Source organism: Acinetobacter sp. WA-87 (assembly GCF_039938935.1).
Taxonomy (GTDB): Bacteria; Pseudomonadota; Gammaproteobacteria; order Pseudomonadales; family Moraxellaceae; genus Acinetobacter; species Acinetobacter seifertii.
Genome location: NZ_JBDUVF010000004.1, coordinates 230686 through 288356 on the forward strand (window position 1 = coordinate 230686; position 57671 = coordinate 288356).

General features: G+C 40.2%; 50 protein-coding genes (2 of these 50 only partly in view). 35 read left to right on the forward strand and 15 right to left on the reverse strand.

Annotated features, from left to right (window positions below; all coding sequences use genetic code 11):
* The 5 genes from edd to ABFY81_RS13580 all read left to right on the forward strand — a co-directional run.
* Window positions 1-377, forward strand: partial view of a phosphogluconate dehydratase gene (edd, locus tag ABFY81_RS13560; RefSeq protein ID WP_019458069.1) — the end only. It extends 1477 nt beyond the left edge of the window; the window shows 377 of its 1854 coding nt (coding positions 1478-1854); the start codon falls outside the window, past its left edge; it ends in the stop codon at window positions 375-377.
* A 20-nt stretch (window positions 378-397) separates the two neighbouring features.
* On the forward strand, window positions 398-1027 hold the full coding sequence (gene eda / locus ABFY81_RS13565; RefSeq protein ID WP_019458070.1) for a bifunctional 4-hydroxy-2-oxoglutarate aldolase/2-dehydro-3-deoxy-phosphogluconate aldolase: 630 nt from the start codon (window positions 398-400) through the stop codon (window positions 1025-1027).
* 185 nt (window positions 1028-1212) lie between these two features.
* Window positions 1213-2571 (forward strand): gluconate:H+ symporter, encoded by a 1359-nt coding sequence (locus ABFY81_RS13570; RefSeq protein ID WP_019458071.1) that lies wholly within the window; start codon window positions 1213-1215, stop codon window positions 2569-2571.
* Window positions 2572-2588: 17 nt separating this feature from the next.
* Complete coding sequence (locus tag ABFY81_RS13575) at window positions 2589-3101, forward strand: gluconokinase (protein ID WP_347913969.1); 513 nt, start codon at window positions 2589-2591, stop codon at window positions 3099-3101.
* A gap of 144 nt (window positions 3102-3245) precedes the next feature.
* Complete coding sequence (locus tag ABFY81_RS13580; RefSeq protein ID WP_347913970.1) at window positions 3246-4874, forward strand: NADP-dependent glyceraldehyde-3-phosphate dehydrogenase; 1629 nt, start codon at window positions 3246-3248, stop codon at window positions 4872-4874.
* Between the two features lie 113 nt (window positions 4875-4987).
* On the opposite strand, the gene ABFY81_RS13585 is transcribed toward ABFY81_RS13580, so the two are convergent.
* Entirely contained in the window at window positions 4988-6253 is a 1266-nt protein-coding gene (locus ABFY81_RS13585) for a glutamate-5-semialdehyde dehydrogenase (protein ID WP_039250396.1), read from the reverse strand.
* A gap of 299 nt (window positions 6254-6552) precedes the next feature.
* Here ABFY81_RS13585 and ABFY81_RS13590 point away from each other — a divergent pair, with 299 nt between their 5' ends.
* Window positions 6553-7866, forward strand: a complete 1314-nt coding sequence (locus tag ABFY81_RS13590) for an alpha/beta hydrolase (RefSeq protein ID WP_174735395.1) — start codon at window positions 6553-6555, stop codon at window positions 7864-7866.
* A 53-nt stretch (window positions 7867-7919) separates the two neighbouring features.
* Here the strand turns inward: ABFY81_RS13590 and ABFY81_RS13595 are convergent, their stop codons facing one another.
* Both ABFY81_RS13595 and nagZ read right to left on the reverse strand, forming a co-directional pair.
* Window positions 7920-8762 carry a class I SAM-dependent methyltransferase gene (locus tag ABFY81_RS13595; RefSeq protein ID WP_347914013.1) on the reverse strand — a complete coding sequence of 281 codons (843 nt, stop codon included), beginning with the start codon at window positions 8760-8762 and terminating at the stop codon, window positions 7920-7922.
* Between the two features lie 352 nt (window positions 8763-9114).
* Window positions 9115-10134, reverse strand: a complete 1020-nt coding sequence (nagZ, locus tag ABFY81_RS13600; protein ID WP_347913971.1) for a beta-N-acetylhexosaminidase — start codon at window positions 10132-10134, stop codon at window positions 9115-9117.
* Between the two features lie 192 nt (window positions 10135-10326).
* Here nagZ and ABFY81_RS13605 point away from each other — a divergent pair, with 192 nt between their 5' ends.
* The 14 genes from ABFY81_RS13605 (at window position 10327) to ABFY81_RS13670 (ending at window position 24986) form a co-directional block, all read left to right on the forward strand.
* Window positions 10327-12510, forward strand: a complete 2184-nt coding sequence (locus ABFY81_RS13605; protein ID WP_347913972.1) for a carboxy terminal-processing peptidase — start codon at window positions 10327-10329, stop codon at window positions 12508-12510.
* Window positions 12511-12649: 139 nt separating this feature from the next.
* Window positions 12650-13948, forward strand: a complete 1299-nt coding sequence (locus tag ABFY81_RS13610) for a glycosyltransferase family 1 protein (protein ID WP_100192007.1) — start codon at window positions 12650-12652, stop codon at window positions 13946-13948.
* A gap of 24 nt (window positions 13949-13972) precedes the next feature.
* Window positions 13973-14524 (forward strand): phosphatase PAP2 family protein, encoded by a 552-nt coding sequence (locus ABFY81_RS13615; protein ID WP_347913973.1) that lies wholly within the window; start codon window positions 13973-13975, stop codon window positions 14522-14524.
* Window positions 14525-14623: 99 nt separating this feature from the next.
* Window positions 14624-14824, forward strand: a complete 201-nt coding sequence (iscX, locus tag ABFY81_RS13620) for a Fe-S cluster assembly protein IscX (RefSeq protein ID WP_004698764.1) — start codon at window positions 14624-14626, stop codon at window positions 14822-14824.
* 113 nt (window positions 14825-14937) lie between these two features.
* Entirely contained in the window at window positions 14938-15369 is a 432-nt protein-coding gene (ndk, locus tag ABFY81_RS13625; RefSeq protein WP_000963851.1) for a nucleoside-diphosphate kinase, read from the forward strand.
* Window positions 15370-15491: 122 nt separating this feature from the next.
* On the forward strand, window positions 15492-16724 hold the full coding sequence (gene rlmN / locus ABFY81_RS13630; RefSeq protein ID WP_004698763.1) for a 23S rRNA (adenine(2503)-C(2))-methyltransferase RlmN: 1233 nt from the start codon (window positions 15492-15494) through the stop codon (window positions 16722-16724).
* Between the two features lie 15 nt (window positions 16725-16739).
* A complete protein-coding gene (gene pilW, locus ABFY81_RS13635) occupies window positions 16740-17540 on the forward strand; it encodes a type IV pilus biogenesis/stability protein PilW (RefSeq protein ID WP_004698762.1) in 801 nt (266 codons plus the stop codon).
* Window positions 17531-18322 carry a RodZ domain-containing protein gene (locus ABFY81_RS13640; protein ID WP_347913974.1) on the forward strand — a complete coding sequence of 264 codons (792 nt, stop codon included), beginning with the start codon at window positions 17531-17533 and terminating at the stop codon, window positions 18320-18322. Before pilW ends, ABFY81_RS13640 begins: the two co-directional genes overlap by 10 nt.
* Before the next feature lie 21 nt (window positions 18323-18343).
* Window positions 18344-19459 carry a flavodoxin-dependent (E)-4-hydroxy-3-methylbut-2-enyl-diphosphate synthase gene (gene ispG / locus ABFY81_RS13645; RefSeq protein ID WP_004698760.1) on the forward strand — a complete coding sequence of 372 codons (1116 nt, stop codon included), beginning with the start codon at window positions 18344-18346 and terminating at the stop codon, window positions 19457-19459.
* Window positions 19456-20748, forward strand: a complete 1293-nt coding sequence (hisS, locus tag ABFY81_RS13650; RefSeq protein WP_198071650.1) for a histidine--tRNA ligase — start codon at window positions 19456-19458, stop codon at window positions 20746-20748. The genes ispG and hisS overlap by 4 nt, the downstream gene beginning before the upstream one ends.
* A 28-nt stretch (window positions 20749-20776) precedes the next feature.
* Window positions 20777-21475, forward strand: a complete 699-nt coding sequence (locus tag ABFY81_RS13655; RefSeq protein ID WP_002053293.1) for a tetratricopeptide repeat protein — start codon at window positions 20777-20779, stop codon at window positions 21473-21475.
* Window positions 21475-22620: an outer membrane protein assembly factor BamB gene (gene bamB, locus ABFY81_RS13660; protein WP_019458082.1), complete on the forward strand. Its 1146-nt coding sequence runs from the start codon at window positions 21475-21477 to the stop codon at window positions 22618-22620. The genes ABFY81_RS13655 and bamB overlap by 1 nt, the downstream gene beginning before the upstream one ends.
* A gap of 187 nt (window positions 22621-22807) precedes the next feature.
* On the forward strand, window positions 22808-24217 hold the full coding sequence (der, locus tag ABFY81_RS13665; RefSeq protein WP_019458083.1) for a ribosome biogenesis GTPase Der: 1410 nt from the start codon (window positions 22808-22810) through the stop codon (window positions 24215-24217).
* Window positions 24218-24329: 112 nt separating this feature from the next.
* Window positions 24330-24986 carry a 4'-phosphopantetheinyl transferase superfamily protein gene (locus ABFY81_RS13670; protein ID WP_347913975.1) on the forward strand — a complete coding sequence of 219 codons (657 nt, stop codon included), beginning with the start codon at window positions 24330-24332 and terminating at the stop codon, window positions 24984-24986.
* A 67-nt stretch (window positions 24987-25053) separates the two neighbouring features.
* Here the strand turns inward: ABFY81_RS13670 and secB are convergent, their stop codons facing one another.
* The 4 genes from secB to rsgA form a co-directional block, all read right to left on the reverse strand.
* Complete coding sequence (gene secB, locus ABFY81_RS13675) at window positions 25054-25512, reverse strand: protein-export chaperone SecB (protein ID WP_004698753.1); 459 nt, start codon at window positions 25510-25512, stop codon at window positions 25054-25056.
* 27 nt (window positions 25513-25539) lie between these two features.
* Window positions 25540-25797 carry a glutaredoxin 3 gene (gene grxC, locus ABFY81_RS13680; protein WP_002114715.1) on the reverse strand — a complete coding sequence of 86 codons (258 nt, stop codon included), beginning with the start codon at window positions 25795-25797 and terminating at the stop codon, window positions 25540-25542.
* A gap of 11 nt (window positions 25798-25808) precedes the next feature.
* Window positions 25809-26225: a rhodanese-like domain-containing protein gene (locus tag ABFY81_RS13685; RefSeq protein WP_000443006.1), complete on the reverse strand. Its 417-nt coding sequence runs from the start codon at window positions 26223-26225 to the stop codon at window positions 25809-25811.
* A 97-nt stretch (window positions 26226-26322) separates the two neighbouring features.
* Window positions 26323-27381 (reverse strand): ribosome small subunit-dependent GTPase A, encoded by a 1059-nt coding sequence (rsgA, locus tag ABFY81_RS13690; protein ID WP_347913976.1) that lies wholly within the window; start codon window positions 27379-27381, stop codon window positions 26323-26325.
* A 125-nt stretch (window positions 27382-27506) separates the two neighbouring features.
* On the opposite strand from rsgA, the gene orn reads away from it, so the two are divergent.
* The 3 genes from orn (at window position 27507) to ABFY81_RS13705 (ending at window position 29898) form a co-directional block, all read left to right on the forward strand.
* On the forward strand, window positions 27507-28073 hold the full coding sequence (gene orn / locus ABFY81_RS13695) for an oligoribonuclease (protein ID WP_005302306.1): 567 nt from the start codon (window positions 27507-27509) through the stop codon (window positions 28071-28073).
* Window positions 28074-28226: 153 nt separating this feature from the next.
* Window positions 28227-28958: a Bax inhibitor-1/YccA family protein gene (locus tag ABFY81_RS13700; RefSeq protein ID WP_004698738.1), complete on the forward strand. Its 732-nt coding sequence runs from the start codon at window positions 28227-28229 to the stop codon at window positions 28956-28958.
* Window positions 28959-29094: 136 nt separating this feature from the next.
* Window positions 29095-29898, forward strand: a complete 804-nt coding sequence (locus ABFY81_RS13705) for an enoyl-ACP reductase (protein WP_004698737.1) — start codon at window positions 29095-29097, stop codon at window positions 29896-29898.
* 69 nt (window positions 29899-29967) lie between these two features.
* Here the strand turns inward: ABFY81_RS13705 and ABFY81_RS13710 are convergent, their stop codons facing one another.
* The 7 genes from ABFY81_RS13710 to ABFY81_RS13740 form a co-directional block, all read right to left on the reverse strand.
* A complete protein-coding gene (locus ABFY81_RS13710) occupies window positions 29968-31362 on the reverse strand; it encodes an efflux transporter outer membrane subunit (protein WP_347914014.1) in 1395 nt (464 codons plus the stop codon).
* A gap of 22 nt (window positions 31363-31384) precedes the next feature.
* Window positions 31385-33379, reverse strand: coding sequence for a MacB family efflux pump subunit (locus tag ABFY81_RS13715; protein WP_347913977.1), 1995 nt, complete (start codon window positions 33377-33379; stop codon window positions 31385-31387).
* 2 nt (window positions 33380-33381) lie between these two features.
* Window positions 33382-34722: a MacA family efflux pump subunit gene (locus ABFY81_RS13720; protein ID WP_347913978.1), complete on the reverse strand. Its 1341-nt coding sequence runs from the start codon at window positions 34720-34722 to the stop codon at window positions 33382-33384.
* A gap of 108 nt (window positions 34723-34830) precedes the next feature.
* Window positions 34831-35820 carry a DNA polymerase III subunit delta gene (gene holA / locus ABFY81_RS13725; RefSeq protein ID WP_004698728.1) on the reverse strand — a complete coding sequence of 330 codons (990 nt, stop codon included), beginning with the start codon at window positions 35818-35820 and terminating at the stop codon, window positions 34831-34833.
* A 20-nt stretch (window positions 35821-35840) separates the two neighbouring features.
* The gene (gene lptE, locus ABFY81_RS13730) at window positions 35841-36350 is read right to left on the reverse strand and encodes an LPS assembly lipoprotein LptE (protein ID WP_004698727.1); all 510 of its coding nucleotides are present in this window, start codon (window positions 36348-36350) and stop codon (window positions 35841-35843) included.
* A gap of 27 nt (window positions 36351-36377) precedes the next feature.
* Complete coding sequence (gene leuS, locus ABFY81_RS13735; RefSeq protein WP_212511933.1) at window positions 36378-39002, reverse strand: leucine--tRNA ligase; 2625 nt, start codon at window positions 39000-39002, stop codon at window positions 36378-36380.
* 187 nt (window positions 39003-39189) lie between these two features.
* Window positions 39190-39534: a DUF4124 domain-containing protein gene (locus tag ABFY81_RS13740; protein ID WP_347913979.1), complete on the reverse strand. Its 345-nt coding sequence runs from the start codon at window positions 39532-39534 to the stop codon at window positions 39190-39192.
* 503 nt (window positions 39535-40037) lie between these two features.
* Between ABFY81_RS13740 and ABFY81_RS13745 the strand changes: the two genes are divergently transcribed.
* The 5 genes from ABFY81_RS13745 (at window position 40038) to ABFY81_RS13765 (ending at window position 47486) form a co-directional block, all read left to right on the forward strand.
* A complete protein-coding gene (locus tag ABFY81_RS13745; protein ID WP_004698721.1) occupies window positions 40038-41762 on the forward strand; it encodes an acetolactate synthase 3 large subunit in 1725 nt (574 codons plus the stop codon).
* Complete coding sequence (gene ilvN / locus ABFY81_RS13750; RefSeq protein WP_004698718.1) at window positions 41762-42253, forward strand: acetolactate synthase small subunit; 492 nt, start codon at window positions 41762-41764, stop codon at window positions 42251-42253. Before ABFY81_RS13745 ends, ilvN begins: the two co-directional genes overlap by 1 nt.
* A 32-nt stretch (window positions 42254-42285) precedes the next feature.
* Window positions 42286-43302 (forward strand): ketol-acid reductoisomerase, encoded by a 1017-nt coding sequence (ilvC, locus tag ABFY81_RS13755; RefSeq protein ID WP_004698717.1) that lies wholly within the window; start codon window positions 42286-42288, stop codon window positions 43300-43302.
* Window positions 43303-43766: 464 nt separating this feature from the next.
* Window positions 43767-45821 carry an EAL domain-containing protein gene (locus ABFY81_RS13760; RefSeq protein WP_347913980.1) on the forward strand — a complete coding sequence of 685 codons (2055 nt, stop codon included), beginning with the start codon at window positions 43767-43769 and terminating at the stop codon, window positions 45819-45821.
* 1101 nt (window positions 45822-46922) lie between these two features.
* A complete protein-coding gene (locus ABFY81_RS13765; RefSeq protein ID WP_347913981.1) occupies window positions 46923-47486 on the forward strand; it encodes a helix-turn-helix domain-containing protein in 564 nt (187 codons plus the stop codon).
* A gap of 174 nt (window positions 47487-47660) precedes the next feature.
* Here the strand turns inward: ABFY81_RS13765 and ABFY81_RS13770 are convergent, their stop codons facing one another.
* Complete coding sequence (locus ABFY81_RS13770) at window positions 47661-48233, reverse strand: TetR/AcrR family transcriptional regulator (protein ID WP_240061964.1); 573 nt, start codon at window positions 48231-48233, stop codon at window positions 47661-47663.
* 330 nt (window positions 48234-48563) lie between these two features.
* Here ABFY81_RS13770 and ABFY81_RS13775 point away from each other — a divergent pair, with 330 nt between their 5' ends.
* From ABFY81_RS13775 to ABFY81_RS13805, 7 genes are all read left to right on the forward strand, one after another.
* Window positions 48564-49427, forward strand: a complete 864-nt coding sequence (locus ABFY81_RS13775) for a hypothetical protein (RefSeq protein ID WP_004698707.1) — start codon at window positions 48564-48566, stop codon at window positions 49425-49427.
* Between the two features lie 227 nt (window positions 49428-49654).
* Complete coding sequence (locus ABFY81_RS13780; protein WP_004698705.1) at window positions 49655-51247, forward strand: peptide chain release factor 3; 1593 nt, start codon at window positions 49655-49657, stop codon at window positions 51245-51247.
* Window positions 51248-51316: 69 nt separating this feature from the next.
* Entirely contained in the window at window positions 51317-52159 is an 843-nt protein-coding gene (locus ABFY81_RS13785) for a hypothetical protein (protein ID WP_049065592.1), read from the forward strand.
* An 87-nt stretch (window positions 52160-52246) separates the two neighbouring features.
* Window positions 52247-53188 carry an RsiV family protein gene (locus ABFY81_RS13790; protein ID WP_151761230.1) on the forward strand — a complete coding sequence of 314 codons (942 nt, stop codon included), beginning with the start codon at window positions 52247-52249 and terminating at the stop codon, window positions 53186-53188.
* Window positions 53188-54000 (forward strand): TatD family hydrolase, encoded by an 813-nt coding sequence (locus tag ABFY81_RS13795; RefSeq protein WP_347913983.1) that lies wholly within the window; start codon window positions 53188-53190, stop codon window positions 53998-54000. The genes ABFY81_RS13790 and ABFY81_RS13795 overlap by 1 nt, the downstream gene beginning before the upstream one ends.
* Before the next feature lie 124 nt (window positions 54001-54124).
* The gene (gene acnA / locus ABFY81_RS13800) at window positions 54125-56881 is read left to right on the forward strand and encodes an aconitate hydratase AcnA (protein WP_191000724.1); all 2757 of its coding nucleotides are present in this window, start codon (window positions 54125-54127) and stop codon (window positions 56879-56881) included.
* Window positions 56882-57210: 329 nt separating this feature from the next.
* On the forward strand, window positions 57211-57671 hold the 5' portion of the coding sequence (locus ABFY81_RS13805) for a tRNA threonylcarbamoyladenosine dehydratase (protein ID WP_004883258.1). Its footprint extends 301 nt past the window's final position; the window shows 461 of its 762 coding nt (coding positions 1-461); it begins with the start codon at window positions 57211-57213; its stop codon lies off the right edge, out of view.

A 57671-nucleotide genomic window follows, 5' to 3' on the forward strand; every position in this document is an offset into this window, starting at 1 on the left:
TAACGCCTGTGTTGGGTGTTTTACAAGACCAAGGTTTCCACGTTGCTTTAGTCACGGATGGCCGTATGTCGGGTGCTTCAGGCAAAGTGCCGGCAGTTATTCATTTATCTCCAGAAGCGTTATTGAATGGTCCAATTGCTAAAGTTCAAACCGGAGATATGTTGATGATTGATGCTGAGGCTGGTGTACTCGATATTGAGTTAGATGAGCAAACTTGGCAGTCACGCCCTGTTGCACAGCCAGAACATCAGGCAGAAAACGAAGTTGGCTTTGGCCGAGAATTATTTGGTGTATTCCGTGCAGCAGCAGCACCTGCTGAGCACGGTGCATCTGTGTTTGGTGCGCTTGTTGGCGAAGAGCCACAAACGCATATTTGAGACAAAGGAATTACATAGTAATGAGCAAGATTGAAGATGTTGTCAAATTAGGCCCAGTAATTCCTGTGTTGGCTTTTGACTCTGCCGAACAAGGTGAACATGTCTCACGTGCATTGCATGCGGGTGGTGTAAAAGTACTTGAAATTACTTTGCGTACTGCCGCAGGTCTTGCTGCGATTGAGCGTGCAAGCCAGTTGGCAGATGACATTGTGGTGGGTGTGGGAACAATTACCAAACCAGAACATTGTGCCCAAGCCAAAAAAGCAGGTGCTAAATTCGGGGTATCTCCTGGTTTAACGAAAGATTTGCATTTGGCTGCACAAGATGCTGGCTTACCTCTATTGCCGGGTGTGATGACACCAAGTGACCTGATTCAAGCGATTGAGTTAGGTTATGAGATTGTGAAGTTCTTTCCAGCTCAACAAGCAGGTGGAGTAGAGATGCTAAAAGCATTCTATGGCCCATTTCCAAACTTGCGTTTTTGCCCAACAGGTGGAATTACAGCACAGTCAGCGCCAGATTTCTTAAAGCAACCTAACGTAGTTTGTGTAGGTGGTTCATGGTTAACGCCTAAAGCTGCTGTTGCTGCACAAGACTGGGCTGAAATTACGCGTTTAGCTCAAATTGCGAGTCAGTTGAGAGCATTGTAAATGTAGTCAATATTTATAAAAAATGAAGTGCATTCTATGCGCTTTAAAGGCTGTGTTGATGTGGCCAGTTTGTGCTGGTCACACCTAAATATAAAAAATTAATGTCTTAACAGTAGGAATTACTGTGGTTGAAGACCTTTATTTGGGCAGTATGCCTAAATAATTACTCCAAGGAGAAATGTCACATGGAGACCGTTCAGGGTGGCATGTTGCTTATTTATACTGTAATCGCGATTATTGCATTGGTTGTCATGATCGCGAAGTTCAGAATTTATCCATTTCTGGTTCTTATTATTGTTTCACTCGGTTTGGCCCTTGCTGTTGGCATGCCAATGGGTGATATCGTTAAATCATATGAAGCTGGTACCGGTAAAACTTTGGGTCACCTTGCGATTGTAATCGCACTAGGAACGATGCTCGGCAAGATGATGGCCGAGTCGGGCGGCGCAGAGCGAATAGCCATTACTTTAATTAAATGGTTTGGTGAGAAAAATATTCACTGGGCCATGATGTTTATTGCCCTTATTGTTGGTCTTCCCGTATTTTTCGAAGTCGGTTTTGTTCTACTCATTCCAATTGCATTTAATATTGCGAAACGGACAGGCAAGTCCTTACTGGTTGTTGGTTTGCCGATGGTGGCTGGTTTGTCGGTTGTGCATGGTTTAATTCCGCCACATCCAGCAGCTTTGCTGGCGGTGCAGGCATATCATGCCGATATTGGTAAAACGATTGCCTACAGTTTAATCGTGGGTGTTCCAACAGCTATTGTAGCTGGGCCTTTGTATGCACTCTGGATTAATAAATACGTCAAATTGCCTGAAAATAACCCGTTAGCAAAGCAGTTCGTTGAAGCAGATACGAATAGGACACGTGAGCTACCAAGCTTTGGGATTACCTTATTTACGATTATGTTGCCTGTTGTACTCATGTTAATCGGAAGTTGGGCTGATCTATTCTTTGCGCCAAAGACTTTCGCAAATGATGTACTACGTTTCATTGGTACTTCTGATATCGCATTGCTTATTGCCGTACTGGTCAGCTTTATTACCTTTGGTACGATGCAGGGCTTTAATCGTGAACAAATTGAAAAATTCTGTGGCGGCTGTTTAGCTTCTATTGCTGGGATTATGTTGATTGTAGGTGCTGGTGGTGGATTTGGTGGCATTTTGCGTGACACTGGTATTTCTGATGAGATTGTATCTACAGCCTTAAAGGCAAATTTGTCGCCGTTATTATTGGGCTGGTTTGTCGCAGCATTGATTCGTTTGGCTACAGGATCTGCAACGGTTGCTATGGCTACCGCTTGTAGTATTGTTGCTCCAATTGCAGCTACGGCTGGCGTTGCTGTTAGACCAGAACTTTTAGTTCTTGCGACGGGTTCGGGTTCATTAGTGTTCTCACATGTAAATGACGCAGGATTTTGGCTAATCAAAGAATATTTTGGTATGACAGTAGGGCAGACACTCAAAACTTGGTCGGTATTAGAAACGATCATTTCGGTGTTGGGTTTATCTTTCACGCTACTGCTTAGCACTATTTTATAATTAAAGGTGAGTAATCCATGATTGTGATTGCAATGGGTGTCTGTGGAACAGGTAAAACCCTAATCGGTGAGTTGTTATCAGAGCGTTTGGCTTGTGAGTTCCTCGATGGCGATACGCTTCATTCGGCTGCAAATAAAAGCAAAATGAGCCAAGGTATTCCTTTAACTGACGAAGACCGTTTGCCGTGGTTACAAGCTATTCGTAAGGCAATTGAAGAAAAACAACAAGCAGGTGAAACGGCTGTATTTACTTGTTCTTCACTAAAACGAGTCTATCGCGATATTCTACGTGGTCATGACCAGAACATTAAGTTTGTATACTTAAAAGGTTCTTATGAGCTGTTGCAGCAACGTCTTGCTGAGCGAGCAGGCCATTTCTTTGACCCATCATTGCTACAAACTCAGCTAGATACATTAGAGGAACCTGATGTGAATGAAGCAATTGCTATTGATATTGCGCTCACACCAGAACAGATCATTGAACAAGTCATCCAGAAGCTAGGGGTGACTGATAGTGTGTGTCGAGGATAACCTCATTTAAAACTCACATCTTGATGGCTCTATAGCCTGAGGCCCAAGCAAGGTGAATACCGGTAACAGTACTGGTATTCACACAAACTAGATCTGTTCATAACAGGCTAGGTTTAAATTTATAAATAATTGGAGATAAGAATAATGAGCCATTCAAATAATTTACAACATAAATTTCCCCCAGTAGATAGTATTCCTGACAGCGTACGTCTGCCATCTCAGATTCATCAGCGTATCTCGTTAGTGGATGGTGAGTTGAAGTTATGGGCTGGTTCAACCAAGAAGACATTCTCTCCAATCTGGATTCAGCAGCCTGACGGTAGCTTGCAACAAGTTGAGCTTGGTAGTTATCCAGTCATGGGTGAGAAAGAAAGTGACGAAGCGTTAAAAGCGGCAGTACGCGCCTACAATAATGGTCGTGGTGAATGGCCAATGATGAAAGTGGGTGAGCGCATCGCTTGTATGCAAAATTTCATTCAGCGTATGGTGGAACAGCGAGACCTCATTGTTAAGCTAATCATGTGGGAAATTGGCAAGAGCTTGGCAGACTCCGAGAAAGAGTTCGACCGTACTGTCACCTATATGCGTCAAACGATTGATGCCCTGAAAGATCTGGATAATGCCAACTCCCGCTTTGTGATTGCTGAAGGTACGATTGGTCAAATCCGTCGTACCCCATTGGGCGTAGTGTTGTGTATGGGACCATACAACTACCCGCTGAACGAAACCTTTGCTACCTTGATTCCGGCCATGCTGATGGGTAACACGATTATCTTTAAACCACCTCAATTTGGGACCTTGCTGTTTGAACCATTGTTGGAAGCATTCCGTGATTCATTTCCAAAAGGTGTGATCAATACCATTTATGCGCCAGGTTCATTGGTAGTACCACATTTGTTGGCATCTGGAAAAATTAATGTATTGGCATTGATTGGTTCTAGTAAAGTGGCCGATCACTTGAAAAAACAGCATCCTAAATCTCACCGTCTGCGTGCGATTCTAGGATTAGATGCAAAGAATGCAGCCATTATTTTGCCAGATGCGGATTTGGATTTGACCGTGAAAGAGTGCCTGTTGGGAGCATTGTCTTTTAATGGTCAGCGTTGTACTGCGCTCAAAATGCTGATGGTGCATCGGTCAATAGCTGACGAATTTGTTAAGCGCTTAACGGCTGAACTGGCTAAACTAAAAGTGGGTATGCCATGGGAAAAAGGTGTATTTATTACTCCATTGCCAGGTATGCACCGTACGACCTATATGACTGAAGTCATTGAAGATGCCGTAGCTAAAGGAGCTAAAGTCGTTAATCCGGAAGGTGGTGAGTTCTGCAAAACCATATTCTATCCAGCCGTAGTTTATCCGGTGACAGAGGGTATGAGACTCTATCGCGAAGAACAGTTTGGTCCAGTGGTGCCTGTCTCTGTTTATGATGACATTGAAACTGTGCTGGAATATGTTACGACTTCTGACCATGGTCAGCAGGTGAGTATTTTTGGTAGCGATGCTGAGCAAATTGGTCATTTAGTCGATACACTGGTACATCAAGTTTGTCGTGTAAATATCAACTGTCAGTGTCAGCGTGGTCCAGATGTATTTCCATTCGGTGGCCGTAAAGATTCTGCCGAAGGTACGCTGTCTGTGCATGATGCGTTACGTGCATTCTCTATCCGCGCTATGATTGCTGCTAAACAGACCGATGATAGTAAAGGCATGCTGGCCTCTATGGTGTCTGAGCACTATTCTAAATTTGTGAATACCGACTTTATTTTCTAATGAACATATGATTAAAAAAACCAGCCTTTTGGCTGGTTTTTTACAGTTGCTAATAATTTGAATAATAAAAAATGCCTGACATTAATCAGGCGTTTTTTGCAAGAATAGATTGATTATTGACGAATTTGACCGTCACCTAACACAATCCATTTTTGAGAAGTTAAGCCTTCTAAACCAACTGGACCACGTGCATGAATTTTATCTGTTGAGATACCAATTTCAGCACCTAAACCATATTCAAAGCCATCAGCGAAACGAGTTGAAGCGTTAATCACGACTGAACTTGAATCTACACGAGCCAAGAACTGACGAGCCAAAGTGTAGTTTTCAGTTACGATTGCATCGGTGTGATGTGAACCATATTTGTTGATATGGTCAATTGCTTCATCAATACCACTAACTACTTTAACAGCAAGAATTGGCCCTAAATATTCGGTATACCAGTCTTCTTCTGTCGCAGGTTTTACAGAGGCACCCAAAATACGACGTGTTTCTGGACAGCCGCGCAGCTCAACTTGTTTTTCAGCATAAAGTTCAGCAATACGGGGTAAGAAAACGTCGGCAATTTTTTCGTCAACAAGCAGTGTTTCCATCGCATTACAAACGCCGTAACGATGTGTTTTGGCATTCAATGTAATTGGTAATGCTTTTTGCAAGTCTGCTTGAGCTTCTACAAACACATGGCAGTTACCATCAAGATGCTTAATGACAGGAATACGAGCTTCATTGGTTACACGTTCAATTAGGCTTTTACCACCACGTGGAACAATGACGTCTACATATTCAGCCATAGTAATGAGGTGACCAACCGCTGCACGGTCAGACGTTTCAATCACTTGTACTGAATGCTCAGGTAAACCAGCAACTTTTAAGCCATGTTTAATCGCTTCTGCGATGGCTTTATTTGACTCAAGTGCTTCTGAACCACCACGTAAAATAATGGCATTACCCGATTTAATTGCTAAAGATGCAGCTTCTAGTGTTACGTTTGGGCGTGATTCGTAAATCATACCCACTACGCCTAGAGGTACACGCATTTTTCCAATTTGAATACCTGTGGGGCGATATGCAAGATCCGTAATTTCCCCAATTGGATCGACAAGCGCGATCACATCTTTTAAACCTTGCAACATCCCTTTAAAGCGTGCGGGCGTAAGCTCAAGACGATCAAGTAAGGCACTATCAAGCTTGTTGTTACGGCCTTTTTCCATGTCGAGTTGATTCGCCGCCAAGATTGCTGCCTGATTATTTTCTAAAGCAGTATAAATAGCAGAGAGTGCATGATTTTTAAGCGAAGTTGAAGCACTTGTTAAAACGCGTGAAGCCTCACGTGCTTGTTGCCCAACTTTTTGCATGTATTGTTCAATTGAATCTTGCATAGCAGTTTTTAATCATTTACCAATGACTACGATAGTAGCAGTCAAATGCGGAACAATGAATGGCTTTTTTTCAAAAATGTGATCGCTATAAAGGAACATTTAAATATTTTGAAAACTATTAGCGGCTTAAACAAGATGAGCGGTCATTTCAGCGATTGCGTATATTTCAGACAATTGTTTAGAATGGACTTGTGCAATACAAACTAATACAAATTTTAAAGATTTGTGCATAAAAGATTACATGTTCAAGAAGGAACTCTTGCAGCATAAAAAAATTACAGCAAGGAGGAAGCAAGGATATGAATTCCATTATTCAAATGGATTCGGAGATAAACCAAGCTTATGCCGGTTTTGGGTTTTTCGATATCTACAATAGAGATAGTTTTAAACAGCCAGCTCGTACTACATGGATTGACGGTTGGAAAATTGAGTACATGGCGATTGCAGATCCAAAAACCATTCACAAAACACCCATCGTGATTGTTGGCGGCGCTTTTCAAAATTTTAACTCTTATAAATATTGTGTTGAGCAACTGTTTGAAAGTGGTCCAGTCATTCTAATTGACTTGCCATCAATGGGCGCAAATCAACAAATTACCAATCGGGATACTGGAATTTCTGCTGGAACGTTAGAACTACCTGATTTATCAGAAATGTTAGGTCGCTGGTTAGATATTGTTGGAATTCAAAAAGTTTCTGTAATGGGAATGTCGTTGGGTTCAGTCGTTGCTTCTTGTTTTGCCTATCACCGTCCAGATTTGATGGATCGTATGATTTTAATGGGTGTCATGCAAAAGACCCGTAAAAGTTGGCGGATGATTTTGGAAGAATCACTCAAACTCATGCAAGAAAATCGCATGGAAGAGTTCGGGCAAGCGGTCATTTTATATTTGGTCAATCATGCCAAGTTAGATAAAACCCGTATGTCTCCGACAGCTAAAAAACTTTTTTTTAGGCAAATGGCTGAGTTCACAGGTACCGAGCGCGAACGTTATGACATTAACTGTAATCGCCTTCTACGGTTAACAAATGTGCCAATTCCAGAATGTAAAACACTGGTTGCAGCGGGGCAGTATGACAGTTTTACTCTGCCTCATGAAAATGCGAACTTTGCTTTGCAATGTCCTGATATGGAGTTTGCACTCATTGCGAATGCCGATCATGTACCACAGCTCCAGCGTCGTAAAGAAACCATGAGTTTATTTACTTCATTCTTAAAAGGTGAATCTATCCAAAATCTGGATGGCATCATTCCAATGACGCGCGAACAAATGCAAAGCATGGAGCGTCGAGGTGAAGAAAGGATTTCAGTCCTCCAACCTAAAACCAAATTGAGCCACCGTGAATGTAAAACAGAAGTGCCAGTAACGATTGTTGATGTAACTTTCTTTGGAATGTATTTGAAGTTAGATGATGTGATACAGCTCGACTTTGTAAATGAACACCCACGGGATCTGGCTCTGCATCTAGAAGATGAAGAAGGCCCTTTCTCGATTGAATGTTTAATCTTTGAAGCTACTGAACAAGGAATACGTGCTTTATTTAAACATGGCAGTTTTGAGCTTGCTGATCGTTTAAGTCGTTTTATTGCTCGCCAAAAGCTAGCCGCATAAATTTTAATTTTTCATAAAATGGAAATCTCAAAATTATGAGACTTCCATTTTTTTTATTTTAATTGAGCATGAATAGTCCAGACTAAATCACCTAAATGCTCTTCATTGCTCTCTTTAGAAATTTCCCCAAAGAATATTTGTGGTTGCTCAATACTCACCTGACTAAATCCTGCATCTTCAAAAAAGTTTTTCACCTCACGTGGGGTTTTAAAATGAAAACTAAACGAGCTGCGAGACATGAGTTTAAGTAATTTACTACTGTTCCAGATAATACTGGCGAGTTTATTTTTAACGGGTTCAGGGTAAAGGTCGGTTAAGTAATGGAACTTTTTAAAAGAAGTTCCGTAGTGAGCAATCGACTGGATCAGTTGTTTTAATAAGTCTTTATCAAAATAGTTAATTAAACCTTCACTAATCACAACCAGTGGACGGTTAGGATTAAACACTTCAAACGCTTGTGCAAAAGCATCTGTAAATAAATCGACTGATAAAACCTCAGGGGCATTTTTTTCAATTTGTTGTAGGGCATTTTGTTTAGTTTGTGCCATATCGGGTAAATCAAGCTCCCGATAGGTAATCGAAGGATAATGCTGTCTAAACCACCAACCACGTGGTGATAAACCACAGGCAATTTCAAGCACCTGTAAATCAGGATTTTCTTGAATTAACTTCTCTAAATCATGATCAAGCATGGTATGGCGCTGTTTAAGAGTCGTGCGCATGCTGCCACCCACATATTTCTCTGCCCAAGATTCTAATGGGTGAACTAAATATGCCAACGATTTGCCTTTACTCGTAGCCAGTGCTTCGTGTGAGATCCCCATTTGATACCAGATATAACCCGTATAGTGGGCTGTAAAAGAGATGTGGCGGTGTTTTGAAAGGTGTTGTGTCATTCGTCCTGAACTCGATTTTTCCATAAGTTGATCTTGATATTTTTTATGTCGTAATTTTCATGGCTGAGTCATGCTGTGTTCTAATTTTATTTAGTCATCAGCCTTCGGCTCGACCTACTTTTCTTTGGGGAAAAGTAGGCAAAACCTGAGGTACGAAAAGCAAAGATTGATTATCTTTGCCGTACCGAAAAACGAAAGCTATGCTTGAGTAAAATACTACGCACTTCGTTTGTCTTGCGCAATGCGAAAGCGCTAACGCTTTTGCATTGCTCAGGTTGTGGATGACGTTGTCGAGTATCCAATTGTTGAGATAATCTTATGTCATAAAAAACTTATTAATTACTCAGCAAAGTTAAATCGAATTTTTAAACTCTTCAATGGCTGTTTTGACAGCTTGCCAGTGTTCGCCAAGCGACAAGGTTTCACTAATCTGAATTTGTGGAATTTGGCCACGCATGCGTTCAAGGCGTTCTTGGTTTGGTAGCTCTAAGTGAGCAATACCTTCAAGAGCTGTACATGCGGCACTACGGTCATTACACACCAGCCCCATATCACAGCCAGCTGCGAGAGCTGCTTGAATACGCGCATCTGCACCACCAGCGACGCAAGCAGCTTGCATGCTTAAGTCATCAGAGAAAAGTACGCCATCAAATTTCAAACGGTTGCGTAGAACTTCTTGAATCCAGAAAGGTGAGAAACCTGCCGGATTTGGGTCAACTTGATCATAAATCACATGTGCAGGCATGAGCGCATCAAGCTCAGGCATAAGCTTAATGAAGCTTTGCATGTCATGGTTATAAATTTCATCATAGCTACGGCTATCAATTGCAGCTGCGACATGAGAGTCTGCTTTGACCGAACCGTGACCTGGAAAGTGTTTGCCGGTATTTGCCATTCCAGCTTTTTTCATACCGCGCATAAATGCGCCAGCAAGCGGAGCGATATCTTCAATATTTTTAGAGAATCCACGGTCACCAATCACATCGCTAATTGCATTAAGGTCTAAAACTGGTGCAAAACTAAAATCGATCCCCACAGCTAAGACTTCTGTTGCCATTAACCAGCCACACTGTTCTGCCAGTTCAAGAGCCTTTTGTGGTTGAGTAATATAGAGTTCGCCAAAGCGACCCATTGCTGGCAATAGAGTAAAGCCAGATTTTAAACGTTGAACTCGACCACCTTCTTGGTCGACAGCAATTAAAATATCTGGGCGAACTTGGCGCATATGGTCGGTTAAAGCACGGACTTGTTGTGGTGATTCAATATTTCGTGCAAATAAAATCATGCCACCGACTTGCGGAGCTTGTAATAGTTCAATATCTTCTTTAGTAAGTTCTGTGCCGGCAATGTCCAGCATCAACGCGCCAATCATATTGGTTCCATTTGAATTTTGATTGAAAAACAATAAGCGAATTTTGCAATGATTTGCTACATTTTGTCAGTACAGAATATGATAAAACTACACGGTATAAACAATTTAGTTGGTTAAGATGTTGAATCTGCTTAGTTCATATCGAAAACAGAGCGTGTAAGATACGAACACCCAAGGAAGTATTAAGAATTTATGAAACTTCAAACTATAGCTTGTGCAGTAGCAATCGCGACTGGCGGTTTATTCTTCTCTCATACGATGAACGAAGCAAGAGCAGCAACTAATACTGCTGCTGTTTCTCAATCGATCCAGCCAACGCAAGAGCAGGCCTTGGTGGCTCGTCAACTGGCAACTTTAGTTGATCGCCAACATTATTTAAATATGCGACTAGATGCGAATACATCTAATCGTATTCTCGATATGTACTTAGACAGTCTTGATCCAGATCACTCACTATTTTTAGACGCTGAAGTTCAAAATTATAAAAAACTCTATGGTTCAAATTTTGGTGCTTCATTAAAAGCGGGGAACTTAACTGGACCGTTTGCAATTCACCAGCAATATCGTGAACGCTTAAAACAATTTTACGAGTTCATGCTGGCTGAGTTAAAACAACCACAAAATTTAAAACAGCCAAATAGCTATATTGAAGTAGATCGCGAAAAAGCGCCATATTTTAAAACAACGGCTGAGCAGCAAAATCACTGGCGTAAGATGCTGGTTTCACAGTTAATTAATTTAACGATTAGCCGTGAAGAAGAGCAGGCAAAACAAAAGGCACTTAAAGAAAACCCGTCACTTGCTGATGGTCAAGACTTAAAAGGCCCAGAGGATTTAACGCCAGCTCAGACTTTGACTAAGCGTTATACACGTCAGCTTGAAAGAATTAGTCGTGTAAAAAGCGATGATGTTTTAGATAAAACATTAAATGCAATGTTAGCGACTTATGATCCGCACAGTAACTATTATCCGCCAATTGATGCGATTGAACTGAATCGCCAAACAACCTTACAGCTTGAAGGGATTGGGGTGTCGATTCGTCCAGAACGTGGTAATGAAGATTACACCAAGATTGAAACCATTGTAGAAGGTGGTCCTGCAAGTAAGTCTGGCCAAGTGAAATCGGGAGATCGAATCGTTGGAGTCGCTCAAGAGGGCGGTAAAATGATCGATGTGGTGGGTTGGTCAAGTTCGGAAATTGTTGGGCTTATTCGTGGTAAACGTGGCACTAAAGTCACGCTTAAGCTTCTTGGTGCTGGTGCATCAATGAGTCAGGCACGTAATGTGACTTTAGTACGTGACGTTATTCAAGAAGAAGATGCAGGTGTTCGCTCACGTACAGTTGAAGTGACACGCGATGGTAAAAAGCATGTATTAGGTGTGATTGAAATTCCATCGTTCTATTTTGACTATCGTTCACGTCGCGCTGGTCAGCAATATCGTTCAGTTTCCGAAGATACTGCAAATGCTTTTGAGGCATTAAAAGCGAAGAAAGTAGAAGGTATCATTATTGACTTGCGTAATGACCCAGGCGGTTCACTAGAAGAAGTTGCACGTATGCTTGGACAAGTGATTAAGTCAGGTCCTGTTGTGCAAATTCGTGATGGCAACGGCAATGTCAGTGTGTTTGAAGACAACGATGGCGGTCAGCAAATCTATACAGGTCCACTCGCTGTATTGGTGAACTTGGCATCTGCTTCAGCAAGTGAGATTTACTCTGCGGCAATTCAAGACTATGAACGTGGCATTATCATTGGTAGTACAACCACAGGTAAGGGTACAGCTCAGGTTCAACTTGATACTTTGGCATACGGCCAAGCGACTTTAACTCAGCGTAAATTCTACCGTGTTACAGGTGGTAGTACGCAAAACAAAGGTGTAGTGCCAGATATTAAACTTGTCGATATCTATAACGAAGAGTTTGGTGAGCGTAAATCGAAGAATGCGTTGAAGTGGGATACGATTCCGACTGCACCATTTAAACGTGAAGGTTCTGTTCAACCATACGTTGCGAAGTTGTCTCAATTTTCAGAACAGCGCGTAGCAGTTGACCCACAGTTTAAATATTTAAATAAGCGTACGGCAATCGCGAAGGTTACGAGTGACCAGAAACAGGTTGTGCTTGATATTGATAAGCGCCGTGCAGAGCTTTTAAGTTTAGAAAAGCAAACTTTAGATGCTGAAAATGAACGTCGTGCAGCAACAGGTCAAAAGCCTTTTGCAAACTGGGAAAGCTACCAAGCGTCATTAGATGCGTTAGCTGAATCTCGCGCCAAAATGAAAGCTAACCAACGTCCTGCATTGCCAGAAGAAGAAACATTTGTGAATGAAGCGGCAAATGTACTTATGGATTATGCAAAATTGCAAAACCGTTAAGTTCTTTTGTCTGTTTTACGAAAAAGCACGCTGTTCTCAGCGTGCTTTTTTAATTTTTGATGTCAGTAAACTGTCATGCATTTATCATCAAAGTGTCAAGAAAGCTGCTTAATCTTTAAGCATGAAAATAAATACATTGATGGATGGCGCTATGCAAGGCTCATTCGCGACAGCACTATTAAAACAACAGCAACTTCCTGAAAGCTTCCAATTCCATTTCAAACAAAAACAGCAGTGGTCTAATATTCAGGGATTGCATCAACTCCATGATTTAGTCCGTCCACGTTTAAAAATTGCGATTGTGACAGAGACATGGCCACCAGAGATTAATGGTGTTGCACTCTCGCTATTACAGTTATGTCAAGGTTTGCAAAAACAAGGTCATAAAATTTTACTGGTTCGACCAGAACAAAAAGCCAAATGTCATGATTTTTTGCCAGAGCAAGAATGTCTGGTTATGTCACAAGCCATACCAAAATATCCAACTTTGCAATTTGGCTGGCCTCAATATTTAAAAGTTTCAAAAGCTTTTGAAAAGTTTGTCCCTGATGTTGTACACATTGTGACGGAAGGGCCTTTGGGCTTAACTGCCATGCAAGCTGCCAAGGCAAAAGATATTCCAGTTTCTAGTGGCTTCCATTCACCATTTCAAGATTTTAGTCGATTCTTTGATTTGGCTTTCTTGGTTAAGCCAATCCAAAAATACCTTTGCTGGTTTCATAACAATACTCAAGTGACCTGTGTGCCGAGTAAAGATACAGAGGAAGCCTTACGTGGTTTTGGTATTACCTGCCCACTTATTGTGGTTGGACGAGGGGTTGATACCACGCGCTTTTCACCAAAGCATCGCTCAGAAAGCTTACGCCAGCAATGGGGTGTCGATGCCGATACACGTGTCATGCTGTATGTAGGGCGTTTATCACCAGAAAAAGAAGTGCAATTGATTGTTGAAAGTTATGCAGCCATGCAAAACATGCAGCAACATAAAACTAAATTGGTGGTAGTAGGAGATGGCCCAGATCTTGCTCGATTAAAAGCACTGCCAGAAGCGAGAAATGTTGTTTTTACTGGTAGTTTGCGTGGACATGAGTTGGCGACTGCCTATGCAAGCGCAGACGTATTTGTGTTTGCGAGTCAAGTTGAAACGTTTGGTAACGTAGTTTTAGAGGCAATGGCAAGCGGTTTGCCAGTTATCGCGTATGATTATGCTTGTGCACATCAATATTTAGTCCATAACGTAAGTGGCTGGTTAAGTCCACTTGGACAGAAAGACCATTTTATACAACAAATTTATCAACTCCCTTCAGTACAACAACTTAGAGAAATGGGCATACAAGCCTGTCGTAAAGTACAGCAAAGCGGTTGGCAACTTCCGGTACAGCAATTAGAACAGGCATTTTATCAGGTTGTGAAGGAATCCTCGGTGGACTTCACCTAAGTATCCTAAAATAGGAGAACGACCATGAAATTAAAGAATGCAAAAATAAAAATACTCGATCTCGATTTGAGAGGCTGTTTATATCTCAATCATTTTTCTCACTCACAACGTGTGGCTTTATTCTTCAAAATTATTAGCCGTGCGGGCGATGGGCCATTTTGGTACCTCATGCTAGCAATTGTATGGGGAATGCATGGCATTACCTACAGTTTGCAAATTATCTATTTGTTAATTGGCGGCTCAATAGGAACGGCAATTTATAAATTTCTAAAACATAAAACGACGCGTCCACGTCCTTATCAAGTACATCAGGTGATTGTGCTTGGTGAAAGACCACTTGATCACTTTAGTTTTCCATCAGGTCATACGTTGCATGCAGTGATGGTGACAATTGTGTTGGGGTATATCCAACCTGTGTTGCTAGCCGCTATGTTACCGTTCATGGTACTTGTTGCTTTGTCTCGTATGGTGCTTGGACTTCATTATCCAAGTGATGTGATTGTCGGGGCTCTTACTGGTGCATCAGTGGCAAGCATCATTATATTTGTAGCGCCATTATTAAACATTGCTTTATAACGAACAGTAATTTTTATCAGCTTAAGCTATCGATTAGGTTTGTGGATTTGCTAAAGTACGCAGTTCGTGATTTAGCAGATTAAACAGATAGGAGCCGCTATGGGCTTACGTTGGACAGATACGATTGATATTGCCATTGAATTGTCAGAAGCACATCCAGAAGTTGATCCGCAATGGATCCGTTTTACCGATTTACATGCATGGGTATGTGCATTACCAGACTTCAGTGATGACCCAAATAAATCAACCGAAGGATTGTTAGAAGGTATCCAAATGGCTTGGATAGACGAAGTTCGCTAAAAACAGTAGAAAAAATCGCAACTTTTACACATTCAAAGCTGATTATTACCTATGACATCGGTATAATGCTGCAAATTTTTTAAAGTTTAAATCTTAAAATAAAGGAGCCACTCATGGCTATTGAACGTACTTTGTCTATCGTAAAGCCTGATGCTGTGTCTAAAAACCACATCGGTGAAATTTTTGCTCGTTTCGAAAAAGCGGGTTTAAAAATTGTTGCAACTAAAATGAAACACCTTTCTCAAGCTGATGCTGAAGGCTTCTATGCAGAGCACAAAGAACGTGGTTTCTTTGGTGACTTAGTTGCATTCATGACTTCTGGTCCAGTTGTAGTATCTGTTCTTGAAGGCGAAAACGCAGTTCTTGCTCACCGTGAAATTTTAGGTGCTACAAACCCTAAAGAAGCGGCTCCTGGTACTATCCGTGCTGATTTCGCTGTAAGCATCGACGAAAACGCTGCTCACGGTTCTGACTCAGTTGCTTCTGCAGAGCGTGAAATTGCTTACTTCTTTGCTGACAACGAGATCTGCCCACGCACTCGTTAATCGAAAGCATTCAAACCAGATAAGTGGTATACTACTTATCTGGTTTTTTTATTCTCTCAAGAGCATATTGTCTGATTCTTGAACAATATCTTCTGTTTTTGACATGGTTTAGGTAAATACACATGAGTTCTGCAGTGGTCGTTTCATCTGAAAATCTTGATGGACAGCAGCAATCTTCGTCCACGCCAGCATCGCCTGCTGCCGAAAAAGTGAATTTACTCGGCATGTCACGCGCGCAATTAGAAAAATTCTTTGAAGATATTGGTGAGAAAAAGTTTCGTGCCGGACAGGTCATGAAATGGATTCATCAGTACTTTGTTACTGATTTTGCTGAAATGACGAATATTTCAGGAAAGTTACGTGCAAAACTTGAACAAATTTGTGAGATTAAAGCTCCTGAGGTTGTGCATCGTCACTATTCAAAAGATGGCACACGTAAATGGGTGTTTCGCGTAGGTGAGGGTGCAGGTTCTTTAGTTGAAACTGTATTAATTCCTGCCGAAGATAAAACAGGCTTACGCAAAACTTTGTGTATTTCATCACAAGTAGGCTGTGCATTGGACTGCTCATTTTGTTCAACAGGTAAGCAAGGTTTCCAACGCGATTTAACGCCAGATGAAATTATTGGGCAACTCTGGATGGCAAACTATTCTTATATGGAAGAAGTGCCTGTTGCTGATCGTGAGCGTTCAGTGACCAATGTCGTGATGATGGGTATGGGTGAGCCTTTGCTCAACTATGATGCCGTATTAAGCTCAATGCAGATTATGCTTGATGACTTTGCTTATGGTATGTCAAAACGTCGTGTGACCTTATCAACTTCAGGTGTTGTACCGAAAATTGACCAACTTGCGCAAGATATTGATGTTGCATTAGCAATTTCTTTACATGCACCAAACGATGAGTTGCGTAATGAACTTGTGCCAATTAATAAAAAATATCCATTGGCTCAGTTGATTGCAGCATGTCAGCGCTATATTGCCAAAGATGGTAATGAAAGTACGCGTAAACATGTGACTATTGAATATGTGATGTTAGAAGGCGTGAATGATCAGCCTGAACATGCACAGCAAATGATTAAATTATTAAAAAATTTACCAAGTAAAATTAACTTGATTCCATTTAACCCATTCCCGCACGCGCCATATGGCCGCTCAAGTCGAAATCGTATTATCTCGTTCCAAAAAACTTTGTCTGATGCCGGATTTGTGTGTACGATTCGTCAAACACGTGGTGATGATATTGACGCTGCATGTGGACAGTTAGTGGGTCAAGTGGCTGATAGAACCCGCCGTGCTGAACAGTGGCAGAAAAAAGTGACACAGCGTCAAGAGATTTTACGTACACAAGGATAAAGTTGAGGGAAGACTTTGAGTACTCCGAAGTTAAAGATCATGTTATGTATGGGGGTTGCAGTTGCATTTCTGGCAAGTGGTTGTCAGACGTCGCCAACACTAAAAAAGGACCCGGAAAAAGCAGTTAAGGTGCGTACGCAGCTTGCTGCAGAATACATTCGTTCTGGTGACTTGGACTCAGCAAAACGTTCCCTCGACCAAGCTCTAAGTATCGAGAGTCGTGACGCAACCGCAAATATGATGATGGGTATTTTATTGCAACAAGAAGGCAGTAAACCCAATTTAGAAAAAGCAGAACATTATTTTAAACGTGCAATTTCTTCTGAGCCAGATAATGCTCAGGCACGTAATAATTATGGTACGTATTTGTACCAAATGGAACGTTATAATGATGCTGTCGAGCAGTTCCGTATTGCTGGTGCAACATTAGGTTATGACCAACGTTACCAAGCCTTAGAAAATCTGGGGCGGATTTATTTAAAATTAGGTGATATTGCGAGTGCTGAAAAAACATTCAAACAAGCGCTCCTTGCTAACCGTGACTCTTACATTTCAATGTTAGAGTTAGCAGAAATTTTTTATTTGCAGCAGCAGATTCCGGCTGCTACACAAATGTATGAGCAATATGTTCGTACAGTGGGGCAGAAAAATCAGGGTGCTCGTGCACTTTGGATTGGTTTAAGAGTGGCTCGAGCCAATGCGGATAAAATGGGAATGCAAGTTTTAGTAAATCAATTACGTGCTTTATTCCCGGAAAGTCCAGAATATCAACGTTATTTGCAATTACAGTATAGTACTGAGGCCGTATGGAAATAAATCCTAATTCACAGCAGCCAACTGGCTCAAGCTTACCGACTTCTGCTTTAGGAAATATTCAACGTCCTGGTGAGTATTTACGTCAAATTCGTGTTTCTCAGAAAAAAGAATTAGAGCAAGTATCTTCAGACTTAAATATGCCGTTGAAAACGCTAAGTGCGTTAGAGCAAGACGATTATAAATCTTTGCCAGAAGCAACTTTTATCAAAGGTTATTATCGTTCTTATGCAAAATATTTAAATGCTGATGCAACTGCAATTATTCAGCGTTTTGATGAGATTTATGCAAATGATACAGGCCTTTTGCCAAATCATGCTTTAAACAACTCACCAATTAAAATCATGGGTAAATTACCGGGTTCTAATAGTGATCGTAATAAAAAATGGTTAAAGCGTGGATTGCTTGCGATTTTGATTATTGCTGTAGTGTCATTGATCGTGATGGGCGTTCAAAAATGGACTTCAAACAAAGGCGAGACTGAGGTGCCAAAAGCAAATCAGTCTAACGTTGAAGTTTTACCTATGAAAGGAAATGGCTCTGCAACAGCGGGCGATCAATTGGTGTTAAACTTTAACCGTCCAACTTCTGTTCATATTGTAGATGCAACAGGTAAGGTTTTAGCGACAGGTCGTCAGGCATCGACTTTAACCTTAAATGGTGAGTCTCCATTCCAGATTCGTCTTGATGATGCAACAGCTGTGTCATTAAGTCTAAACCAAGAACAGATTTCATTGTCTCCATATACGGTAAACGGTAAAGCTGAATTCCGTTTATCCCGCTAATACCATGAGTTGAGCGATACAATGATAGAGAACCCAATTAAACGTCGACCAACACGTAAAATTCGTGTTGGTTCGGTCTATGTCGGTGGCGATGCACCTATTAGTGTGCAAAGTATGACAAATACCGAAACTTGCGATGTCGATGCAACTGTGGCTCAGATTGAGCGTTGTGTTGACGCAGGTGCAGATATTATGCGTGTTTCAGTTCCTTCTATGGAAGCAGCTGAGGCTTTTGGTGCAATCCGTAAACGTGTTTCAGTTCCACTAGTGGCTGATATTCACTTTGACCATAGAATTGCTTTGGCAGTTGCAGACTATGGTGCAGACTGTTTGCGTATTAACCCAGGTAATATCGGTTCAGACCAGAAAGTTCGTGAAGTTGTTGCTGCTGCACGTCATCACGGCATTTCTATGCGTATTGGTGTGAATGCGGGTTCTCTAGAAAAAGATTTACAGAAAAAATATGGCGAACCTACAGGGCAGGCATTACTTGAGTCAGCTTTACGTCATATTGATATTTTAGACCGTCTAGATTTCCATGAGTTTAAAGTCAGCGTAAAAGCATCAAATGTATTTTTGACCATGGATGCTTATCGTTTGCTTTCTCAACAAATTGATAATCCATTGCACTTAGGTGTAACCGAGGCTGGTATTTATCGTACAGGTACTGTGAAATCAGCGATTGCTCTTGGCGGGTTATTGATGGAAGGCATTGGCGATACCATGCGTATTTCGCTTGCTGCTGAACCTGAAGACGAAATTAAGATTGGTTTTGATATCTTAAAATCGCTTGGTCTACGTTCTAACGGGATTAACTTTATTGCTTGTCCAAGTTGTTCTCGTCAAGAGTTTAACGTGATTCAGGTGATGCAAGCCTTAGAAGAGCGTTTAGAAGATATCCGTACGCCAATGGATGTGTCAGTGATTGGTTGTAAGGTAAATGGCCCGGGTGAAGCAAAAGAAGCGGATATCGGGGTTGTTGGGGCTGCGCCTCGCTCACTGGTTTATCGTAATGGTGAAAAAAGCCATTTAATCGATACCGATCAATTGGTTGATGAAATCGAAACAATGGTTCGTCAACGTGTTCAAGAGCTTGAAGAAGCTAAATCTAAAGAAATTATTCGTAGTTCATCATGAGTTCAATAGTCGCAATCAAAGGTTTTAATGACGTTTTACCAACGCAAACATCAGCGTGGAGACGTCTCGAGCAGCATTTAGCATCGTTAATGGATGCTTATGGTTACCAACAAATTCGTTTGCCGATCGTTGAACAAACGGGACTGTTTAAACGTGCTATTGGTGATGCAACCGATATCGTTGAAAAAGAAATGTACACATTCTTCGATAAAGGAAACCCACCTGAATCATTAACTTTGCGTCCAGAAGGGACAGCGGGTTGTGTACGTGCGTTGGTTGAACATAACTTATTGCGTGGCGCTACGCCGCGTGTGTGGTATATGGGACCTATGTTCCGTTATGAAAAACCACAAAAAGGCCGTTACCGTCAGTTCCACCAGTTCGGTGTTGAAACTTTTGGTGTGGCAACTCCTGATATTGATGCTGAATTGATTCTGTTGACAGCTCGTTTGTGGAAACGCATGGGCGTTAATCACATGGTTCAGCTTGAGTTGAATACGTTAGGTGAAACAGATGAGCGTACAGAATATCGTAATGCTTTGGTTGCGTTCTTAAATGAGCATAAAGATGCTTTGGATGAAGATTCACAGCGTCGTTTAACGACTAACCCATTACGTATTTTAGATTCTAAAATTGAATCGACTCAGAAAATTCTGGAAAATGCGCCGAAATTACATGATTTCTTAAAAGAAGATAGCTTAAGCCACTTTCAACAATTACAAGATTATTTGACTGCTGCTGGTGTTAAATTTGTAATTAACCAAAAATTGGTACGTGGTTTAGATTACTACAATAAAACTGTTTTTGAATGGACAACAACATCGTTAGGTTCGCAAGGCACAGTATGTGCAGGTGGACGCTATGATGGTTTAGTTGGTCAGCTGAAAGGTAAGGCAGATCAATCTGTACCAGCAGTTGGTTTTGCAATGGGGATGGAGCGTTTATTGCTTCTACTTGAGCAAGTTGAACAAGCTGAAACTGTACGTGATTGTGAAGCGTTCTTGGTTGCAGAGCCTGCTTACCAAGCTAAAGCATTGGTTTTAGCAGAGCAATTACGCGATCAGCTAGAAGCAGCGAATAGCAATGTTCGCATTAAAACGGGTTCACAAGGCAGCATGAAGAGTCAGATGAAAAAAGCTGATCAGGCTGGGGCTGTTTACGCCATGATTTTAGGTGAGCGTGAATGGGAAGCACAGCAGCTTGCGATCAAAGAGTTAGCAACAGCTGAGCAGACACAAGTTGCACTAGCTGAACTCGTACCATTCTTAATTGAAAAATTTACAAAATAAACTGAAACATCTGGAAAAGGACAATCACATGAGCTTAAGTGATGAAGAACAATTCGACAGCTTAAAGTCGTTCGCCAAAAAATATGGTTCTGCCATGATTAGCGGGATTCTCATTGCATTGATTGCCTTTTTTGGGTGGGAATATTGGCAAAAAAGAAATCTTGCAACGAGTCAGACTGAAACTGCAAAAGTACAGCAGTTAATGGATGAGGCAAATGCAACAGCCGATAATCCAAATGCTTTAGCTTCAATAACAGCTTCGGCAGATAAACTTGTAAAAGACGATATTGATTCAGTTCAGGCAATACAAACTCAATTTGTATTGGCAAAGCTTGCATATGAAAAACAAGATTATGCGGCTGCTGAAAAAGCTTTGAAAAAAGTTGAAAACTCAAAAGTAAAAGATGAAGGACTGATTCAGGTTGTAAAATTGCGTTTAGCAGATGCACAATTGGCGCAAAACAAATATGATGAAGCTCTAAAAACTTTGTCTGGTAATGTCGATCCGGCATTTAAAGCAACAGTAGAAGAGTTACGTGGTGATATCTTTGTTGCGAAGAAAGATATTGATTCTGCTAAAAAAGCGTATCAAGCTGCATGGGATTCGTTACTGGAACGTAAACAAGAGCGACAAATTTTACAAATTAAACTCGAAAGTGTTGGCGTTTTAGTTGAAGATCCACAGATTGAGCGCCCAATTTTGGAAACACAGGTGGAAGAGTCTTAATGAATCAGAAATTCAAACTGCCTTTGGCAATTGCAATCGCATCAGCTGTATTGGTGGGATGTTCTAGCAACAAAGTAAAAGAAGCAAAACCAAATCCACTACCGAAATTGACTGAGTCGACAAAGGCTCTAGTACCGGTGTTTTCACGCAGTGTTTCTTCTACGAATAAGGCAGATCCATTACGTTTACAACTTGACGCTAATGAAGGCGTTGTCTTTACACTTGATCCTAAAGGTGAAGTTGCAGCATATCGTGGCAAACAACGTCTTTGGGAGAAAAAAGTAAGTAAATTGGGCTTAAGCTCTGGTGTTGAAGCGGCTGAAGGTATTGTTGTTGTGGGTAACAGCAAAGGTCAGCTATTTGCTTTAGATCAAGCAACAGGTGAACAAAAATGGACTGCACAATTATCTGGTGCATTATTAAGTCCTTCTTTAGTTCAGTCTGGACGTGTGATTACGATTGCAAATGACGGTACTGTTTTTGCACATGATGCATCATCAGGACAACAAGTCTGGGCATACAAATTGCCAAACGTTCAGTTTAGTCTGCGCGGTCAGCCATCGCCAGTGAGCCTTGATTCACGCACTGTTTTAATTGCTTCAGCAAATGCTTATGTTTATGCAATTGATATCATTAGCGGTATTCCACGTTTCCAACGTCGTGTTGCGGTAAGTGAAGGTCGTTCTGATATTCAACGCCTGATCGATATTGATGGTGATCCGGTTGTTGCAGGCCAGCTTATGGTGACAACAAGCTTCCAAGGGCAAGTCACAGTGACTGATTTGGCTTCTCAACGTGTGGTCTGGAGTGAAGATTCAAGCAGTACCAAACGTCCAGAAGTTTATGACAATAAAGTATTTGTTTCGTCAACTGATGGTAAGCTGACTGCTTATGATTTAACGACAGGCGAGCAGCTTTGGCAAAATGACAGCTTATTGAATCGTCATTTAAGTAATCCTGTTGTATTAGGCCAAAATTTAATAGTCGGTGATTTGGATGGTGTTTTACACTTGATCGACCCGGCAACAGGTAAATTGGTAGGACGTTCAAAAACAAGTGGTGAGGTCAATACATTACGTGTTATTGAGAATCAACTCTACGTTTCGACCCAAAAAGGCGATTTAAGTATTTGGCAGAATCGTTAATTTTGTTCGCTTGTGCTAAAATAGCCGCTTAACAAATTACGCTGTTAAAAAATATCGGGGTGTTTGAATTAAATCAGTTCAAAGCCCCGTCTTTTATTATGGTCATATCTGACCTTAAAATATATCTCCTGTATTGTTTCTAATGCTCATGCCATGAGATATGGCTGGTCTTGATTAAGGTTATTGTATGAAACCCGTTATTGCGCTCATTGGTCGTCCGAATGTCGGAAAATCAACGTTATTTAACCAGATTACCAAGAGTCGTGATGCACTTGTAGCCGACTTCGCGGGTCTGACTCGTGACCGTAAATATGGTGATGCGACTTATCAAAATAAGTCTTTCATTGTTGTTGATACTGGCGGTATCGGTGAAAGTGAAGGCGGTATCGATAACTACATGGCCGAGCAGTCAAAAACAGCCATCAACGAAGCAGATATTATTATTTTTGTAGTTGATGCGCGTGCTGGTTTGTTAGCTTCTGATGAGCAAATTGCTCGTGAACTTCGTACTTTAGGTAAGAAAATTTATCTTGTTGCGAACAAGGTAGATGGCGTACATGCTGAAGCTGCTTTAGTTGAGTTTTATAAACTTGGTATGGGCGAACCATTACAAGTTGCAGCAAGTCATGGTCGTGGCGTTCAGCAAATGCTGGAAGATGTACTTGCGGAAGTTCCAGAAGATGAAAACCCAGATGAACATGACAAAGATACTGGCTTACGTTTAGCCATTATTGGTCGTCCAAACGTGGGTAAATCAACGTTGGTAAACCGCTTACTTGGTGAAGACCGTGTAGTTGCATTTGACCAACCGGGTACAACTCGTGATTCTATTTATATTCCGTTTGAGCGTGAAGGCCGTAAATACACCTTAATTGATACAGCGGGTGTGCGTCGTAAAGGTAAAGTTGATGAAATGATTGAGAAGTTCTCAATTGTTAAAACTTTACAGGCTATGAAAGATGCACACGTTGTGGTTGTTGTGGTCGATGCACGTGAAGGTATTGTTGAGCAAGACTTACATTTAATTGGCTATGCGCTTGAAGCTGGTCGTGCCATGGTAATCGCCATTAACAAATGGGATAACATGAGCGAGTACGACCGTAAACAATGTAAGCTTGATGTTGAGCGTCGTTTTGACTTTATTCCTTGGGCAAAAATTCATTTAATTTCTGCACTGCATGGAACAGGGGTAGGTGATTTATATCCTTCTATCCATCGTGCCTATGAGTCTGCGAACTTAAAAGTATCACCAGCGAAATTAACTCAAATTTTGAGTGATGCAACAGAAGCTCACCAACCACCAATGATTAGTGGAAAACGTATTAAAATGCGTTATGCGCACATGGGCGGACAAAACCCACCGACTATTGTGATTCATGGTAACAAGGTTGATAAAACACCTGCGGACTACCGCCGTTACTTAGAGAACGTGTTCCGTAAAGTATATAAACTTGAAGGTACGCCAGTTCGTATTGACTTTAAAACTTCTGAAAACCCGTTTGAAGGTCGTAAGAGTCAAGTTGATGAACGTACAGCTGCGCGCCGCCGTCGTTATATTCAGAAATTCAAGAAAGCGGAAAAGAAATTTAACCGTTAATTTGTATGAATGTAAAAAAGCCCAAAGTATTCTTTGGGCTTTTTATTATATGGTTTAATAAGTTATTGTTACTTTTATATTAGCTTTACTCCCAGATAGAATGGATTTAAAAATGATTGAGAGAAATATTGAAGTCTATACAGGGAAGCTAGATACATTTTTAAAACAACAACAAAAAGACTTTCCCGACTTTCGTACATTTAATGATTATAAAAAGCAGCAAATACAGCACATTAAAAATAAGTTATTAGCTCAAAAGTTAAGTGTAAACCCAACAGATTTGCAATTTGCAAAACATGAATATGGCAAACCTTATTTATTGGACCATACTTTGCATTTTAACCATTCGCATAGTCAGCAATATTATGCTTTGGCGCTAAGTGAACGTGTTAAAGATATTGGTATAGATGTTGAAGAACTGGATCGTAAAGTCCGTTTAGATAGTCTGGCTCAACATGCCTTTCATCCTGATGAATATGCAACATGGCAAACTCTAGAACAAGATAGAGAGTTTTGGTTTAAAGTTTGGACCACTAAAGAAGCTGTTTTAAAAGCTTCAGGTCTTGGTATACGTTTGGATTTAAATACTTTAAATACTCAAGTGCATCCTACCAATCATGGTGGATTATGTTCGCATGAACTTATTGGAACGTTTGCTTATCAAAACTTTATCTTAGGTAACATGATTTTAACGGTCGCATGGCGTTCCGAGCAGTCTTGCCGTGGGTTTCAGTTTCCTTCTATTCAGCTTCATTCGCTTGATGGCTAATAAACGAAACAGTAGATATAAAAAAACCGCGAATTACGCGGTTTTTTTGTTTAGAGCAAGCTATAAATTAAGCTTGACCTTCAACGGCAGCAGCTTGAGCACGTTCCATATTTGCTTCGAACTCTGCATCAAAATTGATAGGAGTAAGAAGTAATTGAGGGAAGCTACCCTTAGTGACTAAGTCATTTACAGCTTCACGTAAGAACGGGAACAAAATGTTCGGGCAGTATGCACCCAAAATGTAAGGTAAGCGATCTTCTTCGATGTTATCGATTAAGAAAATACCAGATTGAGTTACATCTACGATGAACGCTGTTTCATTGTCATTATTGGCTTCAACCACAACTTTTAAAGATACTTCAAAGTGAGTTGGGTCAATCTTTTCTGCAGCAGAAGAAAGATTGATGTTAAGTTCAGGTTGCCATTGTTTAGTAAAAACTTGTGCCCCTGGAACCTCAAAAGAAATATCTTTTGTATAAATACGTTCTAAAGCTAATTGTGGTTGAACTTGTTGTTCTTCGCTCATTGTTTTTTCCTTAATATGGATGCGAGGTTAAGCCAATAATTCGTCGAGTTTACCTTCACGCTCTAAAGCATAAAGTTGGTCAAAACCACCGATAAACTGATCATTAATAAAAATTTGCGGAACAGTACGATGATTAGTGCGTTGCATTAATTCAACACGTACTTCTGGAGCTTCAACAGAAAGATTTACTTCTTTGTAAGCAACACCTTTACGCTCAAGTAATTGTTTCGCGCGAACGCAATACGGGCATACAGAAGTTGAGTAAACAATGACATTTGCTGCCATAACAATTCTCCTTAAGCTTTTGGTTTGCTTTTAACGAGAGGTAAGCCTTGAGCTTTCCAGTTACTGATACCACCATCAAGGCGATAGCTGTCATGGTGAGCAACTTTCTGTAAAGCGCTACCAGCAACTTGCCCTAGGTTACAGATAAATACCAATGGACGGTCACTTGCTTTTAATTCATCAGCATGACTTGCAATTTGGCTATAAGGAATATTGCGGCTACCACTAATGTGACCTTCGCGGAAGTCTTTGCTGTCGCGTAAGTCAATCAAAAGAGCATTTTTCGCTTTCACTAAAATACCAAGCGACTGTGGAGAAATTTTACGACCGTTACGTTGACCTTCAAAAATGAAGAACAATACGATCAAGACTCCGAGTGTACCAAACAAAATGGGGTGATTCCCCATAAACTCTAACCAGCGTTCCACAAGTCACCTAAAAAAATTAAAAACAAAATTGACCTAGAGTATAGCGTATATAGATGGTGATCAAAATCACCACTTCAAGGGCAAAAGGGGTAGAAAATTAGTTTTTTTGCTGCGCTTCTTGAATCTCATCGATTAAACGTAAGAAGCTATCTAAACGTCGTGGCAAAATTTCACCTGCTTCAACAGCCTGTTTTAAACCACAGTTCTTTTCATGAGTATGCGTACAATTACGGAACTGACATGAACCTAAATGCGCTTCAATTTCAGGGAAGCCCATACGAATTTTTTCTAAATCGAGATGCCAAAGTCCAAACTCACGAATTCCCGGCGAATCAATTAAGGCACCATTTTTACCAAAGTTGATTAAGCGCGTAGAGGTTGTTGTGTGTTGGCCAAGTGCAGAGTTTTCAGAAATGATATTGGTTTTCTGCTCGGCATCTGGAATAAGCACATTAATAAGTGAGCTTTTACCCACCCCTGACTGACCGACAAAAGCAACGGTTTCACCATCAAGTCGTTGAGACAATGCTGAAATATCGCCTTTAGAATGACAAATCAAGCTCTCATAACCTAAATCTTCATACTCTTTAAGCATGTCGAGAATTGAGTCATTTTCAGTCAGTAAATCTGATTTATTCAGTACTAAAAGAGCAGGAATATTTGCATCTGCACAGGCGACTAAGTAGCGGTCAATCAAAGTAGGTGCTGGTTCTGGAAGCGGAGCAAAAACAATAACGATTAAACTAATATTGGCTGCTACAGGTTTTACTTTGTGATAACGGTCTGGACGAGTAAGCAGTGAAGTACGTGGGTGAATTGCAGTAATAATCCCTAAGCCTGTGTTAGGGTCTGCTTGCCACTTCACTCGGTCACCCGTGACCAGTAATTCAAGATTTGTACGGGTGTGACAACGCCATACGCTTTTGAGCTCAATCGGTTTCCAAAATGGTTCTGGTTCGCCTTCGGCAACTTGAGGTTTTTCTGGGTGATGCTCGGGTACAGAAAGTGCCTGTACTTCAAGTTGACGGCCATAGTGCTGTACAACCAGTCCATCTAGATCTTGTGAAGTATCCACTTCTTCTTGGCGAGTTTTATGCTGTTTTTCAATACGACGTTGCTGTTGCTCAGTTAAACGACGCTTACGAATTAGAGCCATTCATATCCCAAAAAAACCATTGTTTGAAGACCGCAAAAATAGCACGAAGCTGGTATGGAATTACAGCGCAGAAGCAAGAAATTTGCTACTATTGATGTTTTTACGGCATTTTAGAACGTACATACATGAGCAGTACTTTAAATACACGATTAATTTGGATTGATCTGGAAATGACCGGATTAGATACCGATAATGACCAAATTATTGAAATCGCAACAATTATTACAGATGATCATTTAAATGTACTTGCCGAAGGTCCGGTTTTAGCCGTTCACCAGCCTGACCGTATTTTAAATGCAATGGATGAGTGGAATACTCGCCAGCATGGGCAATCTGGTCTGATTGAACGAGTTCGTCGCAGCAAATTAACAGCTCGTGATGCTGAGTTACAAACTTTAGAATTCCTAAAAAAATGGGTGAATCCAAAAGTTTCACCCATGTGTGGTAACTCGATCTGTCAGGATCGCCGTTTCTTACACCGTCTTATGCCTGAACTTGAGCAGTATTTCCACTACCGTAATCTTGATGTATCTACGGTAAAAGAACTTTCAAAACGCTGGCGCCCTGAAATCATGAGCGGTTTGAAAAAGAATGCATCGCATTTGGCAATGGATGATATTCGTGACTCGATTTCCGAGTTGAAATACTACCGTGAATATTTTTTTATCATGAACACTGACGGTAAAGATTAATGACTTTGCCTGAGTGATATGAAAGGGAGGCTATTGCCTCCTTTTTATTGTTTAAAGGGGATTGTTACAATAATGCCGATCGCCTGATTTGGCTTTCATATTCATTTTGCTTAAAATGATGTTTTAAATTTTTATTATAAAAAGAGAGCATTTATGCAAAGTAATAACCCGATACTGACTCGCGTTGAAACGGTCAGTGACTATAGTCAACCGATGACCGTGCAAGGTGCGATTCAAAAATCTGTGATGTTGACCATCATTGCTGCCGCAGTGGGTGTCGCTTTATTTTTCTATGCAGCCTTTACTGCAAATGTTGGTATTGCTTATGCAGCTTCAATTGTGGGTGCAATTGGTGGTTTGGTTTTAGCTTTAATTACAACGTTTAAACCAACAACTGCGCCAACATTGGCAATTCCGTATGCCTTATTTGAAGGGGCGTTTCTAGGTGGTATTTCGTTTACTTTCCAGTTGAAATATCCTGGCGTTCCTCTTCAAGCTTTATTGGCAACCTTCGTAACCACTTTAGTGATGTTTGGCTTATATAAGTTTCAAATTATACGCGCTACTGAAAAGTTCAAATCAGTTGTGATCTCTGCATCTTTAGCGATCTTTATTGTATTTATCGTGCAGATGGTGATGCGCTTAGCGTTTGGCTCAAGCGTTCCTTATATTTTTGAAAGTAACTGGTTAGGAATTGGTTTTGCTGCATTCGTTGCAGTTATTGCTTCACTTAACCTAATTTTAGATTTTGATTTAATTGAAACTAACGCAGCATATCGTGCTCCAAAATTCATGGAATGGTTGTGTGGTATTGCGTTGCTTGCAACTTTAGTCTGGATGTATATCTCGTTCTTACGTCTACTTGGCTTATTGTCTGATGACTAAAATTTAGATCATAAAAAGTCGCTCCGCTATAGGGGCGATTTTTTTTCGTGCGATTTTTGAAAAAAGATGCATTATGCAATTTCGAAAACTGATGAATATTGGCATTATGCTGAAAATTGTTTTGAGTGAGATCGGCATGACACAAGGACTTTTAGCAGGTAAGCGCTTTTTGATTGCAGGCGTTGCTAGTAAATTATCAATTGCTTTTGGTATTGCCCAAGCATTACACCGTGAAGGTGCTGAGCTTGCATTTACTTATCCGAACGAAAAATTAAAAAAACGTGTAGATGAGTTTGCTGAGCAATTCGGTTCTAAGCTTGTGTTTCCATGTGATGTTGCAGTTGATGCTGAAATTGATAATGCATTTGCGGAACTTGCAAAACATTGGGATGGCCTAGACGGTGTTGTGCACTCAATCGGCTTTGCTCCTGCACACACACTTGACGGTGACTTCACTGACGTGACTGACCGTGACGGTTTTAAAATTGCTCATGACATTAGCGCATACAGCTTTGTTGCAATGGCACGTGCTGCAAAACCTTTATTACAAGCTCGCCAAGGTTGTTTATTAACTTTGACTTACCAAGGTTCTGAGCGCGTTATGCCTAACTACAATGTAATGGGTATGGCGAAAGCATCTTTAGAAGCTGGTGTTCGTTACTTGGCATCAAGCTTAGGTGTTGATGGTATCCGTGTAAACGCGATTTCTGCAGGTCCAATCCGTACTTTAGCTGCTTCTGGTATTAAATCTTTCCGTAAAATGTTAGATGCTAACGAAAAAGTTGCACCATTAAAGCGTAACGTAACAATTGAAGAAGTAGGTAATGCCGCGTTATTCCTATGCTCACCTTGGGCTTCAGGTATTACTGGTGAAATTCTATATGTAGATGGTGGTTTCAATACTGTAGGTATGAGCCAATCTATGATGGATGATGAATAAGTTTTAAAATTTATTCAGACATAAAAAAAGCCGTAGTTGAAGGACTACGGCTTTTTTAGTGGGCGCAAGTTATTGAGGCAACTCTTTTACAGGCGAACCACCTAATGCCTGCATAAGGGTAACATAAGCGTTGTATTGGCTTTGCTTGGTTTCAACAAGACTCAAGCGCGCAGTACGTGTAGTTTGCTGAGCATCGAGAAGTGTTTTTAATGCAACAGCACCATAACGATAACGCACTTCAGTTAAACGTTCGGTTTTTTCTGCAAGTTCAACATTACGTGCTTGAAACTCTACTTGTTTGTCGAGTTCAGTACGACTTGATAATGCATTTTCTACATCAGCAAAAGCTTGATAAAGCGTTTGGCGATATTGAATAATCGCTTTTTCATAGTCTAGGTCGCTAATCGCAATATTTTTTTTCATATCGTTATATTGCAAAAACGGTAAGCTTAAACTCGCCCCAAGTGTAAGGGCAGGGTTGCGTAACAACTCCGTTAACGACGTGCTACTTGAACCTAAACTACTGGTTAAGCTAATTGATGGATAGTAGCTTGCTTTTGTTGCATCTTTGGTTGCCAGAGTTTCTCGTAAGCGAAGCTCGGCTGCTTGCAAGTCTGGACGACGTGACAAAATATCCGCTGGCAAACCCGCACCAATAGCAGGGAGAGCAGTACGTGGTAAACGTTGTGGTTCTTGAATGTTGAGCTGTTGTACAGGTTCATGCAATAACACTGCAATGGCTGTGCGGGTTTCAACAAGCTGTTGTTCAATTTGACTTAAACTTGCTTTCTGGCTTTGAACAGACTGTTCGGCTTGCGTGAGGTCTAAGCCTGAAACTGCGCCAGCTTTATATTGGGTTTGAACCAACTGATAAAGCTTTTGTGAAGTGGCTAAGCTTTGCTGCGCAGTTGCATAACGTTCATTTAAATAGCCGAGTTGCCAGTAGAGTTTCGCTGTAGTAGCAATCAGACTTTGCCCTGTAGACTGCAAATCTTGTTCAGTTGCTAAGGCTTCCCATTTACTCGCTTCGGTTTGACGAGCAAGCTTGCCAAACAAATCAAGCTCATAGCTTACACCCGCACTCATTGATAAGCCTTTAGAGCTATCATCACCTGAATTTAAATCAAAAGTATGACCTGTAGAAACACTTGAACTGGTACGTAAGCCTTGTTGATTTGCAGTTAAATCAGCTTTTAAACGAGCTTGCTTTAAGGTGATTCCTGCAACAGCCAAATCGCTATTGCGTTGTAACACGTTACTTACAAGCTGGTTGAGCTGAGCATCGTTAAAAAGCGTCCACCAACGGTCAGAATATTGCTCGACTGATGCTGTTTTTGTTTTAGTTGCATCGTATTGGAAGCTATCCGGAACCTGTACAGACGGCGCTTGGTAAGGTGTTTTAACCATTGCTGCACATCCCACAAGAGAACTGGTGAGGAGAAGTGCTGCGCTAAGTTTAGTCATTGAAAAAGACATGCAATTTTCCTTATTCTCGTGATAGTGCTGCAACAGGATCGAGTTTTGCGGCATTTTTGGCAGGCAAGAAACCGAATACGACACCAATTAATGTTGAGCAAACAAATGCAGCTACAATCGAAGTCGTAGAATATGCCACTGCGAAATTACCTGCCGCTACTTTGTTAATGAGCTGTCCTAGACCCAGCGAAAGCAATACGCCAAGTACACCACCAATTAAACACACTAAAATTGCTTCGATTAGGAACTGCTGCAAAATATCACTTTGTCGAGCGCCGACAGCCATACGTACCCCAATCTCTTGTGTACGTTCAGTCACCGAAACCAACATAATATTCATTACACCGATACCACCAACTACAAGAGAAATGACAGCAATTGCTGAAACTAGAAGCGTCATAGTACTGGTTGTTTTCTCAATGGTTTGACGGATACTGTCACTATTCATTGTGAAAATATCTTGAGCACCATGTCTTTGTGTGAGTAAGTTAACAATCGCATTTTCGGCTGCACTAGTTGAGTATTGATCATTAATACGAACCACAATATTACGGACATTGGCTTGTCCCAACATGCGGCTCATGACTGTGGTATAGGGCATATATACATTGAGTGTGTCATCTGAACCCATACCGCTAGTTTGAGGCTCTACAATACCGATAATACGAGCAGGTACACTACCGAGTAATACCACTTGCCCAATTGGGTTGGTACCATCACTAAAGAACTGCTTTTGTGTATTGGTATCAATCACAACATCTTGTGAACGGTCACGTACACTACGCTGATCAAAGGTTTGTCCATCTTTAAAAACCAAACCCTTTACATCAAAATAATCGTTGCTCACACCGTTAATAGTCGCGTTTGCTTCATTTTGCTGATAACGCATTGTTTTTGATGTACTGACCATTGGACTGACCGCACTTACATAAGGCTGGGTCATTAATGCATCCGCATCGGCAGGAACCAGAGTTTTAAAACTGGCTGTTTTGGAGTTGTCACCAAAACCTTTACCCTGAAAAACTGTAATGGTATTGGTACCGAGACCGCTAATATTTTCTAAAATCTGCTTTTGCGAGCCATTACCCAGTGCGACAACCGTTACCACGGAAGCAATCCCGATAATAATACCTAACATGGTGAGGAAGGTACGCATACGGTGGGCATTCATGGACAGTAAAGCCATTTGGAAAGCTTCAGATAAGCGGTCTAAAGTTGAGCGCCAAGCCGAAATACTTTTACCTTTTTTCTGCTTGTTTTGTAGAGCAGGGGCTGCATCTGGGTCAGATTTAACTTCTTCTGTAGATTGGTCTGGAGCATTAGGACGGTCACTAATAATTTCCCCGTCACTAATTTCAATAATACGCGTTGCATTTTTTGCAACTTGCATATCGTGTGTGACCAAAATAATGGTATGACCAGCGGCATTAAGTTCACGTAAAATTCGCATGACCTCAACACCGCTATGTGAATCGAGCGCACCCGTTGGCTCATCGGCCAAGATTACATCACCACCATTCATGAGGGCACGTGCAATTGAAACACGTTGCTGTTGACCACCCGAAAGCTGGCTTGGTCGGTTTTGTGTTTTAGTCCCTAAGCCTAATTCAGTGAGTAGCGCTGTTGCACGCTGTTTACGATCATAAGGTGTAACACCTGCATAAACAGCTGGGACTTCAACGTTACCTTCAGCAGATAAGTCACCGAGCAAATGATAGCGCTGGAAAATAAAACCAAAATATTCACGGCGTAACTGTGCTAACTGGTCGGGTTCTAGCTTACCTGTTTCTTGGCCATTAACCTTATAACTACCACTCGTTGGGCGGTCCAGACAGCCTAAAATATTCATGAGTGTTGATTTACCAGAGCCGGACTGACCGACAATGGCAACCAGTTCGCCTTCATAAATGGTCAGGTCAATGCCTTTTAAAATTTGAATCGTGCTTTCGCCAGCAGGGAATTCCCGGACCAGATTGCTGACTTCAAGCAAAGCTTGTTTTGTCATGCTTACATTCCCATTGGACCGCTACGGCGACGGTTATTACCACTATTTGCAGAAGCTGCAGAGTTTTCTGAACTATCAGCAATCACAACTTGGTCACCTTGTTTTAATCCGGCAAGTACTTGTGCGTTTACACGGTTGTTAATACCCACCAAAATTTGCGTTGGTTTAGTTGTTCCATCTGCTTGTAAAATACGCACTACACTAAGCGTTGCCTTACCTTGTTCAACCAGTTGTTTTTGTTCAGCAGTTAAATTTAAGCGTTCTAAACGAGCACCATTACCTTCATGTTTTCGCTCTGCTCTTGGTGTAGAGCTTGCTTTGTCAGCTGTTTGACCAGGTTTTCTTTGACCAGAAAATTGTTTACTACTTAAAGCAGAAGATGGAACCAGTAAAGCATTCTTTGCTGAATCTAGTACGATATAAACTTGAGCAGTCATATCAATACGTAATTTGCCATCTGTATTTGGAACATCAAATAAAGCGTTGTAATAAACGGCTGAACTTGTAGTTGAGCTTGTCGTACTTGTTGTTTCACTAGAAATTGAATCTGGAGCTGGTTCAATCTGACGCAATGTCGCATAGCGTTTAGTTTCATCGCCTAGAGTAGTGAAGTAGACTTGTTGGCCTTTTTCTACTCGCATAATATCAGCTTCACTCACCTGTGCTTTAATCGTCATATTTTGTAGTTTTGCAATTTTAACGATCGTTGGAGCACTTTGGTTTGCGTTTACGGTTTGACCTTCTTCAGTCACAATCGCAACAACCGTACCATCAGTTGGCGCAACAATACGTGTATAGCCAATATTTGTTTGTGCTGTTGAACGAGTGACTTTCGCAGACTCAATTTGTGCATCTAATGCTTTAACTTGTGCCTGAGCTGTTTTATAAGCAGCTTCAGCTGACTCTAAGTCGGCACGAGGTGTCGCATCTTGAGCATACATTTGTTGCTGACGACGATACTCAAGTTGTTTTTCATTTAAAGATGCTACTTGTTGAAGGCGCTGTGCTTCCAAGTTTTTAATGTTGGCATCAGATGTTTTTAAACTGTTTTCTTGGGTAGTTGAGTCAATTTGTGCAATCAGTTGGCCTTGTTTTACATGATCACCAAGTTGCACATACATTTTTTTTACCTGACCAGACACCTGAGCACCCACACTAATCAGTTTGGTTGCATCAAGTGTACCTGTGGCAAGTACATTATTTTCAATGTCTCCGCGAGTTACCTCTGCTGTAATATATTGAGGCTGCTGCTGTTTAGGCTTTAAAAATTTCCAAGCTAGCGCAGCAATAACGGCTATACAGACGACAATAATAACGAGTTTAATTGGCTTTATTTTTGGCATGGCAAGAGGTCGAAAAGTCTAAAATTTCACTTAGTATAAAAGTCAAATGAGGATAAAACGTGAATTTTTATGATATTTCAACAAAAGCAGCCGCCCAATTTCTAAGCGCTATTGTATAAATAATGTTTTCCCACACAACTCGGCAATGGCCTGTTGCATTAAATGTTCGGCATTTTCATTCGACATGCCTTTGATCGCAGCATCGATTTGCAAGAGTAGAGTAGACCAGCCTAAAAACTGTTGTGGATTGAGTCTTCTCAAAGCTTGTTGATATAAGCTAACTTTTGTTTTCCAGATTCCTAGTTGCAATGCATTATGCGGTTGTTCAAACAACTGCATGAGTAAACGCATTTCTTTACTTAATGTCCATAAGATCAGGCTTTCAGGTTCACCAGAACCAATTAAATACTGGAAAATCTTAATCGACTGGGCAAGATTACCTTCTAATAAAGCATCACTTAAATCGTAAGTGGTGTAACGAGATTGATCTTGTAGACATGCATATAACTGTTCAATTTGAATCAGCTTTTGGTCTGGGAAAGTATCTCGTACGCGCATTAAGCTATTTTTAGCAGCGAGTAAGTTGTGCTCATGATGCTGCATGAGCCACTGCCAAGCATCATTGTCGAGTTGAATTTCGAGCTTGTCTGCTTCGGCAGTTAAAATTCGTTGACGGTCTTGCGGGTAGTTGGCAGTTAGTGCAACCACAACGCCGTTTGCTTCAACGACTTGGAAAAAAGCAGACTTTAAACTGCTACTGTCTTGTTTAGGTAAAACAATTAACAGCAGGTTAGTTTCATTGTGCTGAATATAGCTTTTAAGCTGTTTTAGACCATTTGCATCGGGCTTGATATTGCCATGAACTTCAATCGCAAGTTGCTGCGAAAATAAAGACAAGCTGTTCAGTGCATTAAAAACATTTTTCCAGTCACTCACACTACTAATGTCATAGCGCTGTCTTTCAATGTCTTGCTGCTGCCAGCTTTTGCGGAAAGTATCTAATAAGTTTTGTTCAAGTAATGGTTCCTGTCCATGCAGAATCCACGCACCCCGAGCTTCCGGAATGCGTTTAAGAGCTTGTAAATAGTCAAGTTTCATTACTTAAGAACAATTAAATCTTATGGTTGAGCTTTTGGTAAGCGGTTTGCTGAAATTTGACGAGTAATTTGCTGTGCAATGTCATCAATCACAATACGTTGTAAGTAACCTTCTTGCTGGTTCTCAGTGTTAACCGTTGCCAAGTCGTATTGATAACTACGAGATGCAGTTAAAGTACGTGGCTCGGTAATTTTATTACCTTGACGGTCTTCAATTTGGAAAGTCACAGTCAAGCGTAACAACACTTCTGTAAGCTTACCATTTAGAAGTTGACGACGCGGTGTGTACTCTAAAACATGAAGAACATACGCATCGTTATCATTACTGAACTGAACGCCATTTGCAGCTAAATACACTTTTAATTGTGTTTCTAGGTCATCGGTTTTTGCCGGTAACTCAAGGCTTAACTTTTTATAAACAAGTGGAGTCGCAGTCGGGTTAGTTCCTTTTAAATGGAAACCACACCCGACTAAGCCTGCACTAAGGCCTAAGGTTAAAACAACAGCGGCTAAACGTTTGGCTAAGTGCATGCTTGATCCTCTCATTAATACCTGTAATTAAACCACGAGGTTAACCAATTTGTTTGGAACCACAATTTCTTTTTTGGTTGGTCCTGTTAAGAACTGTTGAACTTCTGGTAATGCTTTAGCCTGAGCTAATAAGTCATCTTTAGAAATATCGACAGAAACTTCAAGTTTACCGCGAAGTTTACCATTTACTTGTACAACAATCGTTTGGGTATTACGTGTTAATGCAGAAGCATCAACCTCAGGGAAGATTGCTGCTGTTAAGTCCGTACCAAACTGAGTCAATAAAGTTTGACTTAAATGCGGTGCAAATGGAGCAAGTAACGTTAACAATGTTGTGATTGCTTCACGTTCTACAGCAACATCATTGTCATCTTTTGCTTCAAACTTGTTGCTTGCGTTTAACAATTCCATCAAAGCAGCAATTGCAGTGTTGAATGCATGACGACGTTCAATATCATCACTTACTTTTTGAATCGTTTCGTGAGTCTTACGACGTAAATCTTGAGCATCTTTAGACAAGTTTGCTGTATCGATTGCAGTTGCAGCGTTTCCTTTTTCAAGGAAGCTTGCTACAAGACGCCATACACGTTTCAAGAAACGGTTAGCACCTTCAACACCTGCATCAGACCATTCTAAAGATTGATCTGGTGGAGCAGCAAACATCATAAATACACGTGCGGTATCTGCACCGTATTGATCAATAATTGCTTGTGGGTCAATACCGTTATTTTTCGACTTAGACATTTTCTCTTGTCCGCCGATAATCACTTCTTGACCGTCACCTGAATATTTTGCAGAAAGAATACGACCTTTTTCATCACGTTCTAATTCGATGTCAGCAGGGTTGAACCAAGTTTTCTTACCATTTTCTGCTTCACGATAGAATGTATCTGCAAGCACCATGCCTTGAGTTAACAAGTTAGTAAATGGTTCATTACCTTGTACAACGCCTTCATCACGCATTAATTTGTGGAAGAAACGTGCATAAAGTAAGTGAAGAATCGCGTGTTCCACACCACCAATATACTGGTTTACAGGAAGCCAGTTTTGAGCAGCTTCAGGTTTCACCATACCGCCAGTGAAGTCTGGAGACGCATAGCGTGCGTAGTACCAAGATGACTCTACGAATGTATCCAATGTATCTGTTTCACGACGTGCATCGCCACCACAGCAAGGACATTTCGTTTCATAGAACTCAGGCATTTTATTAAGCGGGTTACCTGAACCATCTGGAACAACGTCAGTTGGTAATACAACCGGAAGTTGGTCTTCTGGAACTGTGACTTGACCACAAGTATCACAGTTAATCATTGGAATTGGACAACCCCAGTAACGTTGACGAGAAACACCCCAGTCACGTAAACGGAATTGAACTTTAGAGTTTGCTAAACCTTGTGGTTCTAATTTCGCAAGGAATGCGTCAAACGCAGCTTGGAATTCTAAACCGTCAAACTCACCAGAGTTAACAAGTTTACCTTCTTTAGAACCGTACCATTCTTGCCACTCAGTTGCAGAGTAGTCTGCATCGTCAGCGCCTTTGGCATCAATCACTTGCTTAATTGGTAAGCTGAACTTGTTAGCAAATTCAAAATCACGTTCGTCATGTGCTGGTACAGCCATCACTGCGCCAGAACCATAAGACATTAATACGTAGTTTGCGATCCAGACAGGAAGCTGTTCACCAGTTACAGGGTGTTTTACAAACAAGCCTGTTGCCATGCCTTTTTTCTCGGCTGTTGCCAAGTCAGCTTCTGCAACTGAACCCATACGGCATTCTTCAATAAATGCAGCCAATTCAGGGTTGTTTTCAGCAGCTTTAAGCGCAAGAGGGTGTTCTGCTGCAACAGCAACATATGTCACGCCCATCAGCGTGTCAGCACGTGTTGTATAAACAGTTAAGCCGTCAGCATAAATTTCTGTATTGGCAGATGGGAAAGTAATTTCCATGCCAGTAGAGCGACCAATCCAGTTACGTTGCATGGTCAACACTTGTTGAGGCCAGCCGTCTTTTAAAGTGTCTAGGTCGTCTAGTAATTCTTGTGCATAGTCCGTAATACGGAAGTAGTACATTGGAATATCGCGTTTTTCAACCAATGCACCAGAACGCCAGCCACGACCATTTTCAACTTGTTCGTTAGCTAAAACTGTTTGGTCAACCGGGTCCCAGTTTACTGTTGAAAGCTTACGGTAGATTAAGCCTTTTTTATAAAGTTGAACGAACAACCATTGTTCCCAGTGATAGTACTCTGGTGTACAAGTTGCAAATTCACGGTCCCAATCTACAGATAGACCTAATTTTTTTAATTGGTCACGCATATAAGCGATGTTTTCAAATGTCCATTTTGCCGGAGCAACTTTATGGGCAATTGCAGCGTTTTCTGCAGGTAAACCAAACGCGTCCCAACCCATTGGTTGTAGCACGGTTTCGCCTTTTAGACGGTAAAAACGGCTAATTACGTCGCCAATTGTATAGTTACGCACATGACCCATGTGCAGTTTGCCACTTGGGTAAGGGAACATTGACAGGATGTAACGATGTTTACCTTCGACAGTGTCGGCAACTTTAAAGACTTTACGATTTTCCCAATCTTGTTGGACTGATGGTTCAATCGTGTTTGCTTGATATTCTGGGTCAATGTGAGAAATAGTCATAGACGTAAGCTATACAACGAAAATTGAAATGAAAGATTGCTGCACAGCATAGCGCAAAATACAGGGAAATGTCAGTTTTTAGATCACGATTTTATCTTTTAATATGAGCTATAAAAATTTCCCAACTCATTCTTCTTTATTTTAAATCATGGAAGAGTGGTGAAAGTATTCACCACTCTTCTTTTACTTAACGTGGTGCTGTAGCAGATGGAGCCGGTGCCGCAGATGGAGCTGCTGCTACGGTTGTATTTTTTTCCTGTACAGCGTTAGCTGCTGGTACGGCTTTATCTGTTTTATCTTGAGTTTGTTGTTCTGGGGTTGGTGTCGAATTCTTTACAGGTAGCTGGGTGCCATAAGTCGAAACTGTGTTCAAATGTTTCGCGCCTTTAGGCGGTGGTGTCGTGGTGTAGTGTGTCGAGCCACTTTTATCTACCCATTTGTAATATTGCTCTGCCTGACTCTGACTTGAGTAAACTAAAATCGCTGTTGCGAATGCTGTATATAAGCTTGTTTTTAAATAAGATAAGTTCATATTGGATGTTCCCCAAAAAATACTGACTATATTTAAATAAAGTTCATAAATAAGCAATTTAGAATGAGTGGTTTTATATCAAAAAGAGTGTTTTTTATATAAATAATGGAGCAGGGTGATCAAATTTACGATTCGATATTAGATTAAAAAAACGTCAGCTAGTTTTTTTTATGGAAAAACCTTTCCTTTAATCTTGACTTTAGTGAATTAAACAACAAAAATGCTTTCTTTAGTTTTATATGCGATTATTTGATCACCCTTCGAATAACCGTCATGTTTTGTAATAGACATTCTCTCTAGCCGAGAGATTGATTTTACTAAAGTATGTATATCCAGACATGCTTTATTAATGTTAAAAAAGCTTATACGGCTGAAAAACAGAAATTTTTCTATTGCAACGAAAACTAGACAATATGTGTGCTATAACAGTGCAGACAATTCAATGAATGAAACACTATTTGTGCCTTCCATAAATAGTGATAAAGAATTTAGGGTGAATCACGTTGGAACTTTTATCTGGTGGTGAAATGCTCGTTCGTGCTCTTGCGGACGAAGGCGTTGAACATGTTTTTGGTTATCCAGGCGGCGCTGTATTACATATTTATGATGCGCTATTTCAACAAGACAAAATCAATCATTACCTCGTACGTCATGAACAAGCTGCTGGTCATATGGCAGATGCTTACTCACGTGCCACAGGTAAGACTGGCGTAGTACTGGTCACTTCAGGACCTGGCGCAACCAATACAGTAACTCCTATTGCAACAGCTTATATGGACTCAATCCCAATGGTGATTTTGTCTGGCCAAGTTGCATCACATCTTATTGGTGAAGACGCTTTCCAAGAAACTGATATGGTGGGTATTTCACGTCCTATCGTGAAACACAGTTTCCAAGTTCGTCACGCAAGTGAAATTCCTGCAATTATCAAAAAAGCATTTTATATCGCATCAAGTGGTCGCCCTGGCCCAGTTGTAGTCGATATTCCTAAAGATGCGACGAATCCAGCAGAAAAGTTTGCATACGAATATCCTGAAAAAGTGAAGATGCGTTCTTATCAACCACCTTCACGTGGTCACTCTGGTCAAATTCGTAAAGCGATTGATGAACTTTTAAGTGCAAAGCGTCCTATCATTTATACAGGTGGTGGTGTTGTTCAAGGTAATGCATCAGCATTATTAACTGAACTCGCTCATTTATTAGGTTATCCAGTAACTAACACGCTTATGGGCCTTGGTGGCTTCCCGGGCGACGATCCACAGTTCGTGGGTATGTTAGGTATGCATGGTACTTATGAAGCAAATATGACAATGCATAATGCTGATGTCATTCTTGCGGTAGGTGCTCGTTTTGATGACCGAGTAACTAATAATCCTGCAAAATTCTGTTTAAATGCCAAAGTTATTCATATTGATATTGACCCGGCAAGCATTTCAAAAACAATTATGGCGCACATTCCAATTGTAGGGGCAGTTGAGCCTGTACTTCAGGAAATGTTGACCCAGTTGAAACAATTGAATGTGTCTAAGCCAAACCCTGAAGCGATTGCTGCATGGTGGGATCAAATTAATGAATGGCGTAAAGTTCATGGCTTGAAGTTTGAAACACCGACTGATGGCACAATGAAGCCTCAGCAAGTTGTTGAAGCTTTATATAAAGTAACGAATGGTGATGCCATCATTACTTCAGACGTTGGTCAGCATCAAATGTTTGGTGCGTTGTACTACAAGTACAAACGTCCACGTCAATGGATCAACTCTGGTGGTCTTGGCACCATGGGAGTTGGTTTACCTTATGCCATGGCTGCGAAGCTTGCTTTCCCAGATCAACAAGTTGTTTGTATTACGGGTGAAGCTTCAATTCAAATGTGTATTCAAGAGCTTTCAACTTGTAAGCAATACGGCATGAATGTGAAGATCTTATGCTTGAATAACCGTGCTTTAGGTATGGTTAAACAGTGGCAAGATATGAACTACGAAGGCCGTCATTCAAGCTCATATGTTGAATCATTGCCTGATTTTGGCAAGTTGATGGAAGCTTATGGCCATGTTGGTATTCAAATTGATCATGCTGATGAATTAGAGTCAAAGCTTGCTGAAGCAATGGCGATTAATGATAAATGTGTATTCATCAACGTTATGGTTGATCGCACAGAACATGTATATCCAATGTTGATCGCAGGTCAGTCCATGAAGGATATGTGGTTAGGTAAAGGGGAGCGTACATAATGAGACATATTATTTCTGTACTCGTTGAAAACGAAGCTGGTGCGCTTTCTCGTTTGGTGGGTTTATTCAGTCAACGTAACTACAACATTGAGACGTTGAATGTTGCCCCAACCGAAGATCCTACGTTATCACGTTTAACGTTAACCACTTATGGTGATGACCATAAAATTGAACAGATTACGAAGCAACTCAACAAACTTGTTGAAGTTGTAAAAGTAGTAGATTTATCAGAAGGTTCACACATTGAGCGTGAACTGATGTTGATTAAAGTAAAAGCGTTAGGTGCTTCACGTGCTGAAATTAAGCGTACAGCGGATATTTTCCGTGCGCAAATTGTAGACGTGACATCAACAACCTATACCATTCAAATAGCAGGGACAACTGAAAAATTAGATGGTTTTATTGATGCGCTTTCAGAAAACACCATTCTAGAAGTCGTTCGTTCAGGGGTATCTGGTATCGCCCGTGGCGAAAAAGTTTTAGCCATTTAATTTTTTAAAAAGTATTTTAGCGGAGAACACAAATGCAAATTTTTTACGACAAAGACTGTGACTTATCAATCATCCAAGGCAAGAAAGTAGCGATTATTGGTTACGGTTCTCAAGGTCATGCACATGCACTTAACCTTAAAGACTCAGGCGTAGACGTAACTGTAGGTTTACGTGCTGGTTCAGCTTCTTGGAAGAAAGCTGAAAATGCGGGTCTTAAAGTTGCTGAAGTTCCAGCAGCAGTTAAGCAAGCTGACCTCGTAATGATTTTGACTCCAGATGAATTCCAATCACAACTTTACCGTGACGTGATTGAGCCAAACATCAAAGAAGGCGCGACTTTAGCATTTGCTCATGGTTTCTCTGTTCTATATAACCAAGTTGTTCCACGTAAAGACTTAGACGTAATCATGGTTGCGCCTAAAGCTCCTGGTCACACAGTACGTTCAGAATTCCAACGTGGTTCAGGTGTTCCTGACTTAATCGCAATTCACCAAGATGCTTCTGGTAATGCGCGTAACGTTGCACTTTCTTACGCTTCTGGCGTAGGTGGTGGTCGTACAGGTATTATCGAAACTTCATTCCGTGAAGAAACTGAAACTGACTTATTCGGTGAGCAAGCAGTTCTTTGTGGTGGTGCAGTTGAACTTGTTAAAATGGGCTTCGAAACTTTAGTTGAAGCTGGTTATGCTCCTGAAATGGCTTACTTCGAGTGCTTACACGAACTTAAGTTAATCGTTGACTTGATGTTCGAAGGCGGTATCGCTGACATGAACTACTCAGTGTCTAACAACGCTGAATATGGTGAATACGTAACTGGCGTTGAAGTAATTAACGAACAATCTCGTGAAGCAATGCGTAATGCATTAAAACGTATTCAATCTGGTGAATACGCGAAGATGTTCATTCAAGAAGGTGCGTTGAACTACCCATCTATGACAGCTCGTCGTCGTCAAAATGCTGCACATGGTATTGAAGTAACTGGTAATAAGTTACGTGCGATGATGCCTTGGATTCAAGCAAACAAAATCGTAGATAAAGAGAAAAACTAAGTTTTTTCTTTAGCTTTAAAAGTGCGTTAGCGAAGTAAAACTTCGCTCTTGCACTCGGGCAGAGCGGTGCTCTGCTAGTCCTCGTTCATACCTTGGATTCAAGCGAACAAGATCGTAGATAAAGAGAAAAACTAAGTCTCTTTTCTAGTGTTTCTAAAAACCCTGCTTAATGCAGGGTTTTTTATTTTAATTCAGCTAAAAACCAAGCTTAAAAAATCATCATTAAGGTCAGCTGACCTAGACTCAAGAAATCCTATATTTTTCATATAATTGGATGCTTAATTTTTGTTTAGTTTATTGATTTCTAAAGTAAAAAATACTTGACCAAATGTTAGATAATGTTATTGTTTATAACTGACTAAAAAAGTCAAATTTACTAATATTTCTTTAACGTGTTTAATTGTATTTTGTGCAATGAATTGAACAAAATAAAAAAAAGTATTGAATAATCATGGAAGTCCAGTATGGGTCATGTTGATTACGATAGCACATTGATCGTCGGCTCTTTTATTGCGGCTGGCGTTATTTGCTATATTGTGATTTCCATGGAGCAGTTAATATTTAAGCAAGCTTATAGAAAAGTTGAGCCTCTTATTTTAATACTGAATGGTTTATTGCTCGGAGCAGCCATTAGTATTGTCCATATTGTTGGTATGAATGCTTACCACATATTTGAAACTTCAGCCTCGAATGTTCCATTAATTACACTTTCTTACGGTATTAGTGCCTTACTTTCGTGTATCTCAATTTGGCTGACTTCTCGCTATACCTTACCTTTAGTGAGACTGATTTTAAGTTCAGTCATTATGGGAATTGGTATTTCCGCTTCGTACTATGTGAGTATGTTGGGTTGGAGTATCGATCTTTATAAGAAAGATTACACCTCATTCTTAATTCTATTTTCTGTATTAATTGCCATGAGTGGCTCAGGCTTGGCTTTCTTGCTAGCCTATAAGTTAAAAGAAAGTGACCGTAATCGCGTAAGTTTAAAACTAGCTTTCGCAGTCATGATGACTTTAAGCATTATGGGAATGCACTATACGGCACTTATTGCGACAAATATTACCGATAAATTTGTAAGCCAATATCAGGCTGAACATGATTTGCTGCTGTTTACCATTATTTTAGTCACCTGCTTGGTTCTGGTCGCGAGTTTTATCGTTGCTGTACTGGAACAACGACTCAATCAGCGCAATTTAGAACTCCGAAAAGCCAATAAAGAACTCGCAAATCTCTCCATTCAAGATAATCTAACTAAGCTACCAAACAGACTATATTTAGTTGACTACGCCGAAGTTCTCCTTTCAGACCATCGTTATAAAGACCAAAAAATTGCTTTTCTTTATATAGATTTAGATCGTTTTAAATCGGTAAATGATGCGTTTGGTCATCATATTGGAGATCAACTCCTTATTCAGATGGCGAACCGTTTACATTGGCAACTTAGTGAAAAATGCAAGTTGCTAAGAATTGGTGGTGATGAGTTTTTATTAATAGCTGAAAATACCGATACTGATGGAGCTGTATATTTAGCTGAAAAAGTATTGCAGCTCATTCAAGAAAGTTATCAAATTTCCGGTAAAGAAATTAACATTTCAGCGAGTCTTGGTATCGCACTGTTTCCTGAACATGGGCAAAATGTTCAAGACTTACTTATGAATGCCGATGCAGCAATGCTGATGTCTAAAGAGCAAGGCCGCAACACTTATACCGTCTTTAGTTATTCTACTCATCAACAAGAAACAAGAAGTCAGTCAAAACTAATCAACGATTTATATAAAGCAGTCGACGAAAAGCAATTTGTTCTTTATTACCAGCCGAAGTTTAATACCAATCTTGAAATTTGTGGGGTAGAAGCGCTTATTCGCTGGAACCATCCAACGTTGGGTATGCTTACGCCACACATGTTTATTGGCGGTGCAGAAAAGACAGGTTTAATTATTCCAATGGGATATTGGGCGCTTGAACAAGCTTGCCAGCAAATTCAGGAATGGGAACGCAATAATACTCATTTTTATCCAGTTGCAGTCAATTTATCGGCCTTACAGTTTGAAAATAAAAAGCTCTTTAGTACCCTCGAAAGCCTGTTAAAAAAATACCAAATTAAGCCTCATCACCTTACTGTTGAAATTACTGAATCAACAGCAATGCGACATATCGACTTAAGCATTCGTGCTTGTGAGCGACTACGTGATATGGGTATTCGAGTGGCCATTGATGACTTTGGAACAGGGCATTCAAGCTTCTTATATTTAAAAGACTTACCAGTCGATGAGCTTAAAATTGACCGTGGTTTTATTGTCGATTTAAAACCGGGTTCAAAAGAAGAAGTCATTTTAGAAAGTATTATTCACTTGGCGAAAAAGTTAGGTTTAACCGTAACAGCCGAAGGGGTAGAAACTCAGCAGCAAGTTGAAATTTTAACGCGTTTAGGCTGTCAGCAGTTCCAAGGTTATTTGTTGGGTATGCCTGTAAATGTAGGGCAACTGATCCAGTCACAAGGCGCTCATTTTGTTTAGGTGTTTTAGACGGAAGTAAAATTTATATTTATAGAATATCTAAAAATACATTTTAGATTAATTAAAAAATTAAATAAATTTAATAGCTTAAGCGATTTTTTATGGTTGACAGTTTTAATATCTCGGTCTATCTTTTTCACGTTTGAGCTATACAGCTAATTCATTAATCAAGTCTTGTTAAAGTTCAGCAGAGGCACATACTTTTAAAGTAATGGTCTACTTTATTGATGGTTGAATGAAAGAGGGACATCTTTGGGTGTACTGGTAATGTCTTTCACCAGTCTGTCAACCCGCTTTCGTTCTGCCGCCATCATTTGTAGGTTGAGCTATATAACTGATTTGTTGATTAAGTCTTCTTAAAGTTTAGTAGAGGCACATACTTTTAAAGTAATGGTCTACTTTATTGATGGCTGAATGAAAGAGGGACACCTTTAGGTGTGCTAGAGTCGTACTAGTCTGTTAACCCTCTTTCATTCTGCCGCCTAAAATACTTTATAAATATAGCGATTAAAAACAATATGGTTTTTATATTTATATAATATCTAAAATAATAATTTAGTTAATCTAATGAAAAACAATAAGAAATTTAAAATCTTGGCATAAATTCCACATTGACACTTCTAAACTCTCAGATTATCCTTTGCCTGCTGGCCTACATTGCCAGCCGGTTGTCGCAGACCGTTTCACACCGCATCAGAGCTATTTCATCTGAGGAATAGTTTTGTGTGTACACTCGTCCCCTCTCGTAGCGGTAGGACGGGAGAGGGACACCTTCGGGTGTGCTAGTTGTGTGACTAGTCTGCGAACCCTCTTTCGTTCTGCCACCATAATTCTAAATTCATGCTTTGGCAGAACTCCAAATATAAGGAGTTGGCTATGCATACTTTTTTTATACCACCAGATTAGTCTTTAACAGGGTTTGATTACTTTTGAGTTTTCAGACTTTAGTTCGTCACGACTAAAAAATCATATGAACAATAAAACTTGAGATGCGTTAGGGCCATCTTTGGGGCCTTTGCATGCTTTTTTGCCTAAAGCAAAAGTTGCAGCCGTTTTCTCTCATTTAGACACAACAACAAATTAATTTATAACGGTATATATATGCCATATTCAGATCTCTCATTTCGCGCGTTAAGTGCGCTGCATAAGTCTCGCTATCTTTTTAGTCAACATGGTTTTCACAACGTCGGTGTCGATCGACTTGCGAGAGAGGCAGAGGTCCCGAAAGCCTCATTTTATAACTATTTCCACTCTAAACAGCGGTTGGTTGAAATGTGCCTAAACTTTCAAAAAGATGCCTTAAAAGAGCAAGTACACTCAATCATTTACATACAAAAAGATTTAGCATTACGTGAAAAGCTCAAGAAGATTTTCTTTTTACATACCAATTTAAATGGCAACTATTACTTATTATTTAGAGCTATTTTTGAAATTGAAAAAATCTACCCAACAGCTTATCAAGTGGTGGTGCAGTATAGATATTGGCTCATTAAGGAAATCTGTAATTTGCTTTTAACCCTAAAGAAAGAAGCCACCCAACAAGATGCTTATATGTTTTTGTTTGTAATGGATGGGGCGATTATGCAATTACTCGATGCAAACAGGGGAGATACGCGAGATATGTTACTGGTGTATATTTTAAAGAGTATTTTTATGTGTGATTAATTAATTTAAATAAATAAGCTTACCTAACACTATATTTTTATTGAGGAATATTTAAAGGATTAAAGTTATATAAAGTTAAGGCCGTTATGTAGCGAGTACATATCGGCCTAATTTATATTGATTAAGAGAAGAAGCAAGTCTGCTTATATAAATAAACTAAATTATTAAGTTTATTTAAGCAGCTGCACATCTCAGAGTTGTTTCGAGTTCAATTAGTTTGTTTATATAAGACCATGTTTCTTCAGGGTTAATTTCTGGCTTATTAATGGTGGCATCAATAATAAGTCCATCTATAATATTAAGAAAAAGGCTACTTAGAACTTTTGGATCTTCAATTTCTAAATCTGAAAATATTTCAAAAACTACATGGTAAATCCAGTTTCGGTATTTATTAACTTGAACTTTAACAGATGGATACATTTGTAGTACTTCAATGGTCGCTTTTTTAAATAAGCATCCATTAAAATCTTCAGTATTAATCCAGTCTATATACCAATTAAAAACACTTTTAAGTTTATTTAATGGGTTGTTTACACTGTTAACTTTGTCTAATAAAGACGCCTGAACCTCTAAAATCCGTCGTTGAAGACATTCTTCAATTAAAATCTCTTTAGAAGAGAAGTACTTATAGAACGTCATTTTTGCAACATTGGATTCAGCAATAATTTTGTCAATACCAATAGAGGTATAACTTTTTTGATTAAAAAGGGTCATTGCTGTTGTTATAATCGTTTCTCTTTTTGACATTGGTTGCCCCGTCATAGATATTTTTTGATTAACTTTGCTATTGTAAAGTATGAAAGCTTAAATAAAACTTATTTTATGATATTTAAAAAATCATATTTATTCAATAGTTTGGTTTATTTTAAAAATTGTGAATTTTTATATTTTATTGGCAATAGTTTACTTTTTTAAATAATATTAATTAATCCATTGATTTGTTGAGATAATGAACATAATATCGGATCGTTAAGTATGGGTATACGGAATTTATCCTTTTAGCAAATGAGTGCAAAATGGAAATAGAGGGATGACCCACAGCTTAACTATAAGAAAAACTTTTTATTGAGAATGATTATGTCAAAAAAATTTGAAGACTTTGATAATCCAAGACAAAAAGCATTACAAGGTATGAAAAACAGTATTTCTGCCCAACAGTGGGAAGAAAACTTACAATTTCTCAAACAGTTAAGGAATAGAATTGCACATTTACCAGTAAGTCATCATCCAGCCATTGAAATATTAAATAACGGTTATCTTGATAAACAAACCCTGACACGTATTCATTTAGAATATCGTCATGCCATCGTACAAATTTTTACTGATGCTTTATTACAGGCACAGTTTCTCACGAAGCAGTTGGAACCAAAGCTTCACTCTGGCGCTAAAATGTTTCCTAGGGTGTTATTAAGCTTAAATATATTGGATGAATTCGGTTTTAGACCGGGTTTAGGTAAAGATAATTATTATTTAGGGAACCCTGAATATGCACATTATCCTTTATATGAAGATTTATTAAATGATTATGGTTTGACTGAGGCAGACCGCCGTAATTATAAACCTTCTAAAATTTCAGATCAGGTAAGAACATTCTTAGAAGATTCTTATGATAGCTATATGAAAGTTGTGGCTTTATTGGCCGTAGCAGAAGAAGAAGTCATTCTTTTTAGCCCGCCATTAAGACAAGCAACCAAGTTTGTAAATATTGATGTTGAGGGTGGGGGTTATTATCACGTACATGGTGTTTCAACAGATGAAACGGCTGAAGCTGCTGATGATGACCATCAAGATGACTTGTGGTTTGCATTAGCACAAGCGATTACTCCAAGTGACTATGAAAGTTTAACCAAACTATGTCTTGATTATTGTGCATTGTGGACTGAATTTTGGGATGCCCAAATTGCCGATGTTCAATTTATTGAAGAAAAGAAATTGGCATAAGCTTCTAAGTTTATTCATAAAAAGCCTGTTTATATTGAACAGGCTTTTTTAATGGTGAATGCCATGAGTTCTTTAGGGCTTCACGAAAAATATTCCTGACATGAAAACACGGGCAGACAACTCAACAATCTCTAAACAGTACCTATAAATCTGCTACAATTACGCCAATTTTTATTTTGATCGACTTTAGATCTTTGGCACTGCAATCTCCGCAGTAGGTGTATTTCATGAGTTTTAAAGATGAGTTAGCGGCACAGGTCGCTCAACGACGCACATTTGCTATTATTTCCCACCCCGATGCCGGTAAAACCACCATGACAGAAAAACTGTTGTTATGGGGTAAAGCGATTCAGGTTGCAGGGATGGTAAAAAGCCGTAAATCTGACCGTGCAGCTACATCTGACTGGATGGAAATGGAAAAAGAACGTGGTATTTCGATCACCACGTCTGTTATGCAGTTCCCATATAAAGGTCACACGATTAACTTACTCGATACACCGGGGCACGAAGACTTCTCGGAAGATACTTATCGTACGCTTACCGCGGTTGACTCTGCACTCATGGTAATTGACGGTGCAAAAGGTGTCGAAGAGCGTACCATCAAATTGATGGAAGTGTGTCGTATGCGTGACACACCAATTATTTCTTTCGTCAACAAAATGGACCGCGAAATTCGTGAGCCACTTGAGTTGTTAGACGAAATCGAAAACGTTTTAAACATTCGTTGTGTACCAATTACATGGCCACTTGGTATGGGTCGTGACTTTGCTGGTGTATACAATATTCTTGAAAATAAATTGTATGTGTACAAAGCAGGTTTTGGTTCAACGATTACAGATATTGAAGTGCGTGATGGTTATGATCATGCCGATATTCGTGAAAAAGTAGGTGAGTTAGCTTGGGCTTCATTTGAAGAGTCGCTTGAGCTTGTACAAATGGCAAATGAGCCATTAGACCGCGAGCTTTTCTTACAAGGTAAACAAACACCTGTTCTATTTGGTACAGCATTAGGTAACTTTGGTGTTGACCACGTTCTAGATGCATTTATGCACTGGGCACCTGAACCTAAAGCTCACCCAACGCAAGAGCGTGTGGTTGAAGCGAAAGAAGAAGGTTTCTCTGGTTTTGTATTTAAAATCCAAGCCAACATGGACCCTAAACACCGTGACCGTATTGCGTTCATGCGTATTTGTTCAGGTAAATACGAGAAAGGCCTGAAAATGAACCACGTGCGTATTGGTAAAGAAGTCCGCATTAGTGATGCATTGACTTTCTTGGCTGGTGAGCGTGAGCATTTAGAAGAAGCATGGCCGGGTGATATTATTGGTTTACATAACCACGGCACAATTCAGATTGGTGATACTTTCACTAGTGGCGAAAACTTGCACTTCACCGGTATTCCACACTTCGCGCCAGAAATGTTCCGCCGTGTACGTTTGAAAGATCCATTAAAGTCAAAACAGTTGCAAAAAGGTTTGAAAGAGTTGTCTGAAGAAGGTGCAACTCAGGTGTTTATGCCGCAAATTAGCAATGATTTGATTGTGGGTGCAGTTGGTGTGCTTCAGTTCGACGTCGTTGCTTACCGCTTGAAAGAAGAATATAAAGTTGACTGTGTTTACGAGCCAGTAAGTGTAAATACTGTGCGTTGGATTCATTGTGATGATGACAAGATTCTTAATGAGTTCAAGAAAAAAGCACACGACCAGCTTTCAATTGATGGTGGCGGTCACTTAACGTATCTTGCTCCAAGCCGAGTGAATTTGCAGATTATGCAAGAGCGTTGGCCTGACATTCAGTTCCGTAACACTCGTGAACACTAATCATGTAAACATAACAAACAGCTTCGAATAGAAGCTGTTTTGTTTTGAAAAATAAGAAAGGATGATGAAATGAATTTGAGTAAAAAAGCAATTATTGCACTTGTAGTTGCAGCCATAGCATTAATTTCTGCTATTTCTGCATTTGTCTGGAAGGGTACTCAGTCCTCATCATCCTCTCAAAAAAATGTAGCTTCTGCTAAAGATCACTCTGCTGAGAAAGCAGAGGTACTACCTTATTTAAATTTGACCGAAACCAAGGCAAATTATGCAGTGCCTTTTTGTGAAAAGAAAAACTGTATTGATGTCGATATTCAAACGATAAAAACTCAAGATACTTGGTTAAATAGCTGGATTGAAAAAAATCAGGCGAAAGTCATTCAGACTCAAATTGATTTGAAAAAAGATTTGAGCTTGCAACAAGCAGTAGATGCTTACGTCAAAAAGTCTGATGAATGGCAAGATAAATATTCTAAAAACCGTGCCTATGAGTTACACATTCATACGCGCATTGCTTCGCAGCGTAATCAGTATGTTTTATTGCAATTAGGTTTGGATAGTAAACAGGAAGAAGTCACGATAAAAGATCGTTATTATTTTTTTGTGGCTGACCGTAAATTGCATAAAAGTTTAACTTTGCTTGATGTACTTCAAAAAGACCAACAAACCACTGTGCATCAAATCGTGCAAACTGCTTATCAAGACTGGCTCAAAAAGCAAAGCGCTGACGTCAAAAAAGACGCTCCAAAAACCTTATATTGGGGACAAGCAGACTGGTTCTTTGATGGTGAAGGTGTAGGTTTGCATTATCAGGCAAATCAGATTACCAAAGATGCTCCTCAGCTCGATATTTATTTAACGACAGAGCAAACTAAAAAAATATTACAACCTGAGGTTTATGAACAAATGTTCTAAGTTGGTAGCAGAATTTGCAACCTACTTATAGATGCGCTAACTTCATATCAGTTATGCATAATCTTCTCAGAATAAAGGCAAAATATGATGTTAACTTCTAAGGCCTCGTTCCGTTTAACGCTACTTGCTTCTGCGTTATTTTTAGTGGCATGTCAGCCCAAAAGTGATCCTAAAGAATCGGAAGATCAGCAAAAACCCGCAGTGGTTGAGCAAAAGCCTGTAGAGCTGACTTTAAAAGGGGAAACGGTTCCTAGTAAGGTGATTTTGCCAGACTGTAGTGGTAAAACTTGCCCAGACTTTAGAGTAGAGCGCCTGCAAAGTAACTATCCTTTCATTGATAAGATTATTGACCAACAAGTTTTAAAAGCACTTGGTCAGATTCTTGAAATTGCGAAGCCAGATCAAAAAGCAGAAAAAACTGATAAAAATACAGAGGCCTCGGCAGTTGCTGCTGCTAACCAACAAGATAGTTTTGATGTTGAAGTTCAGCGCTATGCAAATTCATTTGTTGGCTTAGACAATGAATTAAAAGCGCTAAGTAATAATCATCAAATTAACCTTTTAGTGAAACCTAAAATTATACAGTCACAAGGTAAAGTGGTAACCGTTGTCGTTAATAGCAGTAGCTATTTAGGTGGTGCACATGGTTCGGCAGCACAGCAATATTATAATTTTGATTTAAAAGAACAAAAGCACATCAAACTTGAAGACTTATTACGCCCGCAGAAAAAAGCGGCTTTAGAAAAGTTAGCACATGAAGTATTTAAAGCTTGGGTGACTGACTCAAAGCTTGCCAATAGTGTGAGTGAATATGAACAAGCTTGGCCATTTAAACTTACAGAGAACTTCTTGTTAGGTGATCAGGGTTTGATTCTTCAATATGGTGAGTACGAAATTGGGCCTTACGTCGTTGGGTTGCCTCGTTTAGTTATTCCATATGACCAATTGCAAGATGTGTTGAAAGAAGAATATTTGCCACAGCCTAAAGCCAAACCAGCTTCGGCTCCCGTTGCAAAAAGTGCTAACTAATGCATTTGTTTGATACCCATACCCATTTTGATGTTGCCGATTTTGATGAAGATCGGCAACAGTTAGCCCATGAGGCTAAGAAAGTGGGTGTAGATGCTTTGGTGTTAATTGGCTTTTTGCAGTCACGCTTTGATGAATTATTGCAAACCCATCACCAGCTTAAGCAGTGGGATAATGTACCGACTTCTTATTTAGCACCGGGGTTGCATCCATTTTATATTGAGCAGCATAGGTCAGAGCATCTTTCTCATCTTGAACAAATTTTGCGGCAAGAAGAGTGTGTAGCCGTAGGTGAAATTGGTTTAGATACTTTATTAAAAGAGCATAAGCACCCTGATATCTATGCGAAGCAAAAACAATATTTTGCCGATCAGTTAGAGCTGGCAACCCAATATCAAAAACCAGTACTTCTCCATATTAGAAAAGCACATGGCGATGTACTCGCAATATTAAAAGCTCAGAAATTTAAACTGGGTGGAATTGCTCATGCTTTTAGTGGTGGCATAGAAGAAGCGAAAGGCTTAATTAAACTTGGGTTTAAAATTGGTGTGACTGGGCAAATTACTAATCCGAATGCAAAAAAACTTCATACGGTTGTGCAGGCCATAGGTGCCGAGCACTTGGTGATAGAAACAGATTGCCCAGATATGACACCGCTTTGCTGTCAAACCTCTGCTGAGCAGCGTACTCGCAATACTCCTGTAAACTTACCGTTTGTACTCAAAAGTTTGGCCGAAAATTTAAATATGGCTGAGTCAGATTTAGCCGAAAAACTGTGGAAAAACTCTCTATCTGCTTTGAAATTATCGTAATAAAAATCAAAGATTAAAAATATTAACTAAAACAAAACACAGCGATTAGAAAAGAAGCTTAAAGTAAGAAAACAACATGTAAAAACGTGAAAAATAACATTGCCAGACATGGGAGGATAACCCAATGGCTAAGTATAGCAATATCAATAGTTTTAATGCTCTACAGACGCTAACAGTAGGTTCCAGCAATTATCAGATTTTTAGCTTAAGCCAAGCCGAGAAAAAGCTAGGTGACATTGCCAAACTGCCGAAATCATTAAAAGTACTGTTGGAAAACTTATTACGGTTTGAAGATCAGCATAGCGTTAAAACAGAACACATTCATGCTTTAGCAGAGTGGTTAAAAACCCGTAGTTCAGATCAAGAAATTCAGTACCGACCTGCACGGGTTTTAATGCAGGATTTTACTGGTGTTCCGGCTGTGGTTGACTTGGCTGCCATGCGTGCAGCAATGGCACAAGCGGGTGGTGATCCTGAAAAAATTAATCCGTTATCACCTGTAGACTTAGTCATTGACCACTCTGTGATGGTTGACCATTTTGCCGATGATCAGGCTTTTGAAGAAAACGTTCAAATTGAAATGCAACGTAATGGTGAGCGATATCAATTTTTGCGTTGGGGACAATCTGCATTTAATAACTTTAGTGTCGTGCCTCCGGGTACAGGTATTTGTCATCAGGTCAATTTAGAATATTTAGCTCAAGCAGTATGGCTCGGTGAAGATAACGGCCAAACTTTTGCTTTCCCTGACACCTTGGTCGGTACAGACTCGCATACCACGATGATTAATGGTTTAGGTGTATTGGGTTGGGGCGTTGGTGGTATTGAAGCAGAAGCTGCCATGCTCGGCCAACCTATTTCTATGCTTATTCCTGAGGTTATTGGATTTAAACTCACAGGTAAATTACAAGAAGGGATTACAGCGACCGACTTGGTGCTCACTATTACTCAAATGCTTCGCCAAAAAGGTGTGGTGGGTAAATTTGTAGAATTTTATGGAGACGGTTTAGCCGACTTACCACTTGCTGACCGCGCAACTATTGCCAATATGGCACCTGAATATGGTGCGACTTGTGGTTTCTTCCCAATCGATGAAGTGACTTTGGGGTATTTGAAATTAACTGGTCGTCAAAGTGACCGTATTGAATTGGTTGAAGCGTACAGCAAAGCTCAAGGCTTATGGCGTAATGCTGGCGATGAACCAGTTTTCACCGATACGTTAAGTTTAGATATGAGTACGGTTCAGGCAAGTCTAGCTGGTCCAAAACGCCCACAAGACCGTGTACTGTTGTCAGAAGTGCCTAAAACGTTTAATGCCTTAATGGAGTTAAATCTAAAGCCTGTAAAAGAAGCTAAAGAGCGTTTGGAAAATGAAGGCGGCGGTGGTACGGCTGTACAAGCGACCAAATCCAATATTCAGCATGAAAGCCCATCCTGTGTAATTGATGGAGAAAAGTATCCTTTAAATCATGGCGATGTCGTCATTTCAGCAATTACTTCATGTACCAATACTTCTAATCCAAGTGTCATGCTGGCAGCAGGTCTACTTGCTAAAAAAGCCATTGAAAAAGGCTTGCAGCGTAAACCATGGGTAAAAAGTTCACTTGCACCTGGCTCTAAAGTCGTGACGGACTATTTGTTGGCTGCTGGGCTCACGCCGTATTTAGATGAGTTGGGCTATAACTTGGTAGGATATGGTTGTACAACCTGTATTGGTAACTCAGGTCCACTACCCGAACCAGTTGAAGAAGCAATTCAATGCCATGATTTGAATGTTGCATCAGTACTTTCGGGTAACCGTAACTTTGAAGGGCGTGTACACCCATTAGTTAAAACAAACTGGCTTGCTTCGCCACCTTTGGTAGTTGCTTACGGTTTAGTTGGGAATATTCGTACTGACTTAACGACGCAACCCATCGGGGAAGGTAAAGATGGACAACCTGTTTACTTAAAAGATATCTGGCCAAGTCAGGCAGAAATTGATGAAGTGCTGCAAAAAGTAAATACCGACATGTTCCACAAAGAATATGCTGCAGTATTTGATGGTGATGAAAGTTGGCAAGCGATTCAGATTCCAAAGAGTAAAACTTACGAATGGGCTGATGACTCGACTTATATTCGCCATCCGCCGTTCTTTGAAGGAATTGGTGAACCGCCAAAACCAATTAAGAATATTGAACAGGCACGTATTTTGGCAGTGCTTGGTGACTCGGTAACGACCGACCATATTTCGCCAGCAGGTAATATCAAAAAAGACAGTCCGGCAGGCCGATATTTACAAGAGCAAGGTGTTGAGCCAAAAGACTTCAACTCTTATGGTTCGCGACGTGGTAATCATGAAGTCATGATGCGAGGTACCTTTGCCAACATTCGTATTAAAAACGAAATGCTCGGCGGTGAAGAAGGCGGTAATACTATTCATGTGCCAAGTGGTGAGAAGCTTGCCATTTATGATGCAGCAATGCGTTATCAACAAGAGCATACGCCGCTTGTGATTATTGCTGGTAAAGAATACGGAACAGGTTCTTCACGTGACTGGGCTGCCAAAGGAACGAACTTGTTAGGTGTAAAAGCCGTGATTGCCGAAAGCTTCGAGCGTATTCACCGTTCAAACTTGGTGGGTATGGGGGTGTTGCCACTCCAGTTTGTTGATGGACAAACCAGACAGTCCCTCAATTTAACTGGTCATGAGGTCATCTCGATTCGTGGGTTATCGGATGGTATTCAGCCCCATGAAATTCTAGAAGTTGATGTGAAAGGGCCAAATGGAGTAGCCAGCCATTTTAATGTGTTATGTCGAATTGATACGTTAAATGAGGTTGAGTACTTTAAGGCTGGTGGTATTTTGCATTATGTACTGCGGAATTTGATTGCTGGTTAATGTTGTCTTGAGATTAATACCAATCAATATTTTTATTGGTTGGTATTGGAAGAATTATCACGACGGGGTCCTCCCGTAAAAAATTCTAATAGCAGTAGCTCATAACCCTACTTTTGTTTCGGCAAAAGTAGGCAAAACCATTGCCATTCACAGAACCTGTTCAATATTAATTAGTATCTTACGTTTTGCAAAAACAGTATCTTGTCGATGCTCGACAGGCTGTGAATGGCTTTGGCACCAATCAGATAGCTGGCTAGTGCCAAGTAGCAATTTGGTTTTGAAAAGCAGTAAAATACTCCCCGTGTTTTATATCCCCTCAAAGAGCAGCAATGACCGATCTCCAACAAGATGAATATGACCGCCGTTTTGCAGGTGTAGCCAAAATTTATGGTGATTCATCGTTCCAGCACTATGAAAAAAGTCATGTAATGGTGATTGGTATTGGTGGGGTCGGCAGTTGGGCGGTAGAAGCTTTAGCACGTACAGGTATTGGCGAGATCACGCTGGTAGATATGGACGTGGTTGCAGCATCAAATGTAAACCGTCAGCTACCTGCAATGACATCAACTCTGGGCTGTGAAAAAGTTGAAATTATGGCGGAGCGTTGTCGCCAAATTAACCCGCGTATTAAAGTTAATATTATTGATGATTTCTTAACACCTGAAAATGTCACAGAGCTTTTAAACCCTGTACCAGATATTGTGTTGGACTGCATCGATGACGTTAAAGCAAAACTCGCTTTAATGCTGCATTGTCGTTTTAACAAAATACCTTTGATTGTGTCGGGCGG

What these genes read in the sequence shown, in the direction of transcription:
- eda (WP_019458070.1), top strand. Translation starts at nt 398, where the DNA reads ATGAGCAAGATTGAAGATGTTGTCAAATTAGGCCCAGTAATTCCTGTG.
- ABFY81_RS13570 (WP_019458071.1), top strand. Translation starts at nt 1,213, where the DNA reads ATGGAGACCGTTCAGGGTGGCATGTTGCTTATTTATACTGTAATCGCG.
- ABFY81_RS13575 (WP_347913969.1), top strand. Translation starts at nt 2,589, where the DNA reads ATGATTGTGATTGCAATGGGTGTCTGTGGAACAGGTAAAACCCTAATC.
- ABFY81_RS13580 (WP_347913970.1), top strand. Translation starts at nt 3,246, where the DNA reads ATGAGCCATTCAAATAATTTACAACATAAATTTCCCCCAGTAGATAGT.
- ABFY81_RS13585 (WP_039250396.1), bottom strand. Translation starts at nt 6,253, where the DNA reads ATGCAAGATTCAATTGAACAATACATGCAAAAAGTTGGGCAACAAGCA.
- ABFY81_RS13590 (WP_174735395.1), top strand. Translation starts at nt 6,553, where the DNA reads ATGAATTCCATTATTCAAATGGATTCGGAGATAAACCAAGCTTATGCC.
- ABFY81_RS13595 (WP_347914013.1), bottom strand. Translation starts at nt 8,762, where the DNA reads ATGACACAACACCTTTCAAAACACCGCCACATCTCTTTTACAGCCCAC.
- nagZ (WP_347913971.1), bottom strand. Translation starts at nt 10,134, where the DNA reads ATGATTGGCGCGTTGATGCTGGACATTGCCGGCACAGAACTTACTAAA.
- ABFY81_RS13605 (WP_347913972.1), top strand. Translation starts at nt 10,327, where the DNA reads ATGAAACTTCAAACTATAGCTTGTGCAGTAGCAATCGCGACTGGCGGT.
- ABFY81_RS13610 (WP_100192007.1), top strand. Translation starts at nt 12,650, where the DNA reads ATGGATGGCGCTATGCAAGGCTCATTCGCGACAGCACTATTAAAACAA.
- ABFY81_RS13615 (WP_347913973.1), top strand. Translation starts at nt 13,973, where the DNA reads ATGAAATTAAAGAATGCAAAAATAAAAATACTCGATCTCGATTTGAGA.
- iscX (WP_004698764.1), top strand. Translation starts at nt 14,624, where the DNA reads ATGGGCTTACGTTGGACAGATACGATTGATATTGCCATTGAATTGTCA.
- ndk (WP_000963851.1), top strand. Translation starts at nt 14,938, where the DNA reads ATGGCTATTGAACGTACTTTGTCTATCGTAAAGCCTGATGCTGTGTCT.
- rlmN (WP_004698763.1), top strand. Translation starts at nt 15,492, where the DNA reads ATGAGTTCTGCAGTGGTCGTTTCATCTGAAAATCTTGATGGACAGCAG.
- ABFY81_RS13640 (WP_347913974.1), top strand. Translation starts at nt 17,531, where the DNA reads ATGGAAATAAATCCTAATTCACAGCAGCCAACTGGCTCAAGCTTACCG.
- ispG (WP_004698760.1), top strand. Translation starts at nt 18,344, where the DNA reads ATGATAGAGAACCCAATTAAACGTCGACCAACACGTAAAATTCGTGTT.
- hisS (WP_198071650.1), top strand. Translation starts at nt 19,456, where the DNA reads ATGAGTTCAATAGTCGCAATCAAAGGTTTTAATGACGTTTTACCAACG.
- ABFY81_RS13655 (WP_002053293.1), top strand. Translation starts at nt 20,777, where the DNA reads ATGAGCTTAAGTGATGAAGAACAATTCGACAGCTTAAAGTCGTTCGCC.
- bamB (WP_019458082.1), top strand. Translation starts at nt 21,475, where the DNA reads ATGAATCAGAAATTCAAACTGCCTTTGGCAATTGCAATCGCATCAGCT.
- der (WP_019458083.1), top strand. Translation starts at nt 22,808, where the DNA reads ATGAAACCCGTTATTGCGCTCATTGGTCGTCCGAATGTCGGAAAATCA.
- ABFY81_RS13670 (WP_347913975.1), top strand. Translation starts at nt 24,330, where the DNA reads ATGATTGAGAGAAATATTGAAGTCTATACAGGGAAGCTAGATACATTT.
- secB (WP_004698753.1), bottom strand. Translation starts at nt 25,512, where the DNA reads ATGAGCGAAGAACAACAAGTTCAACCACAATTAGCTTTAGAACGTATT.
- grxC (WP_002114715.1), bottom strand. Translation starts at nt 25,797, where the DNA reads ATGGCAGCAAATGTCATTGTTTACTCAACTTCTGTATGCCCGTATTGC.
- rsgA (WP_347913976.1), bottom strand. Translation starts at nt 27,381, where the DNA reads ATGGCTCTAATTCGTAAGCGTCGTTTAACTGAGCAACAGCAACGTCGT.
- orn (WP_005302306.1), top strand. Translation starts at nt 27,507, where the DNA reads ATGAGCAGTACTTTAAATACACGATTAATTTGGATTGATCTGGAAATG.
- ABFY81_RS13700 (WP_004698738.1), top strand. Translation starts at nt 28,227, where the DNA reads ATGCAAAGTAATAACCCGATACTGACTCGCGTTGAAACGGTCAGTGAC.
- ABFY81_RS13705 (WP_004698737.1), top strand. Translation starts at nt 29,095, where the DNA reads ATGACACAAGGACTTTTAGCAGGTAAGCGCTTTTTGATTGCAGGCGTT.
- ABFY81_RS13710 (WP_347914014.1), bottom strand. Translation starts at nt 31,362, where the DNA reads ATGACTAAACTTAGCGCAGCACTTCTCCTCACCAGTTCTCTTGTGGGA.
- ABFY81_RS13715 (WP_347913977.1), bottom strand. Translation starts at nt 33,379, where the DNA reads ATGACAAAACAAGCTTTGCTTGAAGTCAGCAATCTGGTCCGGGAATTC.
- ABFY81_RS13720 (WP_347913978.1), bottom strand. Translation starts at nt 34,722, where the DNA reads ATGCCAAAAATAAAGCCAATTAAACTCGTTATTATTGTCGTCTGTATA.
- holA (WP_004698728.1), bottom strand. Translation starts at nt 35,820, where the DNA reads ATGAAACTTGACTATTTACAAGCTCTTAAACGCATTCCGGAAGCTCGG.
- lptE (WP_004698727.1), bottom strand. Translation starts at nt 36,350, where the DNA reads ATGCACTTAGCCAAACGTTTAGCCGCTGTTGTTTTAACCTTAGGCCTT.
- leuS (WP_212511933.1), bottom strand. Translation starts at nt 39,002, where the DNA reads ATGACTATTTCTCACATTGACCCAGAATATCAAGCAAACACGATTGAA.
- ABFY81_RS13740 (WP_347913979.1), bottom strand. Translation starts at nt 39,534, where the DNA reads ATGAACTTATCTTATTTAAAAACAAGCTTATATACAGCATTCGCAACA.
- ilvN (WP_004698718.1), top strand. Translation starts at nt 41,762, where the DNA reads ATGAGACATATTATTTCTGTACTCGTTGAAAACGAAGCTGGTGCGCTT.
- ilvC (WP_004698717.1), top strand. Translation starts at nt 42,286, where the DNA reads ATGCAAATTTTTTACGACAAAGACTGTGACTTATCAATCATCCAAGGC.
- ABFY81_RS13760 (WP_347913980.1), top strand. Translation starts at nt 43,767, where the DNA reads ATGGGTCATGTTGATTACGATAGCACATTGATCGTCGGCTCTTTTATT.
- ABFY81_RS13765 (WP_347913981.1), top strand. Translation starts at nt 46,923, where the DNA reads ATGCCATATTCAGATCTCTCATTTCGCGCGTTAAGTGCGCTGCATAAG.
- ABFY81_RS13770 (WP_240061964.1), bottom strand. Translation starts at nt 48,233, where the DNA reads ATGTCAAAAAGAGAAACGATTATAACAACAGCAATGACCCTTTTTAAT.
- ABFY81_RS13775 (WP_004698707.1), top strand. Translation starts at nt 48,564, where the DNA reads ATGTCAAAAAAATTTGAAGACTTTGATAATCCAAGACAAAAAGCATTA.
- ABFY81_RS13780 (WP_004698705.1), top strand. Translation starts at nt 49,655, where the DNA reads ATGAGTTTTAAAGATGAGTTAGCGGCACAGGTCGCTCAACGACGCACA.
- ABFY81_RS13785 (WP_049065592.1), top strand. Translation starts at nt 51,317, where the DNA reads ATGAATTTGAGTAAAAAAGCAATTATTGCACTTGTAGTTGCAGCCATA.
- ABFY81_RS13790 (WP_151761230.1), top strand. Translation starts at nt 52,247, where the DNA reads ATGTTAACTTCTAAGGCCTCGTTCCGTTTAACGCTACTTGCTTCTGCG.
- ABFY81_RS13795 (WP_347913983.1), top strand. Translation starts at nt 53,188, where the DNA reads ATGCATTTGTTTGATACCCATACCCATTTTGATGTTGCCGATTTTGAT.
- acnA (WP_191000724.1), top strand. Translation starts at nt 54,125, where the DNA reads ATGGCTAAGTATAGCAATATCAATAGTTTTAATGCTCTACAGACGCTA.